At 65.4% G+C, this 57,671-nt stretch carries 45 protein-coding genes and 1 pseudogene (1 of these 46 running past the window's edge); 35 read left to right on the top strand and 11 right to left on the bottom strand.

Translation table 11 applies throughout. The annotated features are described in order from the left end of the window. The 11 genes from F6X62_RS16235 to F6X62_RS16185 form a co-directional block, all read left to right on the top strand. Positions 1-978: the 3' portion of a gamma-aminobutyraldehyde dehydrogenase gene (locus F6X62_RS16235; protein WP_371926310.1), read on the top strand. 453 nt of this gene lie to the left of the window's left edge; only the last 978 of its 1,431 coding nucleotides appear in the window; its start codon lies beyond the left edge, outside the window; it ends in the stop codon at positions 976-978. Between the two features lie 114 nt (positions 979-1,092). Next, positions 1,093-2,121, top strand: a complete 1,029-nt coding sequence (locus F6X62_RS16230) for an ABC transporter substrate-binding protein (protein ID WP_063546200.1) — start codon at positions 1,093-1,095, stop codon at positions 2,119-2,121. 50 nt (positions 2,122-2,171) lie between these two features. Beyond that, on the top strand, positions 2,172-3,203 hold the full coding sequence (locus F6X62_RS16225) for an ABC transporter substrate-binding protein (RefSeq protein ID WP_125931366.1): 1,032 nt from the start codon (positions 2,172-2,174) through the stop codon (positions 3,201-3,203). Positions 3,204-3,272: 69 nt separating this feature from the next. Continuing rightward, positions 3,273-4,355 (top strand): ABC transporter ATP-binding protein, encoded by a 1,083-nt coding sequence (locus F6X62_RS16220; protein WP_063546196.1) that lies wholly within the window; start codon positions 3,273-3,275, stop codon positions 4,353-4,355. Further along, the gene (locus F6X62_RS16215) at positions 4,352-5,236 is read left to right on the top strand and encodes an ABC transporter permease (protein WP_153774146.1); all 885 of its coding nucleotides are present in this window, start codon (positions 4,352-4,354) and stop codon (positions 5,234-5,236) included. Before F6X62_RS16220 ends, F6X62_RS16215 begins: the two co-directional genes overlap by 4 nt. Before the next feature lie 4 nt (positions 5,237-5,240). Continuing rightward, positions 5,241-6,062: an ABC transporter permease gene (locus F6X62_RS16210; protein WP_054894290.1), complete on the top strand. Its 822-nt coding sequence runs from the start codon at positions 5,241-5,243 to the stop codon at positions 6,060-6,062. Continuing rightward, positions 6,059-7,522, top strand: a complete 1,464-nt coding sequence (locus F6X62_RS16205) for a 2Fe-2S iron-sulfur cluster-binding protein (protein WP_153774145.1) — start codon at positions 6,059-6,061, stop codon at positions 7,520-7,522. Before F6X62_RS16210 ends, F6X62_RS16205 begins: the two co-directional genes overlap by 4 nt. Beyond that, complete coding sequence (locus tag F6X62_RS16200) at positions 7,519-8,688, top strand: FAD-binding oxidoreductase (protein WP_153774144.1); 1,170 nt, start codon at positions 7,519-7,521, stop codon at positions 8,686-8,688. Before F6X62_RS16205 ends, F6X62_RS16200 begins: the two co-directional genes overlap by 4 nt. An 89-nt stretch (positions 8,689-8,777) precedes the next feature. After that, on the top strand, positions 8,778-9,569 hold the full coding sequence (locus F6X62_RS16195) for an IclR family transcriptional regulator (RefSeq protein WP_054894293.1): 792 nt from the start codon (positions 8,778-8,780) through the stop codon (positions 9,567-9,569). Between the two features lie 184 nt (positions 9,570-9,753). Then, positions 9,754-10,113: a RidA family protein gene (locus F6X62_RS16190; RefSeq protein WP_065861869.1), complete on the top strand. Its 360-nt coding sequence runs from the start codon at positions 9,754-9,756 to the stop codon at positions 10,111-10,113. 4 nt (positions 10,114-10,117) lie between these two features. Continuing rightward, positions 10,118-11,611 carry a CoA-acylating methylmalonate-semialdehyde dehydrogenase gene (locus F6X62_RS16185; RefSeq protein ID WP_153774143.1) on the top strand — a complete coding sequence of 498 codons (1,494 nt, stop codon included), beginning with the start codon at positions 10,118-10,120 and terminating at the stop codon, positions 11,609-11,611. Between the two features lie 148 nt (positions 11,612-11,759). Here F6X62_RS16185 and F6X62_RS16180 read toward each other — a convergent pair whose 3' ends face one another. The 4 genes from F6X62_RS16180 to F6X62_RS16165 are packed head-to-tail and all read right to left on the bottom strand — an operon-like array spanning position 11,760 to position 21,544. Next, the gene (locus F6X62_RS16180; RefSeq protein WP_153774142.1) at positions 11,760-13,601 is read right to left on the bottom strand and encodes a peptide transporter; all 1,842 of its coding nucleotides are present in this window, start codon (positions 13,599-13,601) and stop codon (positions 11,760-11,762) included. Between the two features lie 8 nt (positions 13,602-13,609). Then, complete coding sequence (locus F6X62_RS16175; protein ID WP_153774141.1) at positions 13,610-17,443, bottom strand: filamentous hemagglutinin N-terminal domain-containing protein; 3,834 nt, start codon at positions 17,441-17,443, stop codon at positions 13,610-13,612. Between the two features lie 10 nt (positions 17,444-17,453). Further along, entirely contained in the window at positions 17,454-20,486 is a 3,033-nt protein-coding gene (locus F6X62_RS16170; RefSeq protein ID WP_153774140.1) for a porin, read from the bottom strand. A 41-nt stretch (positions 20,487-20,527) separates the two neighbouring features. Next, positions 20,528-21,544 (bottom strand): alpha/beta fold hydrolase, encoded by a 1,017-nt coding sequence (locus tag F6X62_RS16165; RefSeq protein ID WP_153774139.1) that lies wholly within the window; start codon positions 21,542-21,544, stop codon positions 20,528-20,530. Between the two features lie 287 nt (positions 21,545-21,831). Here F6X62_RS16165 and F6X62_RS16160 point away from each other — a divergent pair, with 287 nt between their 5' ends. The 4 genes from F6X62_RS16160 to F6X62_RS16145 all read left to right on the top strand — a co-directional run bounded on the left by F6X62_RS16160 (position 21,832) and on the right by F6X62_RS16145 (position 27,668). Next, positions 21,832-23,424: an argininosuccinate lyase gene (locus F6X62_RS16160; RefSeq protein ID WP_153774138.1), complete on the top strand. Its 1,593-nt coding sequence runs from the start codon at positions 21,832-21,834 to the stop codon at positions 23,422-23,424. A gap of 663 nt (positions 23,425-24,087) precedes the next feature. After that, positions 24,088-24,336: a hypothetical protein gene (locus F6X62_RS16155; RefSeq protein ID WP_153774137.1), complete on the top strand. Its 249-nt coding sequence runs from the start codon at positions 24,088-24,090 to the stop codon at positions 24,334-24,336. A 13-nt stretch (positions 24,337-24,349) separates the two neighbouring features. Next, the gene (locus F6X62_RS16150; RefSeq protein WP_153774136.1) at positions 24,350-24,589 is read left to right on the top strand and encodes a DUF3077 domain-containing protein; all 240 of its coding nucleotides are present in this window, start codon (positions 24,350-24,352) and stop codon (positions 24,587-24,589) included. 172 nt (positions 24,590-24,761) lie between these two features. Then, positions 24,762-27,668, top strand: coding sequence for an RHS repeat-associated core domain-containing protein (locus F6X62_RS16145; RefSeq protein WP_178117558.1), 2,907 nt, complete (start codon positions 24,762-24,764; stop codon positions 27,666-27,668). 93 nt (positions 27,669-27,761) lie between these two features. Here F6X62_RS16145 and F6X62_RS16140 read toward each other — a convergent pair whose 3' ends face one another. Beyond that, a complete protein-coding gene (locus tag F6X62_RS16140; protein ID WP_153774134.1) occupies positions 27,762-28,976 on the bottom strand; it encodes a cation:dicarboxylate symporter family transporter in 1,215 nt (404 codons plus the stop codon). Between the two features lie 101 nt (positions 28,977-29,077). Here F6X62_RS16140 and F6X62_RS16135 point away from each other — a divergent pair, with 101 nt between their 5' ends. From F6X62_RS16135 to F6X62_RS16090, 11 genes and pseudogenes are all read left to right on the top strand, one after another. Then, positions 29,078-30,025 (top strand): LysR substrate-binding domain-containing protein, encoded by a 948-nt coding sequence (locus tag F6X62_RS16135; RefSeq protein ID WP_153774133.1) that lies wholly within the window; start codon positions 29,078-29,080, stop codon positions 30,023-30,025. A gap of 258 nt (positions 30,026-30,283) precedes the next feature. Continuing rightward, positions 30,284-31,807: an MFS transporter gene (locus F6X62_RS16130; RefSeq protein ID WP_153774132.1), complete on the top strand. Its 1,524-nt coding sequence runs from the start codon at positions 30,284-30,286 to the stop codon at positions 31,805-31,807. A 95-nt stretch (positions 31,808-31,902) separates the two neighbouring features. Then, positions 31,903-32,439: pseudogene (locus F6X62_RS25680) on the top strand (MCP four helix bundle domain-containing protein); the annotation flags it as partial. 66 nt (positions 32,440-32,505) lie between these two features. Continuing rightward, a complete protein-coding gene (locus F6X62_RS25675; RefSeq protein WP_371926312.1) occupies positions 32,506-33,567 on the top strand; it encodes a methyl-accepting chemotaxis protein in 1,062 nt (353 codons plus the stop codon). A gap of 179 nt (positions 33,568-33,746) precedes the next feature. Then, positions 33,747-34,658, top strand: coding sequence for a LysR family transcriptional regulator (locus F6X62_RS16120; RefSeq protein ID WP_153774130.1), 912 nt, complete (start codon positions 33,747-33,749; stop codon positions 34,656-34,658). 131 nt (positions 34,659-34,789) lie between these two features. Next, entirely contained in the window at positions 34,790-36,247 is a 1,458-nt protein-coding gene (locus tag F6X62_RS16115; protein WP_256674045.1) for a gamma-aminobutyraldehyde dehydrogenase, read from the top strand. Between the two features lie 83 nt (positions 36,248-36,330). Continuing rightward, positions 36,331-37,476 carry a putative ABC transporter substrate-binding protein YdcS gene (ydcS, locus tag F6X62_RS16110; RefSeq protein ID WP_054895268.1) on the top strand — a complete coding sequence of 382 codons (1,146 nt, stop codon included), beginning with the start codon at positions 36,331-36,333 and terminating at the stop codon, positions 37,474-37,476. A 228-nt stretch (positions 37,477-37,704) separates the two neighbouring features. Beyond that, positions 37,705-38,730: an ABC transporter ATP-binding protein gene (locus F6X62_RS16105; protein ID WP_153774128.1), complete on the top strand. Its 1,026-nt coding sequence runs from the start codon at positions 37,705-37,707 to the stop codon at positions 38,728-38,730. Position 38,731: 1 nt separating this feature from the next. Further along, positions 38,732-39,682, top strand: a complete 951-nt coding sequence (locus F6X62_RS16100) for an ABC transporter permease (RefSeq protein ID WP_054895266.1) — start codon at positions 38,732-38,734, stop codon at positions 39,680-39,682. Then, a complete protein-coding gene (locus F6X62_RS16095) occupies positions 39,672-40,478 on the top strand; it encodes an ABC transporter permease (protein WP_063546171.1) in 807 nt (268 codons plus the stop codon). The genes F6X62_RS16100 and F6X62_RS16095 overlap by 11 nt, the downstream gene beginning before the upstream one ends. 35 nt (positions 40,479-40,513) lie before the next feature. Continuing rightward, positions 40,514-41,938, top strand: a complete 1,425-nt coding sequence (locus F6X62_RS16090) for a gamma-aminobutyraldehyde dehydrogenase (protein ID WP_153774127.1) — start codon at positions 40,514-40,516, stop codon at positions 41,936-41,938. A gap of 194 nt (positions 41,939-42,132) precedes the next feature. On the opposite strand, the gene F6X62_RS16085 is transcribed toward F6X62_RS16090, so the two are convergent. From F6X62_RS16085 to F6X62_RS16075, 3 genes are all read right to left on the bottom strand, one after another. After that, a complete protein-coding gene (locus F6X62_RS16085; RefSeq protein WP_153774126.1) occupies positions 42,133-43,521 on the bottom strand; it encodes a lyase family protein in 1,389 nt (462 codons plus the stop codon). A gap of 15 nt (positions 43,522-43,536) precedes the next feature. Next, positions 43,537-44,838: a C4-dicarboxylate transporter DctA gene (gene dctA / locus F6X62_RS16080; RefSeq protein WP_054895262.1), complete on the bottom strand. Its 1,302-nt coding sequence runs from the start codon at positions 44,836-44,838 to the stop codon at positions 43,537-43,539. 66 nt (positions 44,839-44,904) lie between these two features. Next, entirely contained in the window at positions 44,905-46,260 is a 1,356-nt protein-coding gene (locus F6X62_RS16075; protein WP_153774125.1) for an adenylosuccinate lyase family protein, read from the bottom strand. 124 nt (positions 46,261-46,384) lie between these two features. On the opposite strand from F6X62_RS16075, the gene F6X62_RS16070 reads away from it, so the two are divergent. Next, positions 46,385-47,119: a GntR family transcriptional regulator gene (locus F6X62_RS16070; RefSeq protein WP_054895260.1), complete on the top strand. Its 735-nt coding sequence runs from the start codon at positions 46,385-46,387 to the stop codon at positions 47,117-47,119. 183 nt (positions 47,120-47,302) lie between these two features. Here the strand turns inward: F6X62_RS16070 and F6X62_RS16065 are convergent, their stop codons facing one another. Both F6X62_RS16065 and F6X62_RS16060 read right to left on the bottom strand, forming a co-directional pair. Beyond that, positions 47,303-47,764 (bottom strand): hypothetical protein, encoded by a 462-nt coding sequence (locus F6X62_RS16065; RefSeq protein ID WP_054895259.1) that lies wholly within the window; start codon positions 47,762-47,764, stop codon positions 47,303-47,305. A gap of 132 nt (positions 47,765-47,896) precedes the next feature. Then, a complete protein-coding gene (locus F6X62_RS16060; protein ID WP_125931386.1) occupies positions 47,897-48,841 on the bottom strand; it encodes an AraC family transcriptional regulator in 945 nt (314 codons plus the stop codon). Between the two features lie 177 nt (positions 48,842-49,018). On the opposite strand from F6X62_RS16060, the gene F6X62_RS16055 reads away from it, so the two are divergent. The 3 genes from F6X62_RS16055 to F6X62_RS16045 are packed head-to-tail and all read left to right on the top strand — an operon-like array spanning position 49,019 to position 50,738. Then, positions 49,019-49,465, top strand: coding sequence for a hypothetical protein (locus F6X62_RS16055; protein ID WP_054895257.1), 447 nt, complete (start codon positions 49,019-49,021; stop codon positions 49,463-49,465). Positions 49,466-49,468: 3 nt separating this feature from the next. Then, positions 49,469-50,119, top strand: coding sequence for a hypothetical protein (locus F6X62_RS16050; RefSeq protein WP_151925041.1), 651 nt, complete (start codon positions 49,469-49,471; stop codon positions 50,117-50,119). After that, positions 50,112-50,738, top strand: a complete 627-nt coding sequence (locus F6X62_RS16045) for a hypothetical protein (protein ID WP_178117557.1) — start codon at positions 50,112-50,114, stop codon at positions 50,736-50,738. The genes F6X62_RS16050 and F6X62_RS16045 overlap by 8 nt, the downstream gene beginning before the upstream one ends. Before the next feature lie 214 nt (positions 50,739-50,952). Here F6X62_RS16045 and F6X62_RS16040 read toward each other — a convergent pair whose 3' ends face one another. After that, a complete protein-coding gene (locus tag F6X62_RS16040; protein WP_125931388.1) occupies positions 50,953-51,870 on the bottom strand; it encodes a LysR family transcriptional regulator in 918 nt (305 codons plus the stop codon). A 126-nt stretch (positions 51,871-51,996) separates the two neighbouring features. Here F6X62_RS16040 and F6X62_RS16035 point away from each other — a divergent pair, with 126 nt between their 5' ends. From F6X62_RS16035 to F6X62_RS16015, 5 genes are read left to right on the top strand one after another with little or no spacing between them, the layout of a single operon-like run. After that, entirely contained in the window at positions 51,997-52,836 is an 840-nt protein-coding gene (locus F6X62_RS16035) for a MaoC family dehydratase N-terminal domain-containing protein (RefSeq protein ID WP_054895271.1), read from the top strand. 30 nt (positions 52,837-52,866) lie between these two features. Continuing rightward, positions 52,867-54,030, top strand: a complete 1,164-nt coding sequence (locus tag F6X62_RS16030) for an acyl-CoA dehydrogenase family protein (protein ID WP_153774123.1) — start codon at positions 52,867-52,869, stop codon at positions 54,028-54,030. 10 nt (positions 54,031-54,040) lie between these two features. Further along, positions 54,041-55,390, top strand: a complete 1,350-nt coding sequence (locus tag F6X62_RS16025; protein ID WP_153774122.1) for an MmgE/PrpD family protein — start codon at positions 54,041-54,043, stop codon at positions 55,388-55,390. A 20-nt stretch (positions 55,391-55,410) separates the two neighbouring features. After that, entirely contained in the window at positions 55,411-56,610 is a 1,200-nt protein-coding gene (locus F6X62_RS16020) for a CaiB/BaiF CoA-transferase family protein (RefSeq protein ID WP_153774121.1), read from the top strand. Between the two features lie 19 nt (positions 56,611-56,629). Continuing rightward, positions 56,630-57,457: a CoA ester lyase gene (locus F6X62_RS16015; protein WP_153774120.1), complete on the top strand. Its 828-nt coding sequence runs from the start codon at positions 56,630-56,632 to the stop codon at positions 57,455-57,457. Positions 57,458-57,671 lie beyond the last annotated feature (214 nt).

Genomic DNA, 57,671 nt, shown 5'->3' with positions numbered 1-57,671 from the left:
CCGCTGCTGATGGCCGCCTGGAAGCTGGCCCCGGCCCTGGCCGCCGGCAACACCGTGGTGTTCAAACCGTCCGAGCTGACGCCACTGAGCGCCCTGTACCTGGCGCGGCTGTGTGCCGAGATCTTCCCGCGCGGGGTGGTCAACATTCTCTCCGGGCGCGGTGCCACCCTCGGCGCGCAGCTCAGCGCCCATCCCAAGGTGCGTATGGTCTCGGTCACCGGCGACATCGCCACCGGGCAGGCCGTGGTCCGCGCCGCTGCAGGCAACCTCAAGCGCACCCACCTGGAGCTGGGCGGCAAGGCGCCGGTGCTGGTGTTCGCCGATGCCGACATCCCGGCTGCAGTGCGCATGATGCGTACCGGGGGTTACTACAACGCTGGGCAGGACTGCACCGCAGCCTGCCGCGTGTACGTCGCCGAGTCGGTGCGCGAGCAGTTCCTCGAACAACTGGCTGCCGAGGTCTCGACCCTGCGTACCGGGCACCCGGAAGATCCGGCCAGCGACTTCGGCCCGCTGATCAGCCGTCGCCAGCAAGAGCGCGTGCAGGGCTTCGTCGAGCGTGCCGCGGCGCTGGCGCACAGCGAAGTGCTGGTCGGCGGCAAGGTTGTCGATGGCCCGGGCTTTTTCTTTCAGCCGACCGTCATCGCCGGTGTGCGCCAGGACGACGAGATCGTGCAGAAGGAAGTGTTCGGGCCTGTGGTGTCGGTCACGGCGTTCGACGATGAAGAGCAGGTGCTGGCTTGGGCCAACGAAAGCGAATACGGCCTGTCGGCCTCGGTATGGACGCGCGATGTGAAGAAGGCCATGCGCACCGCCAGCCAACTGCAGTACGGTTGTGTCTGGGTCAACCAGCACATGACCCTGGCCACCGAGATGCCCCATGGCGGGCTGCGCCAGTCGGGCTACGGCAAGGACCTGAGCCTGTACGGTCTGGAGGATTACACCAGCGTGCGGCACATCATGATCGACATCGGCTGAGGCCGGGCAACTACACAAGAACACAAGAACACAACAACAAGCAGGGATGACTGCAGGACTGGATGTCCAGACGTTTCGCCAACTGTCTAACTACAACAAATGCAGGGGTTGAACATGAAACGATTCGAATGGCGTGCAGGCACCGTGGCGGTATTGCTGGGGCTGTGCACCTGGCAGGCCCACGCGGCCGAAAGCGTGACCTTCGCCGGCTGGGGTGGCGCCTTGCAGGACGCCGAACGCAAGGCTTACCTGGAGCCCGCGGCGAAGAACCTGGGCATCGCCGTCAAGGAAGACAACATGGACGGCCTGGCGGCGGTACGCGCCCAGGTGATGTCCGGCAAGCCCAAGTGGGATGTGGTTGAGCTGGCCTCCAACGACTGCATGGTGGCCGAGAAGGAAGGCCTGACCGAGCCGCTGGACTTCTCGGTCATCAAGACCGAGGGCGTCGACCCCAGGTTCTACGGCAAGAACTGGATCGCCAGCCACGCCTATTCGACGGTCCTGGCCTGGAGCACCGAAGGCGGTGCCGCCAAGGCCCAGACCTGGAAAGACTTCTTCGATCCGTCCGTGAAGGGGCCGCGCGCCCTGTACCGCAACCCATTCACCACGCTCGAAGTGGCCCTGCTGGCCGACGGCGTGGCGCCCAAGGATCTTTACCCGCTGGACGTCGAGCGCGCCTTCAAGGTGCTCGAGCGGATCAAGCCGCAGGTGGTCAACTGGTGGAGCAGCGGCACCGACTCTGCGCAGCTGCTGCGCAGCCATGAGGTGGATTTCCTGGCCATCTGGGCCTCGCGTGTCGAAGACCTGAAGAAGGCCGGCCAGCCGGTGGACTACACCTACGACAAGGCGCTGCTCGACTATGACTGCGTAGTAGTGCCCAAGGGCGCGCCGAACAAGGCCCAGGCCATGAAGCTGATCGCGCAGATCATGTCGCCGCAAAGCCAGGCCATGCTTGCCACGCTGATCCCCAATCCGCCGGTCAACAGCAAAGCCTTCGACACCGGCATCATCCCGGCGGAGCTGGCCAGCAAGCTGCCCACGGCACCTGCCAACGTCGACAAGGTGGCTTTCTTCGACCCGGCCTGGTGGCAAGGTCGCCAGGCCGAACTCCAGCAACGTTTCGACCTGTTCATCCAGAACTGATCGACCTTTCCGCGCCCGCTGCGAACGGGCGCGCACCTGGAGAAAAGCACATGCACAAACACATGATCAAAGGCGCTGCGTTCAGCCTGCTGGCCAGCGCGCTGTTCGCTGCCACGGCACATGCCGACGGCGGTATCACCTTCGCCGGCTGGGGTGGCGCCCTGCAGGACGCCGAGCGCAAGGCGTACCTGGAACCTGCCGCCAAGGCGCTGAACATTGCCATCCGCGAAGACAACATGAACGGCCTGGCCGCCGTACGCGCCCAGGTGATGTCGGGCAAGCCGAAGTGGGACCTGGTCGAGCTGGGCATCACCGACTGCGTGCAGGCCGAGAAAGAAGGGTTGTCCGAACCGCTGGACAAAAGCCTGATCGACACCCGTGACATCGACCCGGCCGTGGTCGGCAACAACTGGATCGCCAGCCATGCCTACGCCTCGGTGGTGGCCTGGGCCAAAGACACCGGCAAGCCGGTGGCTCAGACCTGGCAGGCGTTCTTCGACCCCAACGTCAAAGGCGCACGGGCCATGTACACCAAGCCCTGGCAAACGTTGGAGGCCGCGCTGATCGGCGATGGCGTGGCCCCGGCGCAGCTGTATCCCCTGGACATCGACCGCGCGTTCAAGGCCCTGGAGCGGATCAAGCCGCAGGTCGTCAACTGGTGGAGCGCCGGTGCCGATTCGGCGCAATTGCTGCGCAGCCGCGAGGTGGACTTCCTGGCGATCTGGAACGGGCGCGTGGCCGAGGTGGCCAAGTCCGACGATGCGGTCGACTACAGTTTCGATGGCGCCATCCTCAGCTACGACTGCCTGATCGTGCCGCGCGGTGCGCAGAACAAGGACCTGGCCATGCGCGTGATCAACCAGATCATGCAGCCGACCAGCCAGGCGACGCTGGCGACCTTGATCCCCTACGCGCCGGTCAACAGCCGCGCCTACGAGATCGGCCTGATCAGCGCCGAGCAGGCCAGCCGTCTGCCGACCTCGCCGCAGAACATTGCCAAGGTGGCGAAGATCGACCCGCATTGGTGGGTGCAGAACCAGCAGGCGGTGCAGCAGCGTTTCGAGTTGTTCATCGCCCACTAGGACGAGGCGGGTCGTGCTGGCCCGCGTCATAACCCGTGTTCCGTGCCGCTTGCGGCCCCGAGTCTGACCATGTCTGAAGATACGAAGCTCTCGACCTCCATCGACATCGAGCATGTCACCAAGACCTACGGCAGTTTTGCCGCGCTCGATGACGTCTCCCTGAACATCCGCAGTGGCGAGTTCCTGTCGCTGCTGGGCTCGTCCGGTTCGGGCAAGACCACCTTGCTGATGGCCCTGGCCGGCTTCGTGCGCCCGGACGCCGGCAGCATCCGCTTCGGCGGGCGGGAAATGGTGTTCGAGCCGCCGCACAAGCGCGACCTGGGCATGATGTTCCAGAACTACGCACTGTTCCCGCACATGAACGTGTTCCAGAACGTCGCCTACCCGCTGAAGCTGCGCGGCTACAGCCGTGACGAGATCCGCAAGCGGGTCGGCGAGGCGCTGGAGATGGTCGAACTGGACAAGCTGGTCGGGCGGCGCATCGACGAGATGTCCGGTGGTCAGCGCCAGCGTATCGCCCTGGCCCGGGCGATCGTCTTCGAGCCGAAGATCCTGCTGATGGACGAGCCGCTGTCGGCGCTGGACAAACGCCTGCGCGAAACCATGCAGCTGGAGATCCGCCGCCTGCACGAGCGCCTGGGCATGACCGTGGTCTACGTCACCCACGACCAGCGCGAGGCACTGACCATGTCCGACCGCATCGCGGTGATGAGCCAAGGCCGGATCCAGCAGATCGACACCCCCGAGAGCCTCTATGAACGCCCGGCCAACCGCTTCATCGCCGAGTTCGTCGGCGAGTCGTCGTTCCTGCCGGTGGCCATGCGCGAGGGCAGGGCGTGGTTCCGTGACCAGCCGTTGCAGGCGGTGTTCAGCGAAGGCTGCCTGAACAACCCGAGCATCCTCCTGCGCCCCGAGAAACTGCGCTTCGTCGATGACGGCCAGCAGGGCCTGAACCTGTTCCGTGGGCAGGTCCACGACGTCATCTACCAGGGCGAAAGCCAGTTGCTGCAAGTGGACCTGGGCGAAGGCACGCAGGTGTCGATCCGCCGCCCCTCGCGCAGCTCCTCCGGTGACCGCCTGCCAACGCGTGGCGATCGCGTGGTCCTCGGCCTGCACCCGCAGGACAGCCTGATCGTGGGGGACTCGGCATGACTGCGCTCAACCTGCAAGGCGCGCTGCATGGCCAGGCCCTGCAACGCGCGGGCAAGCGCCACGGCTGGTTCCTGCTCTCTCCAATGCTGCCCGCGCTGCTGTTGGTGCTGGTGACCTTCGTGCTGCCGATCGGCTGGCTGTTCGGCCTGTCACTGTTCGATGCCGACGGCAACCTCAGCGCCGAGAACTACACGCGCCTGCTGCAACCGATCTACGTGCTGGCGTTCACCCAGACCTTCAAGATCGCCCTGATCGTCACCGTGGTCTGCGTGTTGCTCGGCTACCCCTACGCCTACTTCATGGTCCACGCACCGCGCCGCCTGGCGGGCCTGGCGATGGCGCTGCTGCTGATCTCGCTGTGGACCTCGCTGCTGGTGCGCACCTACGCCTGGCTGGTGCTGCTGCAGCGGCGCGGCCTGGTCAACGACGTGTTGACCTCGCTGGGCATCGTCGACACGCCGCTGGCGCTGGTGCACAACCTCACCGGCACGGTGATCGGCATGACCCACATCATGCTGCCGTACATGGTGCTGCCGTTGTATGCGGCGATGAAGAGCATCAACCCGCTGTACCTGCAGGCCGCCTCGACCTTCGGCGCATCGCCGGTGCGAGCGTTTCGCGATGTGTTCCTGCCGCTGTCGCTGCCGGGCCTGGCTGCGGGCGCGACCTTGGTGTTCGTGCTCAGCCTGGGCTTCTACGTGACCCCGGCGCTGCTCGGTGGCGGCAAGGTGCAGATGCTGTCGATGCGCATCGAGAGCGATGTGTCGATGTACGCCAACTGGGGCGCTGCCTCGTCGCTGGGCGTGGTGCTGCTGGTGGCCACCCTGCTGATCCTGTTCATCGTCAAGAAGATCGCCGGCCTGGGCCGGCGTAGCGAGTGAAGCCATGAACCGACCCCTGAACCACTGGCTGGGCCTGGCCGCCCGCCGCGCCTGGCTGTACTTGCTGGTGCTGGCGATCATGGTGTTCCTGCTGACGCCAACCCTGATCGTGCTGCCGATGTCGCTGTCGGATGCGCGCTACCTGAGCTTTCCGCCCAAGTCGCTGAGCCTGCAGCCGTTCTTCAGCTATTTCGCCTCGATCGAGTGGCAGAGCGCTACGCGCATCTCGCTGATCACCGCGACCCTGACCATGATCCTGGCCACCACCCTGGGCACCGCGGCGGCCTACGCCCTGCACAACAGCCAGCAACGCTACCTGGGTGTGCTGCGCGGGTTGATGATGGCGCCGATGATCGTACCGTCGATCTTCATCGCCATCGGCCTGTTCTTCGTCTATGCGCGGCTCGACCTGAACAACAGCATTCCGGGGCTGGTGCTGGCGCACACGTTGTTGGCACTGCCCTACGTGATCATCAACGTCGGCGCCGGGCTCAAGAGCTACGACATGACCCAGGAACACGCCGCCTGCATTCTTGGCGCCAGCCGCCTGCGTGCATTCTTCGACGTGACCCTGCCGCAGATCCGCTTCTCGGTGGTGTCTGCGGCCATGCTGGCATTCGCCGTGTCGCTGGATGAGGCGGTGATCTCGCTGTTCATCAGCGGCGGCGACAGTGCCACCCTGACCAAGCGCATGTTCAGCTCGCTGCGTTCGGAGATCGACCCGTTGATCGCCGTGGTCGCCACCTTGATGACGCTGTTGTCGATCATCATGCTGGCGGTGAGCCTCACTGCGCAGCGTCGCGCCCAGCGCCGGAGCGAGTCATGAGCCTGCGCCTGCCAGGCGCCAGTGGCGCGCCGCTGAACTTCAGCTGGAACGGCCGCCGCCTGCAGGCCCTGGCTGGCGACAGCGTCGCCCAGGCACTGCTGGCCAACGGCATTCGCGGCCTGGCATGGACGCGCAAGGCGCACCGGCCCATGGGCCTCTCGGGGCTCTACACCACGGGCGTGCTGGCGCGTGTCGATGGCGTACCCAACGTGCGCCTGGACCAGTGCCTGGTGCGCGAGGGCATGCAGGTCAGCCGGCAGAACAGCTGGCCGAGCCCACGCTTCGACCTGCTGCGCCTGGCGCGGCTGGTGCCGTCCGGCTGGATCAAGGGCGGTTTCGAACAGAGCAACCTGGTGCCCAGTGGCGGCCGACTGTTCCAGCACTGGGAGGCGTTGCTGGCGTTCCTGGCCGGGGTGGCCGAGCCCGCCGACCAGGGCTTCGCCGGCCCACCTCCGCCAGGCCAGCGGCTGCAAGCCGAGGTGTTGGTGATCGGTGCCGGGCCTGCTGGCTGCGCAGCGGCCAACCGGGCTGTGCAGGAGGGGCGCGAGGTGCTGCTGGTGTCCCGTGGCGAGTCGCCCGCGCGCTATGCTCGGCAAGCCGGTGCTGCGCTGCCGACGCTCGATCCGCGGGTGCGCTGCCTGTTCGGGGTGGAGGTGTTCGGTGCCTACCGTGAAGGTCGGCTGCTGCTCGGCGCACCGATCGATTCTGCACGCGGCGCCGTGGCGCTGGAGGCCGGCGAGGTGATCCTGGCCACCGGGCGCAGGGTGGTGCCGACCTTGGTCGCCGGTGCCTGGCTGCCCGGGGTGATGGATGCGCGCACGGCCCTGGCACTGGCCAGCGACCGCCGCATTGCGCCGGGCAAATCGGTGGTCGTGCTTGGCGACGGGCAACAGCAGGCCTTGGCCAACCGCCTGCGCCAGTTGGGGGTGCAGGTGGTGGCCGTGGCCGAGGTCAGTGAGCTGCAACGGATCATTGGGCACAACCGGGTCAGGGCTGTACAACTCGAGCGCCTGCAGCCCTGCGATGCGCTGGTGCTGGCCGGCCCCGGGCTGTTCGACGACAGCCTGAGCTTCCAGGCCTCGGCCAGTGGGCGTCTGCAACTGGTCGGTTCGCGTTCTTCGCTACGCCGCGCAGGCAGCGCCGCCGAACCGGACCCGGCGCTGGCCCCCGCGCAGGATGCTGCCGTGTTGCTGTGTCCGTGCTTCGACGTATCCGGGCGCGAGGTCGATGAATTACTGGAACAAGGCATCGACGACCTGGAGGTGATCAAGCGCCTGACCTCCTGCGGCATGGGCCCCTGCCAGGGCCAACCGTGCTGGGACTCGCTGCGAGCCTACGTCGCCGGGCGTCTCGGCGTGCCCGTGCTGCAACTGGCCCGACCGACCCTGCGCCCGCCGCGCCGGGCCCTGACCGTGGCCCAGGCCGCCGGTCTTTGCGACGTCGTGGAGCCTCTGCAATGAACCTGAATGCCCCGCTGCCCAAGCGCTGCAGCATCCTCATCGTCGGCGCCGGCATCCAAGGCCTGTCGCTGGCGTTCAACCTGGCCGAGCGCGGCGTACGCGACATCCTCGTGCTGGATGCCGGCTACTGGCAGGGCGGTGCGTCGGGGCGCAACGGCACCCTGATCCGCGGTGCCTTCAGCTCGGTGGAGTGGACGCGCTTCTTTGCCTACTCCAACCAGCTCTGGCATGGCCTGTCGCGGCGCCTGGGCGAGAACGTCATGTACTCGATGCGCGGCTACAGCATGATCGGCGAGCGCACGGCCACCGCCGAACTGCTGCACCGTACCCGCGAAGTGCACCGCGAATGCGGCATTGATTCGCAGCTGCTCGACCCGGCACAGTTGCGCAGGGTGCTGCCGGCCCTGGCCCACGAACGGGTCAGCGCCGCCCTGCACCTGCCGGGCAGCGGCGTGGCACCGCACCATGCGGCGATGCATGCCTATCACAAGGCCTGCGAGCGCCTGGGCGTGACCCTGCGCTATCGCACGCCGGTCGCGGCCATCGACCGCAGCGCGGGCCGCGTCAGCGGCGTGCGGGTAGGGGAGCAACGCATCGATGCCGACGTCGTGGTGCTGGCCGGTGGCGCCAACAGCAATGCCCTGGCGCAGATGGCCGGCGTGCCGCTGGAGGGTTACCCGATGCGCCTCGAAGCCATGGCCCTGGAGCCGACTCGCCCGCTGATCGGCCCGGCCGTGGCCCTGCTCGACCGGCTTTGCTACATGCACCAGACCGCCCGTGGCGAGGTGGTGGGCGGCGCCGAGGTGGCCGAGCGCCCGCAGGACACCCTCAATGCCGACGTCCCGGTGATGGCGGCGACCGCCAAGGCCTACATGGAGATGTTCCCGCAACTGGGCCAGGCGCGTATCCTTCGCCAGTGGGCCGGGCTGGTCCACATTTCGCCCGATTTCGGGCCATTGCTGGGGGCGCATCCCGCCTTGCCGGGGCTGTACGTCAGTGCCGGCTGGTGCTACGGCCATGCCGGGGCGCCGGCGGCCGGCGAGCTGCTGGCCAGGGCCATCGTCGAAGGGACGGTGGACGAACGCATGAAACCCTTCGCTGTCGAGCGCTTCGTACAAGGGCGTCCGGTGGTCGAGCCGGGCATCGTGCTGAGTCATTTCGAATGAACAACCGTGAATGGGAGCATCCTTTCGCGGCGGCCGAGTCGGCCGTCCGGGTTGCCTCCCTCAGAGCTGTCAAAAAAGGATCGAACGCCATGAGCGCCGCTGAAGAATCGCCCCTGTTCGTCACCGCCCTGTCCAAGGGGCTGGCGGTCGTCACTGCGTTTCGCAGTGGCCGGCCGAGCATGAACCTGGTCGAGCTGGCCGAAGCCACGGGCCTGAACAAGAGCACGGTGCAGCGCTCGGTGTACACCCTCGAAACCCTCGGCTATCTGGCCAAGGATGCCGTGACCAAGCGCTATCGCCTGACCCCGCGCTCGCTCGACCTGGGCTCGGGCTACCTGCAGACCAGCGAGCTGGTCGAGCGCGCCAACCCCTACCTGCACGAGCTCAACCGCGACACCGGCGAGAGCTGCAACCTGCTCGAGCCCTGCGGCATGGACATGCTCTATGTGGCGCGCTTCCCCAGCCACAAGCAGATCCCGATCCACGTGCCACTGGGCCGTCACCTGCCGATGTACTGCACCGCCGCCGGCCGTGCCTACCTGGCGGCGCTGCCGGAGCGCGAGAGCGAGGCCATCCTCGATGCCTCGCAGCTGATCGCGCACACCTCCAGCACCGTGACCGACCGCGAGCGCCTGCGCGAGATCATCGCCAATGCGCGCAAGGACGGCCATGCCTTCGCCAGCGAGCAGTACTACGTCGGTGACATCAGCGTGGCGGCGGCGGTGGTCAATGCCGATGGCTACCCGCTGGGCGCTGTCAACGTCGCCGTGCCGCTCGGGCGCTGGAGCCTGGAGGAAGCCAGGAAGGACCTGGCGCCGAAGGTGATCAACACCGCGCGTTCGATTGCCAGTGCCGTGCGCAGCCTGCGCCCCTTGACCTGATCGATACCCCGTAAACCGGGGTCGCTGCGCGCCCCGATCGCGGGACAAGCCCGCTCCCACACGAACAGCTTTTGTCGGTAGGAGCGGGCTTGCCCCGCGATGGGCCTCGCAGCAACTCCACCCATGCCAACGCACCCCCGTATGCGTGACGGCCCCCGTTTGTCCGAAATAACCTGGAGTCCCCATGTCCATCCAACGTTTCCAGCCCAACAACAACCGCCTCAGCCACGCCCTCGTGCACAACGGCATCGTCTATGTCACCGGCCAAGTCCCGGCCGACCGTAGCCAGGACGTGCGTGGCCAGACCGCCCAGGTGCTGGCGCGCATCGACGAGCTGCTGGCCGAGGCCGGTTCCGACAAGTCGCACATTCTCTTCGCCCAGGTGTGGCTCAAGCACGCGGTGCAGGACTTCGCCGAAATGAACGCCGCCTGGGACGCCTGGGTACCGAAGGATGCACTGCCGGCCCGCGCTACCGTCGAGGCCAACCTTGCCGCCGAGAACATCCTCGTTGAAATCGCCGTTCAGGCCGCGGTCAAGGAGTGAGGTCATGGCGACGATCAAGCATCTGATCCACGGCGAATCGGTCGCCAGCGGCGGGCGCATTGCCGAGGTGTTCAACCCCGCCACCGGCCAGGTCATCCATCAACTCGAACTGGCCAACCGTGCCACCGTGCAGGCGGCCATCGATTCGGCCAAGGCCGCGTTCCCGGCCTGGCGTAACACGCCACCGGCCAAGCGCGCGCAGGTGATGTTCCGCTTCAAGCAACTGCTGGAGCAGAACGAGGCGCGCATTTCGCAGATGATCAGCGAAGAGCACGGCAAGACCATCGAGGATGCCGCCGGCGAGTTGAAGCGCGGTATCGAGAACGTCGAGTTCGCCTGTGCTGCGCCCGAAATTCTCAAGGGCGAGTACAGCCGCAATGTCGGGCCGAACATCGACGCTTGGTCCGACTTCCAGCCGCTGGGTGTGGTGGCCGGGATTACCCCGTTCAACTTCCCTGCGATGGTGCCGCTGTGGATGTACCCACTGGCCATCGTCTGCGGCAACGCCTTCATCCTCAAACCCTCGGAGCGCGATCCGAGCTCGACCCTGTTCATCGCCCAACTGCTGCATGAGGCTGGCCTGCCCAAGGGCATCCTCAACGTGGTGCATGGTGACAAGGAAGCGGTGGATGCGCTGATCGAAGCACCGGAAGTCAAGGCCCTGAGCTTCGTCGGCTCGACGCCAATCGCCGAATACATCTATGCCGAAGGCACCAAGCGCGGCAAACGCGTGCAGGCGTTGGGCGGGGCGAAGAACCATGCGGTGCTGATGCCCGATGCCGAGCTGGACAATGCAGTCAACGCGCTGATGGGCGCGGCCTATGGTTCGTGCGGCGAGCGCTGCATGGCGATCTCGGTGGCGGTGTGCGTGGGCGACCAGGTCGCCGATGCGCTGATTGCCAAGCTGCAACCGCAGATCAAGGCGCTGAAGATCGGTGCCGGCACCCAGTGCGGCCTGGACATGGGCCCTCTGGTGACGGCGGCCGCACGCGACAAGGTGCTGGGCTATATCGACGACGGTGTCGCGGCAGGGGCCGAGCTGGTGGTCGATGGTCGCGGTTTCTCGGTGGCGGGCAACGAGAACGGCTACTTCGTTGGCGGTACCTTGTTCGACCGGGTGACGCCGCAGATGCGCATCTACCAGGAGGAGATCTTCGGGCCGGTGCTGTGCGTGGTGCGCGTGCAGAGCCTGGAGCAGGCCATGCAACTGATCAACGATCACGAATACGGCAATGGCACCTGCATCTTCACCCGCGACGGCGAAGCTGCGCGGCTGTTCTGCGACGAGATCGAAGTAGGCATGGTGGGTGTGAACGTGCCGTTGCCGGTGCCGGTGAGCTACCACAGCTTTGGTGGCTGGAAGCGCTCGCTGTTTGGCGACCTGCATGCCTACGGGCCGGATGGCGTGCGCTTCTATACCCGACGCAAGGCGATTACCCAGCGCTGGCCTCAGCGCAAGAGCCACGAGGCGTCGCAGTTCGCGTTCCCTAGCCTTTGAGGATGATCTGACTGGCGCTTTCGCGGGCAAGCCCGCTCCTACAGATTTATGAGCAGCCCCTCAAATGTTGGACACCCGTCCATTTTTGGGGGCAGCTCATGTAGGAGCGGGCTTGCCCGCGAAAGCGCTGGTCAGGCCACCACAAAACTCAGCTACGGCACGCCAGCAACGCCAGCAAATGCTCGGCAAAAATCTCCGGCCTGCCCTCGAACAACCGCTGTAACGGCTTTCCACTCCCCAGATGCGCATACAGCGCGCCACGCTGCGCCGGCTCGCTCACCATGCGCACTGCCGCCTCGATGTACTGCTCCACCGTCGCGGTAATGGTCCACCCAGGCAACCCCGCCCGCCTGAACAACCCCTCGTCGATATGCTCGAACACCTCCGGCCCGGTCTTGCACACCCCCGGCAACCCCAAGGTGAAGGCGTCGATGATGCCGTTGGTGTTGCCGAACGGAAACGGACTGAGGAACAGGTCGCAACGGTCGAAGGTGTCCAGGTACTGCGCATAAGGCTGGTGTGGGTGCACTACGGCATCCGGGACATAGCGGCGGATCAGGCGCTGCAGCTGCGGATAGAGCAACCCCTGCGCCTGGCCGATGAGAAAGTGCAGGCGCACGCGGCGGCCATGGCGCTCGCGGCTGCGCTCGACGATCTGCTGGCAGGCCTGGAGAAATCTCGGGTTGAGCTTCATGGTGGTGGCCGCCACGGCAATGGCCACCTCGGGGCTTTCGAGGCGTTCGCGGGCTCCGAGCCTGACCTCGATCGCCGAGGGGCGGTACGGCTGGCCGTCGCTGGGCAACAGCAGCAGGCGCTCGCTGAAGCACGCAGGGTCGCCGACGAAGTCCTCCTCGACACTGATGTAGTCCACATGCCGCGAGCCGGTGGTCGCCGGGTGCCCGAGCGCGGCCACCTGCAACGGCGCCAGGCGCAGGTTGGCGACGAACAGGGTGAGCGGGAACATGCCGACACTGGGCATGTACAGCACCTGCGGGCGCGCTTGTTCGGCGAGGCTGCGCACCTGGCGCACGCAGGCGAGCAGGTCGTCCGGGGCCTTGAGTTCGATGAAGCGGTCGAACACCTTGCGCCCCAGTTCGTCGACATTGTTGGCATAGCCGACTGCCCACAGCTCGAAATGCTCACGGGCCGCTTCCAGGGTGCGCGAGTGGGTGCGGTAGATCGAATGAGCACCGGAAAACCATTCCAGCACCACCAGCATGCGCGGCTTGCCTTGGCGCGTGCTGGCTGGCGCAGACAGCGAGGCGATGCCTTCGGCGTCCAGCTTGCGCTCGATCAGGCGGCAGATCGAACGCTTGATGCGGTGGCGCTGCGGCAGGTCGGCGTAGCTGCAGTGCATGTACACGTCGTGGATGATCGCCAGCGGCAACTGATCGAGGCTGTCGAGGCTGTCCAGCCGCTCGGGTAGCCAGGCCAGCAGCGCCTCGCGCTTGGAGTGCGCCGCAGGCGTGCCGAGAAAACGCGGCGACAGCAGGGCCATGAACAGCGCCATCGCCAGTTGCGGGTTCTGCGTCCACAACAGTTCCACATCCAGCGGCAGCTGCGACTCCGGCGAGTAGAGGATGCAGAACTTCACCCGTTGTTCCGGCGCCACTTCGAAGCGCTGGCTGTCCTGGCCGTGCAGGTTGAGGGTGCGCAGGATGTGGTCGGCGTTGATGAAGGCGCTGGCGGCGAACAGCGCCGACAGCCAGCGCTGGAAGTTGATCAGCTGGTCGAAGCCACCGGGGCTGATCTGGAACTGCGGATCGCTGAACAGCGCGCTGATCGCGCAGGTCAGGCGCGTCAGCACGTGGGCTTCGAGTTCGTCCTCGGGCACTGCCGGCGACACCGACAGCCTGAACTCCCCGGACAGCTTGCCGTAGTGGCGGTCGATGATCAGCAGCAGGCGCACCAGCTCGCGCGCCGCCTCCTCGTGCTGGCGCGTGTAGCAGAGCTGTTCGAAGTGTTCCAGCGCGAACGGGGTCTGGTTCATGGTGGGCCTCAGTCTTGCGCGAGCGTGTCGTCGCCGAGCAGGGCCAGGTCCAGGTGGATCTGGTCGAGCTGCGGCTGCAACGGCGTTTGCCGGTAGTCAGGGTAGAGCACCTGGCTCCAGTTGGCGTTGGCCATCTGTTTTTGCTGGTAGCCCCGCACATCGGCGCTGCTGCGCTCGAGCAGCGTGGCGTTGACCAGCCCGCCCAGGCGCTGCACCACCGCGCCGCCGTTGGCGGTGAGGGTGGTGCTGTCGCTGCCGTGGACGATATAGGCGCCGCTGTCGCTGTCGGCATCGATCAGCAGCACACCGTCGTCGACCTGTAGCAGGTTGCTCCCGCTGGCGAAGTTCAGCGCCGTGCCACTGTCGCTGCGGGCGGTAAGGGTCAGGTTGCCGTGGCCAGCGGCGATCAGGCTGTTGGCACCGCTGCCCGAGCCGTTGAAGGTGATGCCGGTGGCGCCGTTGCTGCCGGTGCCGCTCAGGCTGATATCGCCACCTGCCGACTGGATCATCACACCATTGGGCCCGGTGCGCAGGAACACGCCGTTGCCGTTGGCGCCGCCGTCGCTGCGCCCGTTCAGGCTGATGGCGCCATCCTGGGTGGCGATGGTGACCGAGCTGCTGGCGCTCGAGGGGTAGAAGTGGATGCCGTTGGCCTGCTGCGAATAGCCCTGGAGGCTGATCGAGCCGCTGCCGGTGGCGCGCAGGTCGGTCTGTCCGGTGAGCATGCTGATGCCATGGGCAGCGACCGCGCGACCGTCGAGGCTGAGGGTGCCGTTCTCGACGCTCAGGCGGTTGATGCCGCTGCTGTAGAAGTCGATGGCATCACCTGCGGCGGTAGCGCGGCCGACCAGGCTGACATTGCCGGAGCCGGTGGTCTGGATGATGTTGGTGACACTGAGCAGGGCGATACCGTGGTCCAGTTCGTCGTTGTTGGGCGAGTGGAAGTGGCCGTCGAGCAGGATGTTGCCGCCGTTGGAACTGATGCGGTTGGTCGAGGCGGTGCCGCTGCCGCCCAGGGCGATGGCATCGGAGGTGCCGACCGAGTCGCCACGCAGGGTGATGTTGCCAGTCCCTGTGGTGATGGCTACGCCGCGCGAGCTGCCCGTGGAGTTGAGGAAGATGCCGTAGCCGCCCCAGCTGTTGCTGCTGGTGCCGCTGATCAGCACATCGCCGCTGTCGCTGCCCAGGTCGATGGCGGCGCCCCGGCCGGATGGCGCGATGTCGACGCCGCGCCCCGAGGCGCTGGTGCCTTCCAGTACCAGGTTGCCGCTGGCGCTGTTGACGCGGATGTTCGAGTAGTCGCCGCTGGCATCCAGGTAGAGCGCGCGGAACGAACCGGAGCCGGTGTTGATCACCGCGTTGTCGGCCTTGAGCCGCACATCGCCGGCGCTGCTGGCGATGTTGATGCGTGAACCTGGTGTGTTGGCGTTGCCGTTGCCCGCCGCGATCAGCGCCAGGGCCGGGGTGCTGCCGCCGGTGGTGTTGCCTTCGACGGTGATGTCGCCAGCGCTTGTCAGGTTGATCGAGGCGCTGGCGCCGGTGACGTTGAGCGCGGTGCCATAGCTGCCACCGCTGTCGCCACCGAGCACGATGCGCCCGCCGTTATCGCCGCGCAGGTTGACCGCGCCGGTGCCGGAGGCGGCCACATACAGGCCGCGGTTGCTGGCGCTGCTGCCCTTGAGCGTAAGCGTACCGCTGCCCACCGAAAGATTCTGCGTGGAGCCTGCGGCGGTGGAGCAGACCAGCACGCCGAAACCTGAAACGGCATTGCCGCTGAGGGTGACATTGCCCGTGCCGCGAGCGGCGATGTTGTTGCTGGTACTGAACACCCGCGCGCCGTTGCCGCCGCCGAGGTTGTCGGCGCTGATGGCGATCGAACCTGCGCCGTCGGTGAGCAGGTTGCTGCCGCCGGTGAGGATGAAGGCATCGCCTGTGCCGCTGGTGCTGGCCTGGCGGGCAATGATGTTTATGTTGCCGCCACCGGCATCCAGGGTACTGCCGGAGATGTTCACCGCCGTGGCGCTGGCGCCTGATGCCAGGGTGCTCGAGGTCGCGCCACGGAGGCTGATGTCGCCGCCGTTGGTGGTGATCCGCGTGCCGTTGCTGATGGCCACGCCCGTGCCGTTGCTGACGTTGGTGCTGGCGTAGCCGTTGACCGGGTCGGCCGCGCTGCCGAGGGTGAGCTTGCCGCCGTTGGTGTTGATGGTGGCGTTGTTCAGGGCGATGGAGCCGTTGCCGCTGTTGTTGAAGTTCGACAGCATCGAGACGTTCAGCGACTTGCCGTCGGCGTTGCTGATGCTGGTGCCGTTCATGTTGACGTTGCGGTGGGCGATCAGCGTCAGGCTGGCATTGCCTCGGGCCTTGACGTTGTCCAGGACGTTGATGTCACCGGAGGTGCCCGCCCCGGAAGAGGTCTGCACGATGATATTGGCGCCTTCGCTGAGCGAAGCGTTGAGCGTCGCCGAGCTGAGGTTGGAGCTGCGCCCGGCGTTGGGGGTGAACGGGCTGCTGCTGGAGGTGCCATTGCTGGCGCCGCTGGTGATGTTGATGTTGAACGGATCGAGCAGCCAGGTGCCGCCCTGGCCGGACGCTGCGGCCAGGTTGACCAGGCCGGTGACGTCCAGCGCGTTGCCGGAGGTCTCGACCAGGCCGCCCTTGCCGGCGCCGGCGCCCGTGGCGCTGATCACCCCTTCGAAGCGGGTGCTGTCACGCGACCAGAGGATGACCTTGCCACCGTCGCCGTCGCCCAGTGCGTTGGCCTCGATACGCGCATTCTCGCCCATGTAGGTCGCCGTGGCCTGGTGCAGCGGGCCGCTGCCCTGGTAGTCGCCGCCCAGCAGCACGGTGCCACCGCCGGTGCTGCCGGAGGCATCGATGCGGCCTTGCTCGAACAGGCCGACGTATTCGCCGGTCAGGGTCACGTTGCCGCCATGCTCGCCTGCGCCACGGCCGGAGGCGTCGATCACCCCGCTGTTGGCGACCACGCCATTGTCGCCGCCGTCCAGGACGATCCGGCCGTTGCGCTGTTGCAGGCTGCGCGCCTCGATCACGCCTTCGTTGTTGACCACGCTGCCGACCATTGCATCGCTGGTGCGCGCGCTCATCAGCACGGTGCCGCCATCGGCCTGCAGCAGGCCGCGGTTGGCGACGCTGGCACCGACTGCCGCTTCATCGACCTGCAGGTTGATCAGGCCGTCGCCGTTGTAGTCGAGGGTAATCTTCTCGCCGCCGCCGAGCACCACCGAGCCCATCCGCGCGATCACCGCGCCTTCGTTGCGCACCTCTCCGCCGAGCAGGGCAACGCTGCCACCGTCGGCGGCGCGCAGGGTGCCCTGGTTGATCACCGCGCCGCGCTGGCCGTCACCCTGGAAGCGCAGGCGACCGGCCTTGAAGTCGTCGTCGTTGATATCCAGGGTACTGGCGACCAGGCCGCCGACATTGACCGACGCACCGTTGCCGAACAGCACGCCGCTGGGGTTGATCAGGTACACCTGGCCGTTGGCGTTGAGCTGGCCGAGGATCTGCGAGGCATCGCTGGCGGTCACCCGGTTCAGTGCGACCGCCGAGGCGTTGGGCTGGTGGAAGTTGACCTGGGCGTCCTTGCCGATGTTGAAGCGCTCCCAGGTGGCGATCAACTGCTGGCTGTTCTGGGTCACGTCCAGCACATTGCCGGCCTGGCTGATGCCGCCGCTGCCGGAGGTGATCTGGCCGTTCGTTGGCAGGGCGCCTGCGTCCAGCGCCATGGCGTGCTGCGGCATCAGGCCGTGCACGGCGCAAAGTACCGCGAGGGCCAGGGGTTTGAGTGTCGGTCGTTGGCGACGACGGGAAAGGGTGGCGTGCATGGTCGTCTCCTCAGAACGAATAGTTGAAGCCGGTGCCGATGGCGTTGATCGTGGTGCCCACGCCCGGCGAGTAGCCGCTGGCGGCAAAGGCGCCGACCACGGCGAAGTTGTAGTTGGCCAGCGATTCGTTCTGCAGCAGCACGTAGTGGGCGAAAATCTCGCTGTTGCGGCTCAGGCGATAACCCACGCCCAGGGCGTACTGGCGTGCACCCATGCCACTGGTATCGCACTGATAACCGGCCGCCGAGATCATCTTGCAATCGCCGGCCAGGGCGCGGGCGTAGCTGGCACGCAGGCGCCAGGCGCCGAGGCGGTGGCTGACGCCGAGCATGTAGGCGCGGCGCTTGTAATCGGACAGGTCGCTGACGTTGAGGCTGTTGTTCACCACGCCGTCCTCGGCGTAGTGCAGTTCGTCGGCCACCAGCGACAGCTGGGTATTGCCGATCTGGTAGCCCAGGCCCAGGCGGTAGCTGTAGTCGTTGGACGAGGTGCCGTCGGTGACATGGGTGTTGCTGCCGACCCCACGCGAGTTGCGGCCAAGGCTGGCGATGCCGAAATAGTCGACATGGCGCTCGGCCGCAGCCACCGCAGTGAAGCCACCGTTCTGGTAGGTCAGGCTGCCGCCATAGAGGTAGCCGTTGTCGACGTCTTCGGCGGCGCGGGTGCCGTTGTTGGAGTAGGCCAGCTTGAGCGTCAGGCCGTTCCACTCCGGCGACCACCAGGCGACCATGCCGGACTGGCGCCGGTTGAACGCGGCATCGGAGCTTTCGCTGCTGTCGGCCCTGCTGGCCGGGCCGTTGACGTTGCTGGCCATGCTGACGTTGAAGCCCGGCGAGCCGATGATGTTGTAGTAGGCGCCAGCGGTCTTGCCGTTGAACGGATCGAGGCTGGTGGTGCTCTCCTTGAGCGGCATGTCCCAGACCCCGTAGAGCAGGGTGCCGTAGCGGTCGTCGTCGAAGGCCACGGCGGAGTTGCGCAGGCGGGTGTTGGGCGAAATCGACTTGGGCGCGGTTTCGTCGCCCGACAGCGTGTAGTTGACCGAGATGCCGTATTCGAGCTGCCACAGGAAGCGCGAGGTGTCGCTGATCGGGATACCGGCACGGGCACCGACATAGGAAACGTTGTCGCGGGCACGCAGGTAGCTGTTCATGTTGCGCCCGTTGGGCGTGGCCAGTTTGCTCTGGTCGGCGGGGGCGGCGCGGGTCGAGTCGCGCCGATCGACGTACTCGGGCACCAGGCCCAGCGAGCCGTAGAGGGTCAGCTCGGTGCTCTTGTCACGAAAGTCCTCGCGGGTGCCGAGGTCTTTGGCCAGGCCCGCGAAGGCCTGCGGCGAGCCACTGACCGAGAGCCAGAAACGCTTGGCGTCGCGCTCGTCGCTGGTCGGATCGTCGCCGTTGGAGAAGGCCAGGCTGGCGTTCATCACCAGGTCGCGGTGATAGATGTTCAGGCCCACGCCGTAGCCGTGGCGGCTGAGGCTGTTCTCGCTGTCGTCCCAGGGCTTCTTGTTGACCTTCACCCGCCCCGCATCGGCGAACAGCGCACCTTCGGCGATGGCGCCATGGATGTTGCCCAGGTACTTGCGCAGCTCGACCCGGCCGAGCAGGCCTTCGTCACCGGCCGCTTCGCCGACCCCGTAGGCGCGCACACCGTTGGGGCCGCCGAGGGTGAATTTCTCCGAGCTGTCGAGGTTCTTGTCAGCCCACTGACCGCTGATGGCGGCATACAGCGAGTAACCACCGCCGAGCGCCTGCAGGCGGCTGAACGACAGGGTGCCCTTGTGGTAGGTGCCGGCGGCCTCGGCGGTCAGCGCGTCGAGGGCTGCGTCGAGCGGGGTGTTTTTGTCCAGGTGGCCGAAGCCATAGCCCAGGCTCCAGCGGTTGCTGCCGGCCCAGCCGTCACGCCAGTCGCCGTACAGGGTCAGGCCGCGGAACACGGCGCTCTTGCGCACCTCGAAGGCGCCAGCGGCGTCGTCGAAGTAACGGTGTTCCTGGGCCAGGTTCAGGCCGATGTTGGCGTCGCGGCTGCGCAGCAGCGAGGCATCAACGAACAGTGCCGAAACCTCGGCGCTGCCGCTGGCGTTGGCGGTCTTCAGGCCCTTGCCGATGCTGTAGTCCATCTCGGCGTAGCTGGCGCCGAGGCTGATGCCGCTGGCACCCAGCGGCAAGCGCATGCCCACGCCCTTGATATCCAGGCCCTCGAAGCTGGCCTGGTTGTTGAAGTACAGACTTTCGCCGAAGCCGAAGGCGTCGTTGAGGCTGACGTTGGTGCTCATCCGGTTGCTGCCGGTGTAGTAGTTGCCGTAGTTGTCGAAACTGACCCGGCCGGTCCAGGCAGTCATCTCGCTCAACTTCAGCACGATATCGGCAGCGCCCGGCTGGCGCGAGGGTTGCAGAACCGCGCGCACGGAAACACCGGCAATATCGGAGAGGCGCAGCAGTACGCGCTCCATGTCCTGCTCGCGAATCACGCTGCCGCTGGGCAGTGCGTCGACGAAACGCTGCTGCATGCCGGCATTCAGGCGCACACCCGGCCCCGGCTCGGTGCGCACCGTGCCGACCTTGCCCTCACGCACCTCGAGGGTGACCACGCCGCCTTCGATTTCCTGCGGCGGCAGGTAGGCGCGGGCCACCAGGTAACCGCGGCTGCGGTACAGCGCGGTGATGCGGTCGGCGGCGGCACGCAAGCCGTTGAGGTCGAGTTCGCGGCCGAGGTCGTTCTGCAATTCCTGTTGCAGGCGCGATTCGCTGATCTCGCGGTTGCCGGTGAGCTTGAAGGCCGTGACCTTGAAGCTGAACGAGGGGCCCGGCGGATTATTGCCTTGGGCCTGGCGCTGATCGTCCTCGGCCTCGATGCGCACGCTGCCTTGGGGCTGCTGGCTGCGTTGCGCCGGGCGCAAGCTGTCGCGGTTGGTGTCGAACAGTGAGCCGGCGCTGGGCAGGGTTTCACCCTGGGCCTGGCCGGCGAGCACGGCGGCGGTGAGGAACGTCAGGGCGCGCGGGTGCAACGCCCGGCGCACGGAGGCGGCGAGATAAGTCCGGGTCATGGCAGATTCTTTTGTTGTTTTTGTAGGAAGTGCGAACGGCGTCAGCGGGTCGGGAACAGGGTCCTGGCAACGCTTTTCGCGGCAAACAGGCGGGCGGCGTTATGGCCGACCTTGCTGACCTGGAATTGCAGGTGGTCGATGGGGATGTGCCATTTCTGCGCGAGGAAGGCTTCGTAGCGCAGGTAGTTGAGCTGGCGCTCGACACGGGTATCGCCCTGCATGGCAGCGCCACAGGCGCGGTCCATCACTCGGTCGTCCGGTTTGTTGTCGAGCTCGCCGACCATGTAGGTCAGGTTGCGTGCGGCATAGCGCTGGAACACCTGGGTGGCGTTCAGGCCCTGGCGGGTGAAGTACGCCGGCGCCCGCTCCAGGCCATAGCGGTACTGGTTGTAACTTGGGCACATGACCGTGAGCACCGGCTTGAAGGCGCCGTCCTGCACGCGGTTGTCGTCCAGGTAGAGGTAGGACGAGGGGCTGGACACCACGTAGCGCACCTGGATGCCGCTGGCGCGCAGGCGTTGGTCGCCGTCGCCGAGCAGGGTGTAGCGCTGCATCAACTGACCACCGGCGGAGTGACCGATGAGCACGATTTCCTTCAATGCAGGGAAATGCTGGCGGTTGCCTAGGTAGGCGAGAAGGTCGTCGAGCACGGTGAAACCGGCGATACCGGCGCGCCCGGTCTGCGACTCGGTGCCGTGCATCCATTTGTCCTTGGGCCACAGCGGCATGTCGTCGCCGGCACGGCGGTCGCTGGGGGTGAGGAAGTTGGGCGCCAGCAGCAAGGTGTCGCTGGCGCTGAAACCCGCGTTTTCCAGCAGCTTTTCGCCGCTGTCGTAATAGTCGTCGGCGTTGCGGCGCACACCATGCAGCAGCACCACGGCGCGCTGCACGGGCAGGCTGGCACGCTGCAGGTCGTTGTTGGCGAAGGCAAGGAAGTTGTAGGGGGCAGTGTCGCCCAGGCGCACGGTCTGGGGGGCGGCGACGGCCTGGACGGCCAGCAGGCTGGCGGCCAGGAGCAGCAGGGAGCGGGCGAATGTGCGCAGGACGTGATGCGGCATGTAACCACCTCGTAAGAGTGCGGTGCCGGTCGTATCCCGTGGCGGTGTGTGGGGATCGGCCGGTTTGATTGGAGTTATGGCGCCGATCCTAGCAGCGGTTTTTGCCGAGATAAAATATCTTGAATCGAGTGTCTTGATATCTTGAAAGTATCAAGTTGCCATCGCCGCTCTCCATACTAGAGAGATATTGGTCGCATATTTTTAATATATTTTTAATCTTCCAAACCCGCCGCTAGCATCCCGCCATGTTCGCCCCTCCTGAGCGACACATTCGCGGAACCGAAACCATGACAACAAGAAAGACCCCGCTCTACCTGGCCATTGCCTACGCCCTGTTCGCCGCTGCCACGGCCCAGGCCGCCAACACTGCCGACCTGCCGTGCAAGACCACCGCCGAATGCGCCGAGCAGGCGCGCAAGATCGGCGCCACCGTCGACAAGTCCGCGCTCAAGGGGGGCCAGCAGGAAAGCCAGTTCGACTGGCTCAACCGCATCAACAAGGCCTCCATCGTCATGCTCACCGAGCAGGGCATCGTGCCAGCCGACCAGGGCAAGGTGATTGCCGGCGGCGTGCGCTATGCCATCGACCAGGCCAAGCAGCCCGACGGCAAGCGCCCCAGCGATGTGTTGCAGCTCGAGCAGGTGATGATCGACAAGATTGGCCCGCAGGCTTCGTTGATCCACTCCGGGCGCAGCCGCCAGGACATGTACGCCACCTATCGCCTGGCCTCGCTGCGCGCCGAAGTGCTGGACTACAGCGACGCCCTGAACGCCACCCGCCAGCGTCTGCTCAAGCTGGCCTCGGTCAACGTCGACACTCTGGTGCCGGCCTACACCAACGGCGTGCAGGCCATGCCGATCAGCTACGCCCACTACCTGCTGGCCTATGAGGCGTCGTTCCAGCGCGATGCCCAGCGCATTCACGACCTCTATGCGCGCCTGAACCTGAGCCCGATGGGCACCGCGGTGCTGGCCAACTCCGGTTACCCGCTCAACCGCGAGCGCCTGGCAACGCTTTTGGGCTTCGATGGCCTGCGTGAGAACTCGCTGGATGCCAGCCAGGTGTCGACCTACGACATTCCGCTGGAGGCTGCGAGCATTGCCTCGTCGTCGGCCATTCGCGTGGGCGCGATCATTGGCGATATCCACACCCAGTACCACCAGACCCGCCCGTGGCTGCTGCTCGACGAGGGCTCGACCTACACCAGCAGCGCCATGCCGCAGAAGCGCAACCCAGGCCTGCTGATGCGCACCCGTGAGTCGGCTTCCGATGTGGTCGGTCTGGCCAACGCCACCACCGTGCGAGCGCATAACGTCACCACCGGCATGACCGACTACAAGGCCGCGTTCGACGACCTGGGGCTGTTCAAGTCGGCCAACGAAATGTTCGAACGCATGGACCTGGTGCTCGATGCCCTGCAGATCAACGCTGCCCGCGCCGAAGAGGAGCTGGACGCCGACTGGACCACATCGATGGAACTGGCCGACACCCTGGAGCGCCAGCACCACGTGCCGTTCCGCATCGGTCATAGCTTCGCCTCGCTGATCGTCGAGAAGGCCCGTGCCGAGGGCACGCTGCCCAAGGACTTCGCCTACGCCGATGCCCAGACGCTCTATACCCAGGCGGCGAAGAAGTACAAATGGCAGGACGACCAGCTACCGCTGAGCGAGGCCGCCTTCCGCGCCAGCCTGTCGCCACGGGCGATGGTCGAGAGTCGCCAGGGCACTGGCGGGCCACAGCCGAACGAAGTGCGGCGCATGCTGATGGAAGCGGGCAAGCGCCTGGCGGCGGACCAGGACTGGATGAAGCTGCACCGGCAGAAGCTGGTGGATGCCGATGCGGCGCTGGACAAGGCGTTCGACAAGCTCGCGGGGCAGTAAAGCCGCCTTGGAGAAACTGGCCTGCTCAAAATCCAAAGGCCAGCCCGACCCCTGTGGGAGCGGGCTTGCCCGCGAAAAGCACGCCGCGGTGCATGGCACCGGCTGTGCCGGTGTTCGCGGGGGTTCAAGGTGTTTGCGTAGAGGCTGGCAGGTGCTTGCCGAAAGTTTTTCAGCGCCTATGAGATCGAGCGCCGCCCGCGCGGCGCTTCGCGGGCAAGCCCGCTCCTACAGTTTGTTTCGGGCCAATGAATCCTGTGGCATTTTCGCGCGCCCCCTTTGGCGCACGGCGCGTTACCGAGTCGTATACACCAGGCGTCGAGCGCCTATGGCACAGGCATAACTGGCCCGAAACAAACTGTAGGAGCGGGCTTGCCCGCGAAGCGCCGCGCGGGCGGCGCTCGATCTCACAGGCGCTGAAAAACTTCAGGCAAGCACCTGTCAGCCCTCACGCAATCACATGCGAACACCTTGAAAGAGAAGGGTGTGAGAACCCGCATCTATTTGCAGTTCAACGCTGTTATGGCAGCTGTGCGTGGGCAGGCTTTATGCCTGGCCGGCTTTTGCTCTGTGTTGGTCCGGTCTCTCACCCCACCACAGCTGCCACCCTATCCTGTGAGAGGGATGGAGTAGTCGGCTTTCGACAACTCAACACAGGGCAACACCATGAAAAAGATCGTCCCCGATCCACCCCGCCTCAAGCTCATCAATACTCCCTACTTCTCCATCCACGCCGACCTGATTCCCCCGGACGCCCTGGCTCACGCCAGCGAGCTGTTGCGCGGTGTCAGCGAGACCCTCGACGAGCATTGTCGCTTCATGGCCGGTGCTCCCGGTCTGAACATGCTCGCCAACGCCGCGCATGCCGCCGAAACAGCGCGGGCCTTGATCGAACACGCCCTCAAACGGATGTGATGGAGGTTTGTCCATGAATGAAAACACCACGCCAGGCATCGCCACGGCCCTCGGGATGTTCCGCGTACAACCCGGTATTCCCGTGGATCAGGCATTCGACGAAGTGTCGTTGCTGCTCGGTTGCGTGCGCGATCTGAGCCAGGGCAGTGACGAGGACATCGCCCCTGCTGCCCTGACGGCATTGAGGTATCTCAGCGCGATGGCCAAGGCTTTGCTGAACGACCTTGAGGTGGCCAGAAACCAGGAGGTCTGACTGCAGGCCTGCTCCCACTGGGAGGGTTGCTGACCGGCCCGCTTGTTGACCCATCACCTGATAAATCTGTCAGTTTCGCGGACAGTGAGGCGTCTCTAATATCACCGAACAGCTTGCGAAGCATGGCTCAAGGCGGCTCGTATTTCCCGCATCACAGATAATGGTGGGCAACATGGATGCGCCAGTGGTGCACGCAGGTACTCCTGGGGGCCGGGTGATCGATAGTCGCGGTTTGGATGTACGCGATATCGCTGGCTATCGCCATCCGACGCTGGCGCAGGCCTTGGCCTGGCGTATCACCCGTCACAGGCATGATGCCGTCAGCCGTATCAGCGAAAGTCGTGATCCGCGCCTGCATGCCGAGGGGCGGGTGAACTTCGCGTGGCAGTCCTCGTTGGGCGGTGTCATTGTGCGCACCCAGAGTGTCGACGCCGGTATTTGCCTGCGCCTGAATGATGTGCAAGGCCGACCGCTGTTGGCGCTGAGTCGGATCCGGCTGGGCGAACGGGGTGACGAAGGTGTTGGCGAGGCGGTGGTGGACCGCTTTCATTACGAGCCTGCGAATCTGCCCGGCCGTCTGCTGGGCGTCACCGAGCAGATCATTGCGGGGGCCGTGCGTTGCAGCGAACGGCTGACTTATGCAGAGCCAACCCAGGACAGTAGAGACCGCAACCTGGCGGGGCTATGCAACCGTCACTACGACCCGGCTGGATTGTTGCAGTTGGACGAGGTCGCGTTGACGGGCGACCCCCTGGTTTCTCGTCGACGCTTGCTGGCATTCGCGGATGATGCAAACGCACAGGCCGACTGGCAGGGCGAAGACGCCTCGGTGTGGGAGGTGCTGCTGGCGCCGCCGGGCCAGGCTTATGTCAGCCACACGACGCGGGACGCGACAGGCCTTCCCGTGAGTGCGACAGATGCCTGCGGCCACAGGCAGCGTCTGGCGTATGACTTGGCCGGGCATTTACTGGGCAGCTGGCTCACGCTGCAAGGCAGACCTGAGCAGCCGATTGTCGCGGCGTTGCACTACTCGGCTGGCGAACACAAGCTGCATGAAGCGCATGGCAACGGCATCAGCACCAGGTTCACATTCGATCCCCGCAGCCTGCGCCTGACGGGGATTCTGGTGCAGCGTCCGGCCACTTCTCCTTCCGGTGCTCGTACCCTGCAGCACCTGCGTTACAGCCATGACCCAGTGGGCAATGTGCTGCGTGTGCGCAACGAGGCCGAGGCCGCACGCTACTGGCGCAACCAGAAAGTCATGGCCGAGGGCACCTACGTCTACGACAGCCTGTATCAATTGGTCGAGGCCAGTGGCCGGGAAATGGCAGGTGCTGCTCGGCACGGCACTCGGCTGCCCGAACCTGCCGTACCGGTCGATGCGAGGGTCTACAGCCGCTACACCCGTGATTACCGCTACGACAGCGGCAACAACCTGACGCATATACACCATCGCGCGCCTGCCTCCGGCAATGGCTACAGTGTGCAACTTACCGTTTCTGACCGAAGTAACCGCGCAGTGCTGGCTCAGCCAGGACTGCTGCCCGGCGAGGTGGATGCACTGTTCGACGCTGGCGGCCACCCGTGTGCGCTGCTTCCCGGCCAACCGTTACAGTGGACTGCGCGCGGTGAGCTGTCTCGGGTTTCGCCGATTCAGCGTGACGAAGGCGCGGATGATTGCGAGTGGTACCGCTATGCGGCGAATGGCATGCGCCTGTTGAAAGTCACACAGCAGGCCTGTGCAACCCCGCGCGCAGAGCGAGTGGTGTATCTGGATGGCCTTGAGTTGCGCAGCAAGTCGGTTGCCCAGGCGGAGGTCGAGCAACTGCAGGTGATCACTGTGGCCGCTGGTGGCGGTGCCGAGGTGCGGGTATTGCACTGGTCGAGCGGCAAGCCAGCTGAGATCGAGAATGATCAACTGCGTTACAGCTATCACGACCTGATCGGTAGCAGCGGCCTGGAAGTGGATGGGCGAGGTGACGTGATCAGCCAAGAGGAGTACTACCCCTATGGCGGCACGGCGGTTTGGGCGGCGCGCAGCCGGCTCGAGGCGGGTTTGAAGACGATCCGTTATTCGGGAAAAGAGCGGGATGCGACGGGCTTGTATTATTACGGAAGTCGCTATTACCTGCCTTGGGCGGGACGTTGGTTGAGTGCCGATACGCTGGATGATGAAGGGAAAGCGGTGGATGGTTTGAATCTGTACCGGATGGTCGGGAATAACCCGATCACGCTGCATGACCCGGAGGGGCGAGAGGGGAGGACAGGATACATTTACACGCCTTTTTCGCGCGGAGATGCAGCGAAAATTGTGGCCGTTGAGAACGCCAAACGCATACAGCTGGGAAAGAGCATTCGATCAATGGCATTCGAGAATGACCAAGAACGCGAGACCTTCAAAAAATTGCTGAAAAATGAAGCCCAGCAGCTTGAGGAACTCAATGAAAGAACTCAGGGACAGATCGAACGGTTAAAGAGCAAGCGTTCGTTGACCGCTAAAGAACGTCAATATTTTGATCTATACAGTCGGAATATCATCGCTCGAAACGGGCAACTGGAAGCAATAAAATACCTGATGGCCGACCGCGGATCGAAGTTATTTAGCGAACTGGACCCTGTACGTACAAAGTTATATGTCGTGGGGCATGGCGGGCCGGGTATTAGTCGTGTTTACGCTGCTTCAAACGGCGAAAACAACAAAGGCATGTCCATGAAGAGACTGGCTCAGGAGTTTTCCGGAGGCGGATTGAACTTGAACTATGAAGATATCCGTCTAGTGCCTTGTAATAGTGCAGATGTGATTGAGCCTTCGTCATTTGAAAAGGATAGTTTGGAGCAGGCGCGTCAGCCGAAACATGACGAGAGTGCGGGAGGGCCCGGCAAGCCAGGAAAGATCTACCCACCTGCTGAGTCGCTGAGCAACGAGATGCGCGGTAAAGGGTACTCCAGGCTGACTGTGAGTGGTTATCACGGTAGAGGGATTAGCAAAAGCCAAGACGGTCATTTTTACCGCTCGCTCGGTAAGGGAGGGGCTATCCAGCGACGCTCCCAGGTCAAGCAGCAGTGGAAGAGCTACTGATCAATGTAGAGCGCTCGGGAGTTACTGCAACACAGAGTGCGGTTGATATGACTGGCCTGTGATTTTCGTGGGCGGGGCCAGGCTCAGTAGCGACTAACCCAACACCTCGCGCAACCGCCCTCGATCCACCTTCCCGTGCCACCAGGCAATCGCCAGGCACGCCACGCAATTGCCCACCACATTGGTCACCGACCGGCATTTCATCAGCCGCTCCACGCCAATCAGCAAACCGATGCTCTCCAGCGGCACGATGTCCAGCACGCTCAGGGTCGCAGCCAGGGTGACGAAGGCCGAGCCGGCCACGCTGGTCGAGCCGAGCGAGGTGAACAGGCTGACCAGCACGATGGTCGCCAGCAGCGAGGGAGTCAGGTCGATATGCCCAAGCTGTGCGAGAAACAGCACCGCGACGATCAGGTACAGGCTCGAGCCATTGAGGTTGAAGCTGTAGCCGGCAGTGAGGGTCAGGCGCAGGGTCTGGCTGTCGCAACCCGCCGCTTCGAGCTTTTCTACCAGGCGCGGCAGGGCGGCCACCGACGAGCCGGTCGAGATCACCAGCAGCAATTCTTCCTTGATGTAGCCCACCAGCCTCGCCAGGCGACAGCCGAGCAGACGCATCACCAGCAGCGGCACCAGCAGCAGGTAGGCCAGGCACGCGGCGTAGGCAGCAACGACGAACTTGGCCAGGGGAATGGCGGCGTCCAGGCCGTACTTGCCGATGATGAAGGCGATGGCACCAAACGCGGCCAGCGGCGCGAAGCTGACGATCAGGCGCATGATGCGGAACATCCAGGCCATGGTCCGGTCGAGCTGGCGGGTCAGGCGTCGGCCGGTTTCGCCGCTGCGCCCCAACAGCAGGCCACACACCAGTGCGGCCAGCAGCACCTTGAGGATCGGGCTTTCTTCCAGCGAGTCGAGCAGCAGGGTCGGCAGGCGCGAGAGCATCGGACCGTCGCCGGCCAGCAGCGGCACCGACCACACATGGCTGGAGCTTTCCAACCCTGCGCCAGGGCGCAGCAGCAAAGCCACCGCCAGTCCAATCAGCAGCGAAAGCAACGACATCAGTTGCCAGTAAGCCATGGCCTTGAGGCCGAGGCGGGCGGTGGCGCGGTAGTCACTCAGGGCGGCGGTGCTGGAGCAGACCAGGATGAACATCACCACCGGGGCACAGACGCCGATGATGGAAATGAACAGGTCACTGAGCGGCTTCATCTGCACCGCCAGGTCCGGCTGCCAGACACCCAGCAGCGCACCGGCCAGCAGTGCGAGCAGGAGCAGGGCAAGGTCTGAACGAGAGCGATTGCGGATCATCGGCAGTTTTTGTTTTTTTCCGGTTTGCCGATTCTAGCGTGAATGGTGCGAGGACTGCGCATGCGCCACAATGCTCCTCGCCACCCGTCCCCGGAGCCTGCATGGAACTTCGTCACCTTCGTTACTTCGTCATGGTCGCCCAGGAAAAGCACTTCACCCGTGCCGCCGCGCGGCTGAACATGCAGCAACCGCCACTCAGCCAGCAGATCCGCGCACTGGAACAGGAGCTGGGCTTCGACCTGTTCATCCGCCATGCCAAGGGTGTCGACCTTACCGCTGGCGGCGAGGTCTTCCTTCAAGAGGCCCTAGACATCCTGCAACGGGTCGAGAACGGTGCGCAGAAGGCGGCGCGCACGGCCAAGGGCATCGAAGGCAACCTCAAGGTCGGCTTCACCAGCTCGGCGGCGTCCCATCCATTGATCCCCCGCATCATCCGGCGCTACCGCGACCTGTACCCGGACGTCGATATCGCCTTGCACGAAGGCAACGCCCGCGAACTGACCGACGAGGTGAGCGACGACAGTGTCGATATCGGCATCCTTCGCGCGCCGGTCGACCGCCCACGCGGCATCGCCTATCACCGGTTGCTCAACGAAGAACTGGTGCTGACCCTGCCGGTTGGCCATCGCCTGCTCGACAGCGGTGCGGCCATTGCGCTCAAGGACCTGGCCGACGAGCCGTTCATCCTGGTGCGCCGCCCGGGGGCGCCGGGGATGTACGCCAATTTGCTGCAGGCGTGTCGCAATGCCGGGTTCGAGCCGAAGGTGGCGTTCGAGGTCGAGCGCATGCTGACCAACGTCAGCCTGGTGGCCGCAGGGGCTGGGGTGTCGGTGGTGCCGACCTCGATGCGCGGCTTTCACGAGCACAGCGTGGCCTACCGGCCGATTCGCGATGCCCGGCCCCGGCTGGCGGCGCCGATTACCCTGCTGTGCCGGCAGGACAACCCGTCGCCGCAGGCGGTGAATTTTGTGGCGTTGGCGCGGGAGCTGGGCAGCGAGTTGCGCCGTGAACGACGGGAGGCCGGTGGTGGTGCGTTAGCTTCAGGCTAATGACAACGCGGCGCCTGGCTAACAAGGGCTGGGCGCTGGGAGGGTAGGGTGGTAGCAACACTGCAAAGCCTGCGGCGAAACGATTTTGGCCGACAGGCTTGTGGTGGCTGTTCCGGCCTCATCGCGGGACAAGCCCGCTCCCACAGGTGCCCCGACGACTCCGAAACCTGCGGAACACCTGTGGGAGCGGCGGTTCGCCGCTGCGACTTGTCCCGCGATGAGGCCCTGAAGATCACCCCCCCCTTCGGGAGCCTCACCATGTCATCCGCCCGCTTCACCCTGTTCACCGCCTCGGCGGTGTGCGCACTGATCATCCTCGACACCAATATCGTCGCGGTCAGCCTGCCCAGCATCGCCCGTGACCTGTCCGGCTCGTTCGCCGACATCGAATGGGTGGTCAGCGCCTACCTGCTGGCCTTCGCCGCAGCCCTGCTACCGGCCGGCAGCCTGGCCGATCGTTTCGGCCGACGGCGCATGCTGCAACTGGGGCTGGGCCTGTTCGGCCTGGCCTCGCTGGCCTGCGGCGCCGCGCCGACACTGATGTTTCTCGACCTGGCCCGGGCCGCCAAGGGCCTTGGTGCGGCGCTGCTGCTCACCGCCGCGCTGGCGGCCATCGGTCACCGCTTCCACGAACCCGAGGAGCGCCTGCGCGCCTGGGCGTTCTGGGGCGCGTGCATGGGCGCGACCATCACCTTCGCACCGCTGCTTGGCGGCCTGATCGCCAGCACCTTGGGTTGGCGCTGGATCTTCTACATCAACCTGCCGCTGGTGGGGGTGCTGGCGTTCATGGTCCGGCGCAGTGTCGAGGAGTCGCGCGACAGCGCCGCCGCGCGCCTTGACCCATTCGGCAGCCTGACCTTCGCCGGCGCGCTGGGCTACCTGATCTGGGCGCTGATCGATGCCAACCGCGTCGGCTGGGACAGCGCCCCCACCCTCGGGCGCCTGGTGATCGCGGCGTTCCTGTTCTTCCTCTTCGTGCTGGTCGAGCGCAACCAGTCGCGGCCGATGATCGACCTGCAACTGATGCGCAGCGGGCGCTTCATCGGCGCTCTGCTCGGCATGTTCGCCTATGCCGCCTGCGCCCAGGTGATGATGACCTTGCTGCCGCTGTACCTCCAGAACGGCCTGCAACTGCCAGCGCTGGCCGCAGGTGCAGGCATGCTGCCGTTCGCCCTGGCGATGCTGCTGACACCCCGCCTGGGCATGCGCCTGTCGGCACGGCTCGGTTCGGCGCGCGTGTTCGCCCTGGGCTTGCTGCTGGTGGGGCTGGGCAACCTCTTGTGTTCGGCCGCAGCCGCGTACGGCGGTTATACCCGCTTCGCCCTGGCCAGCCTGGTGCTTGGCGCCGGGGCCGGGCTGCTCAACGGCGATACGCAGAAGAACATCATGGCCTGCGTACCGCGCGAGCGTACCGGCATGGCCTCGGGCTTGAGCACCACCACACGCTTCGGCGCGATCGTGCTGGCCATCGGTGTGCTGGGCGGGATTCTGGCAAGCCGCAGTGGGCAGTTGTTGCGTGAGGCGGTGGCGGGCGTGGCGCCGGCGCAACTGGACAAGGTCGGCGACATGGCGACCCGGGTCGCGGCGGGCGATCTGCCGGCGGCGCTGGCAGTGGTCGATCCGAGTCTGCGCGACACCCTCGCGCCGCTGGCACGCCAAGCCTTCGTCGGCGGTTTCGAAGCGGTGCTGACCAGTGCCGGGGTGGCCGCGCTGGTGTTCGCCGTGGTGGTCGGGCTGCTGCTGAACCGGCCACTTCCCGTGCCAGTCACGCAGCCGACCTGATGATTTAATTTCATGGTCGTTATCAATCAACGCGATTAGAAGGCTTCACATTCTCTGGGTATAAAGCATGCAAAAAATGATGGCAAAAAGCTTTTATGCACTCGGGGGAGGACACCATGTTCAGAGGAATCAGCATCACCATGAGGTTGGCGCTGGGGTTTGCATTGGTCGTTGGGTTGATGCTGGTCATCACCGCCATCGGCGTGCATCGGGTGGGCGGGATCGACGCGTTGCTCACCGAGGTCAGCAGCAACACCACGGTCAAGCAGCGCTATGCGATCAACCTGCGCGGCAGCGTGCATGACCGCGCCATCGCCATCCGCGATGCCGTGCTGACCCACGATGATGGCCAGCTTTCGGGCTTCCTCCAGGACATCAAGCGCCTGGACGACTTCTACCAGACCTCCGCCGTGCCGCTGGCCAAGATGCTCGGCGAGCCCAAGGCTGGTGCTGACGAGCAACGCCTGCAGCAGCAGATCCAGGGTATCGAGCGTACCGCCCAGGCCGCCACCGCGCAGTTGCTGGAGCTTCGCCACAAGGGCGATTTCGAGCAGGCTCAGGCGCTGTTGCTGGCCCAGGTCGCGCCGGCGTACAAGGAATGGCTGCGCAGTATCAACGCCTTCATCGACCTGCAGGAAAAGGATGTAGTGCGCGACATCGGCATCGTGCGTGACAGCGCTTCGGGCTTTGCCGGTTTGATGCTCTGGGCCGCGGCCCTGGCTGCGCTGCTCAGCGTCGCCGCCTCGCTGCTGATCATCCGCAGCATTCGCTCGACCCTGGGCGCCGAGCCCGAGGAAGTGGCGCAACTGCTGCGTGGCCTGGCCCGTGGCGAGATCGACCAGAGCGTACGCAGCCAGCATCCGGACAGCGTGATGGGCGCGCTGGGCACCACCAACCGTCACCTCACCGAGATCATCGCCCAGGTCAACCAGGTGGCGACCGACCTGGTCGCCTCGTCCAGCCGCATGAGCCAGGGCGCTGCCGCCAACCAGGGGCGCATGCAGCAGCAGAGCGACGATACTCAGCACATGGCCAGCGCCGTGTCGCAACTGGTGGCCGCGATCAACGAGATCGCCGGTTACGCCGCCGCGGCCGCACGGGCCTCCGAGGCAGCCGACCAGGAAGTGGATGCTGGCAAGACCGTAGTCGAAGGCACCGCCAGCTCCATGCACGAACTGGCTCAGGTGCTGGAGTCGGCCACCGAGGCGGTGTTGCAGGTCGCCTCTGACAGCCAGGCCATCGAGAGCATCATCGAGGTGATCAACTCCATCGCCGAGCGCACCAACCTGCTGGCGCTCAATGCCGCGATCGAAGCGGCGCGTGCCGGCGAGTTCGGCCGGGGCTTCGCGGTGGTCGCCGACGAGGTGCGCTCGCTGGCCAACCGCACCCAGGAGTCGACTCGCGAGATCCGCGGCATGATCGGCAAGCTGCAGGAGGGTGCCGGCAAGACTGCGCAGATCGTCGGCGACAGCCGCGAGCTGGCGCAGGGCACGGTGGAGCGTACCCAGGTCGCACAGCGTTCGCTGAACGAGATCCGTCGCGAGGTGGCAGCGATCAGCCAGATGAACAACCAGATCGCCGCGGCTTCGTCGCAGCAGGATGTGGCGGCGAGCATGCTCAGCCAGGACATCAATCGCATCCACGCCTCCTCGCGTGATGCCCACGCAGGTTCCACGCGCCTGGCCGGGGACAGCCAGGAGCTGCTGGAGCTGGCGGATGCGCTGGGCAGCCGGATGGGCTTCTTCAAGACTGCCGGGTAGTCCCTGCAGGCCCGGCCTCTTCGCGGGTAAACCCGCTCCTACAGGGATTGTGACCTCCTGTGGGAGCGGGTTTACCCGCGAAAAGGCCAACACAGCCCTAAACCCTGTTCGATAAAAAAGAACGCTCAACCACCCCTTCGATAAACCATACTGCGAAAAAACAACAGGTGTTTTTCCGCATGATGACCCTGCGCCAGATTCGCCACTTCATCGCCGTCGCCGAAACCGGCTCGATCTCCGCCGCCGCGCAGGCGGTGTTCATCTCCCAGTCGACCCTCACCCAGGCGATCCAGCAACTGGAAGACGAGATCGGCGTGACCCTGTTCACCCGCCATGCCAAGGGCATGAGCCTGACTCACCAGGGCCACCAGTTCCTGCGCCAGGCGCACCTGATCCTGGCCACCGTGGAAAACGCCAAGCGCAGCCTGCAGCAGAGCACCGACCAGGTCGATGGCCTGCTCACCATCGGCGTCACCAGCCTGGTCGCCGGCTATTACCTAGCCGACCTGATCACCCGCTTCCAGCACGCCTATCCCAACGTCCAAACCCGCGTGGTGGAGGACGAACGCCCCTACATCGAGCACCTGCTGGTGGCCGGCGAGATCGATGTCGGCGTGCTGATCCTGTCCAACCTCGAAGATCGCCACGCCCTGCAGACCGAAGTGCTCACCCACTCGCCACACCGCCTGTGGCTGCCGCCGCGCCATCCGTTGCTCGAGCGCGACAGCATCAGCCTGGCTGATGTCGCGGGCGAGCCGCTGATCCAGCTCAACGCCGATGAAATGGGCCTGCACACCCAGCGCATCTGGAGCCGTGCCGGGCTTACGCCCAAGGTCACCTTGCGCACCGCGTCGGTGGAAGCGGTGCGCAGCCTGGTGGCGGCGGGCCTCGGGCTGTCGATCCAGGCCGACATGACCTACCGCCCGTGGTCGCTGGAAGGCGACATCATCGAAGCCCGCCCGCTGGCCGACCTCAACGAGACCCTCGACGTGGGCCTGGCCTGGCGCCGAGGCACGGCGCGCACGCCGCTGGTGGACCCGTTCCTGACATTGGCCAGGGGGCAGGGCAGCCAGCGCAAGGTATCGATTTAACCGAACGAGACTTTCTATATTTAGAATTTGTGAAGCTGCCTGTCGGGCCCTAGTCTCGTTTCTAGTGGACGCGCCCGACCCACAGCGGAGGCGCCATGCACGACGACACGAAAAAAAGAAGAAGTCCGAAAATGCCCACCAGTCTTCCGCTGTACAGCGCGCAGTTGATCGATGGCCACCTGGTTGCCGGGGAAGGGCTGGTCGAGCCCATCGTCAACCCGGCGACCGGCGAGTTGCTGCTGAATGTCGGCGAAGCCTCCCTCGAACAACTTGAGCGCGCGGTACAGGCGGCCCAGCGCGCCTTTGCCGGCTGGTCGCGCACGACCCCTGCGCAACGCGCTGCCACCTTGCTCGCCATTGCCGACGCCATCGACGCCAATGCCGACCTGCTCGCCCGTCTCGAGGCGCTGAACTGCGGCAAGCCCTTGCAGCTGGCGCGCCAGGACGATATTCCCGCCACTGCCGATGTGTTCCGTTTCTTTGCCGGGGCCGTGCGCTGTCAGCAGGGTCAGCTCACTGGCGAGTACGTCGCCGGGCACACCAGCATGGTGCGCCGCGACCCGGTTGGCGTGGTGGCGTCGATCGCGCCGTGGAACTACCCACTGATGATGGCGGCGTGGAAGATCGCCCCAGCCCTGGCCGCAGGCAACACCCTGGTGTTCAAGCCGTCCGAACACACGCCGCTGTCGATTCTGGCCCTGGCGCCGCTGCTGGCCGATATCCTGCCGGCGGGCGTGCTGAACATCGTCTGCGGTGGTGGCGAGGCGGTCGGCAGCCATCTGGTCGGCCACCCCAAGGTGCGCATGGTGTCGCTGACCGGCGATATCGTCACCGGCCAGAAGATCCTCCAGGCCGCTTCGCGCACGCTCAAGCGCACCCACCTGGAACTCGGCGGCAAGGCCCCGGTGATCGTCTGCGACGATGCCGACCTGGAGGCCGTGGTGCAGGGCATTCGCACCCATGGTTACTACAACGCCGGGCAAGACTGCACCGCCGCCTGCCGCATCTACGCCCAGGCTGGCATCCACGACCGGCTGGTGGCCGCACTGGGCGACGCGGTGGGCAATATCCGCTTCGCCCGCAAGAAAGACGCCGACAACGAGATCGGCCCACTGATCAGCGCCCGCCAGCGCGACCGCGTGGCCAGCTTCGTCGAGCGCGCCCTGGGCCAGCCGCACATCGAGCGGGTGACCGGTGCCGCGGTGCATTCGGGCCCCGGCTTCTACTACCAGCCTACGCTGCTGGCCGGCTGCCGCCAGCAGGACGAGATCGTCCAGCGCGAGGTGTTCGGGCCGGTGGTCACCGTGACCCGCTTCGAACACCTGTCCCAGGCGCTGGACTGGGCCAACGACTCCGAATACGGCCTGGCCTCCTCGGTGTGGACGCAGAACCTCGACAAGGCCTTCCAGATCGCCAACCGCCTGCAATACGGCTGCACCTGGATCAACACCCATTTCATGCTGGCCAGCGAGATGCCCCATGGCGGGCTCAAGCGCTCCGGCTATGGCAAGGACCTGTCCAGCGACTCGCTGCAGGACTACAGCGTGGTGCGCCACATCATGGCGCGTCACGGCGAGCTGCTCGACTGACACAAGAATCCGCTGGCGCCGCCAGGGACGTTGTTCGCTTGATACTGCCCCGACAATAGAAAGAACAATTTGGGAGATGAACGATGTACAAGACAGCGTTGCTCAGCGGGCTCGCCACCGCGCTCCTGGCCAGTGGCAGCCTCCAGGCCGCCGAAGCCCTGAAGGAAGTCGGCAAGGGCGAGGGCCAGCTCGATATCGTCGCCTGGCCGGGTTATATCGAACGTGGCGAGTCGGACAAGGCCTATGACTGGGTCAGCAAGTTCGAGCAGGACACGGGTTGCAAGGTCAACGTCAAGACCGCTGCCACCTCCGACGAGATGGTCAGCCTGATGGCCAAGGGTGGCTACGACCTGGTCACCGCTTCGGGCGATGCCTCGCTGCGGTTGATCTATGGCAAGCGTGTACAGCCGATCGACCCGAAACTGATCCCCAACTGGAAGAACCTCGACCCGCGCCTGCACGACGCCCCCTGGTACACCGTCGATGGCAAGACCTACGGCACGCCCTACCAGTGGGGCCCGAACCTGCTGATGTACAACACCAAGGTGTTCCCCGCCGCACCGGATAGCTGGAAAGCCGTATTCGAGGCCGAGAACCTGCCCGATGGCAAGCCGAACAAGGGCCGTGTGCAGGCCTACGACGGCCCGATCTACATTGCTGACGCCGCGCTCTACCTCAAGGCGACCCAGCCGGCGCTGGGCATCAGCGACCCGTACCAACTCGATGAAAAGCAGTACGCCGCCGTGCTCGACCTGCTGCGCAAGCAGCACGCCTTGATCCACCGTTACTGGCACGACACCACGGTGCAGATGAGCGACTTCAAGAACGAAGGCGTCGCCGCGTCCAGTGCCTGGCCTTACCAGGCCAACGCGCTCAAGGCCGAGGGCCAGCCGATCGCCACGGTATTCCCGAAGGAGGGCGTCACCGGGTGGGCTGACACCACCATGCTGCATGTCGAGGCCAAGCATCCCAACTGCGCCTACAAGTGGATGGACTGGTCGCTGCAGGACAAGGTGCAGGGTGACGTGGCGGCCTGGTTCGGTTCGCTGCCAGCGGTGCCGCAGGGCTGCAAGGCCAGCGAATTGCTGGGCGCCGAGGGCTGCAAGACCAACGGCTTCGACCAGTTCGACAAGATCGCCTTCTGGAAGACCCCGCAGGCCGAGGGTGGCAAGTTCGTGCCCTATAGCCGCTGGACCCAGGACTACATCGCGATCATGGGCGGGCGCTAGGGCCGGTTGTTGTGTCCGGGAGCGGCCTTTGTGGGAGTGGCCTCTGTGGGAGCGGGCTTGCCCGCGAACACCGGCAAAGCCGGTGCCATTCACCGCAGTGTTCTTTTCGCGGGCAAGCCCGCTCCCACAGAGGCCACTCCCACAGAAGCCGCTCTCACAAATGCCACCTCCACAAAGGCCACTCCCGAAGGTCCGCCCCCGCTAACTTCCAGCCCCGGAGCCTCCACCATGCCCCCAGCCGTCCAGTTCACCCAGGTCTCCCGTCAGTTCGGCGAGGTGAAGGCCGTCGACCAGGTGTCGATCGACATCCAGGACGGCGAATTCTTTTCCATGCTCGGCCCCTCGGGCTCGGGCAAGACCACCTGCCTGCGCCTGATCGCAGGTTTCGAGCAGCCCAGCGCAGGCTCCATCCGCATCCATGGCTTCGAAGCCGCCGGTCTGCCGCCCTACCAGCGTGACGTCAACACGGTGTTCCAGGACTATGCGCTGTTCCCGCACATGAACGTGCTGGACAACGTCGCCTATGGCCTGAAGGTCAAGGGCGTGGCCCGCACCGAGCGCTTGCAGCGTGCCGAGCAGGCGCTGGAGATGGTCGCCCTCGGCGGCTATGGCACGCGCAAGCCGGTACAGCTTTCCGGCGGGCAACGCCAGCGCGTGGCCCTGGCCCGCGCGCTGGTCAACCGTCCGCGGGTGCTGCTGCTCGACGAGCCGCTGGGGGCGCTCGACCTCAAGCTGCGCGAGCAGATGCAGGGCGAACTCAAGCGCCTGCAACGCCAACTGGGCATTACCTTCATCTTCGTCACCCACGACCAGAGCGAAGCGCTGTCGATGTCCGACCGCGTCGCGGTATTCAACAAAGGGCGCATCGAGCAGGTCGACACCCCACGCAACCTGTACATGAAACCGGCCACCGCCTTTGTCGCCGAATTCGTCGGCACCTCCAACGTGCTGCGTGGCGAACTCGCCAGCCAACTGGTTGGTGATGCCCGGCCGTTCTCCATTCGCCCCGAGCACATTCGCTTCGCCTTGGGCGAACGGGGAGCCAGTGACGTGGAGGTCAGCGGCCTGCTGCACGATATCCAGTACCAGGGCGCCGCAACGCGCTATGAGATCCGCCTGGACAATGGCCAGCACCTGAGCCTGAGCCAGGCCAACAGCCAGTGGGGCGACGGCCCGGCCAGCCACCAGCCGGGCCAGCGCGTCACCGCCCGCTGGGCGCGCGAGGCCATGGTGGCGCTGAGCGAGGGCGTGTGAGATGAGCCTGACCCTCGATGCCACGGCGCCGGTAGTCCGCCACGGCGCCCTGCGCGGGCTGTCCAACCTGCTGTACCGCAAGCCGACGCTGTACCTGTCGCTGCTGCTGGTGCCGCCGCTGCTGTGGTTCGGCGCGATCTACCTGGGCTCGTTGCTGACGTTGTTGTGGCAGGGCTTCTACACCTTCGACGATTTCACCATGACGGTGACGCCGAGTCTGACCTGGGCCAACTTTGCCGCGCTGTTCACCCCGGCCAACTTCGACATCATCCAGCGCACTGTGCTGATGGCCGTGGCGGTGTCCATCGCCAGTGCTGCGCTGGCGTTTCCCATCGCCTACTACATGGCGCGCTATACCAGCGGCAAGACCAAGGCGTTCTTCTACATCGCGGTGATGCTGCCGATGTGGGCCAGCTACATCGTCAAGGCCTATGCCTGGACCCTGCTGCTGGCCAAGGGCGGGGTGGCCATGTGGTTCGTCCAGCACCTGGGCCTGGAGCCGTTGCTGAACCTGCTGCTGGGCGTGCCCGGTGTGGGCGGCAACACCTTGTCGACCTCGAACCTGGGGCGCTTCCTGGTGTTCGTCTACATCTGGCTGCCGTTCATGATCCTGCCGATCCAGGCCTCGCTGGAGCGCCTGCCGCCGTCGCTGCTGCAGGCCTCGGCCGACCTCGGGGCGCAACCGCGCCAGACCTTCATGCAGGTGATCCTGCCGCTGTCGGTGCCCGGCATCGCCGCGGGCTCGATCTTCACCTTCAGCCTCACCCTCGGCGACTTCATCGTGCCGTCGCTGGTCGGGCCGCCGGGCTACTTCATCGGCGGCATGGTCTACGCCCAGCAGGGCGCCATCGGCAATATGCCCATGGCTGCGGCCTTCACCCTGGTGCCGATCGTGCTGATCGCCGTCTACCTGTCCATCGTCAAACGCCTGGGGGCCTTCGATGCACTCTGAAAAAGCGTCCTGGGGCCTGAAGCTCGCGGCCTGGGGAGGGCTGGTGTTCCTGCACTTCCCGATCCTGATCATCTTCCTGTACGCCTTCAACACCGAAGAGGCCGCGTTCAGCTTTCCGCCGCAGGGCTTCACCCTGCACTGGTTCAGCGTCGCCTTCGCCCGCCAGGACGTGCTCGATGCCGTGACCCTGTCGGTGAAGATCGCTGCCCTGGCCACGCTGATCGCCATGGTGCTGGGCACGTTGGCCGCGGCTGCGTTGTACCGGCGTGATTTCTTCGGCAAGGAAAGCATCTCGCTGATGCTGATCCTGCCGATCGCCTTGCCCGGCATCATCACCGGCATCGCGCTGCTGTCGGCATTCAAGACCCTGGGCATCGAGCCCGGCTTCATGACCATCGTCGTCGGGCACGCGACCTTTTGCGTGGTGATCGTCTACAACAACGTCATCGCCCGCTTCAGGCGCACCTCGCACAGCCTGATCGAAGCCTCGATGGACCTGGGCGCCGACGGCTGGCAGACCTTCCGCTACGTGATCCTGCCCAACCTCGGCTCGGCGCTGCTGGCTGGCGGCATGCTGGCGTTCGCCCTGTCGTTCGACGAAATCATCGTCACCACCTTCACCGCCGGTCATGAACGCACCTTGCCGATCTGGCTGCTCAACCAGCTCGGTCGCCCGCGCGATGTGCCGGTGACCAATGTGGTGGCGATGCTGGTCATGCTGGTGACCATGCTGCCGATCCTGGGCGCCTACTACCTGACCAAAGGTGGCGAAGGCGTTGCCGGCAGCGGCAAGTGAACACGCGAACAAGAACCTGAGAAAAGGAGCGCTTCATGCAAACCAAACTGCTGATCAACGGCCAACTGGTCGCCGGTGAAGGCGAGTCGCTCGCCGTGCTCAACCCGGCGCTCGGCACCACCCTGGTGGAAATTGCCGAAGCCACGCCGGCCCAGGTCGACATCGCCGTGCGTGCAGCCGATGCGGCGTTCGAAGGCTGGTCCCAGACCGCCCCCAAGGATCGCTCGCTGCTGTTGCTCAAGCTGGCCGATGCCATCGATGCGCACGCCGAGGAACTGGCGCGGCTGGAGTCGAACAACTGTGGCAAACCCTACCAGGCTGCGCTGAACGACGAACTGCCGGCAGTGGCCGATGTGTTCCGCTTCTTCGCCGGCGCCAGCCGTGTGCTGCAGGGCTCGGCGGCGGGTGAGTACCTGCCGGGGCACACCTCGATGATCCGCCGCGACCCGGTGGGTGTGGTGGCGTCGATCGCGCCGTGGAACTACCCGTTGATGATGGCCGCCTGGAAGCTTGGCCCGGCCTTGGCGGCGGGCAATACCGTGGTGCTCAAGCCGTCCGAGCAGACGCCACTGACAGCCCTGCGCCTGGGCGAGTTGATCGCGGGCATCTTCCCGGCGGGTGTGGTCAACCTGGTGTTCGGCCGAGGCCCGAGCGTGGGCGAGCCGCTGACTACCCATCCCAAGGTGCGCATGGTCTCGCTGACAGGCTCCGTGGCGACCGGCAGCCGCATCATCGCCGGCACTGCCGATACCGTGAAGCGCATGCACATGGAGTTGGGCGGCAAGGCGCCGGTGATCATCTTCGACGATGCCGACATCGATGCCGCAGTCGAAGGTATCCGTGCGTTCGGCTTCTACAACGCCGGGCAGGACTGCACGGCGGCCTGCCGGTTGTATGTGCAGAAGGGTGTATACCAGGCCTTCGTCGACAAGCTCACGGCTGCGGTGGCGAGCATTCGTATTGGCGAGCAGAACGATCCCGAGACCGAGCTGGGGCCGCTGATTACCCAGCAGCACCTGGAGCGTGTCAGCGGTTTCGTCGAGCGGGCGCGGCAGGTGCCGCATATCCAGGTCACCACTGGCGGCAAGCGAGCCGACCGGGCGGGGTTCTTCTTCGAACCGACGGTATTGGCCGGCGCGCAGCAGGACGATGAAGTGGTGCGGCGCGAGATCTTCGGGCCGGTGGTGTCGGTGACCGAGTTCAGCGACGAGGCCCAGGCGCTGGAGTGGGCCAACGACTCGGACTATGGGCTGGCGTCGTCGGTGTGGACCCAGGACGTTGGTCGCGCACACCGCCTGGCGGCGCGCTTGCAGTATGGCTGCACCTGGGTGAACACCCATTTCATGCTGGTCAGCGAAATGCCCCATGGCGGGGTGAAGTTGTCCGGGTATGGCAAGGACATGTCGATGTATGGGCTGGAGGATTACACGGCCATTCGGCATGTGATGATCAAGCACTGATCGGCGTTGGGTTCATCGCTGTTCTCAAAGCCTGCGGTTTACTGTGGGTGTGGCAACGCGCCGTTGTCGAAAGCAGTGATGAACCTGTGGGAGCGGATTCACCCGCGAACCAGGGCGAAGCCCTGGCCGATACACCGTGGTGAATTCATCGCGGGGCAAGCCCGCTCCTACAGGGTGCGGGCTTGCCCCGCACCTCAGCCTCCCACCATCTCCTGCGGCCTGACGTACGCGTCGTACTCCTGCGCCGTCAACAGCCCCAGCGCCACCGCCGCCTCCTTGGGCGTCAGCCCCTCGTCCGCCGCCTTGCGGGTAATGCGCGCCACCTGGTCGTAACCCAGCACCGGGTTCAAGGCCGTGGCCAGCAGCAGCGAGCCTTCCACATTGCGCGCGAGCACCGCGTGATTCACCTCCAGCCCCGCCAGCAGCTTGTCGGTGAAGATCGTCACGCTCTCGGCCAGCACGCTGATCGACTGCAGCACGTTGTGGATGATCACCGGTTTGGCGACGTTCAACTCGAACAGGCTCGAGGCCCCGGCCACCGACACCGTGGTGTGGTTGCCCATCACCTGCATGCAGGCCTGGGCCAGGACCTCGGCGATGGTCGGATTGCGCTTGCCGGGCATGATCGAAGACGTCAGCCCATCATCAGGCACCACCAGCTCACCCAGCCCGCAGCGCGGACCGGAGCTGAGCAGCCGGATGTCATTGGCCAGCTTGGTCAACGACACTGCCAGCACGTTCAGCACCCCCGACACCTCGACGAACACATCGTGGGTGCCCATGCCCTCGAACTTGCACGGGTTGGCGGTGAAGCGGGTCTGGGTGATCAGCGACAGCTCTTCGCAAAAAGCCTCGGCAAAGCCTGGCGGCGTGTTGAGCCCGGTCCCTACCGCCGTGCCGCCCTGGGGCAGGCTGTCGAGCCGTGGCAGGCAGCCTTGCACGCGCTCGATGCCGTGGGCGATCTGCGCGGCGAAACTGGCGAAGGCCTGGCCCATGGTCATCGGTACCGCGTCCATCAGGTGGGTACGGCCGATCTTCAGCACGTCATGCCACTGTCGGGCCTTGGCCTGCAGCTCGGCGTGCAGGTGAGCAAGCGCCGGCAGCAGGTCGCGACCGAGGGCAACGCGGGTGGCCAGGTGCATCACCGTCGGGAAGGTGTCGTTGGACGACTGCGAAGCATTGACGTGATCGTTCGGGTGCACCGGCGCCTTGGTGCCCAGCGCCTGCCCTAGCAACTGGTTGGCACGGTTGGCGATCACCTCGTTGGCGTTCATGTTGGTCTGGGTGCCAGAGCCGGTCTGCCACAGTGTCAGCGGGAAATGGCGGTCGAAGTGGCCGTCGGCGAGTTCTTGCGCGGCCTGTTCGATCACCTCGGCCAGCCCTGCGTCCAGCGCGCCCAGGCGCCGGTTGGCACGGGCACTGGCCAGTTTCTGCTGGCCGAAAGCGTGCAACAGGACCGGCGGGAACTGCTCGCGGCCGGCACCGAACACGCCGATGGCGCGTTGGGTCTGGGCACCCCAGTACTTGTCTTCGGGGATCTGCACCGGGCCGAAGGCGTCGTGTTCGATACGAACGTTCTGCATGTCGTTCTCCATGGCTCAGAGTGGCGCCGCAGCGCTGCGCCCGAGCACTCGCTGGTACTCGCCCTGGGCCTGCTGCTCGGAGAATTCCCCCGACCATTTGGCGACCACCACGGTAGCGATGCTGTTGCCGATGGTGTTGCAGGTGGCGATGGCCATGGACATGAAGCGGTACACGCCGAACAGCAATGCCAGGCCCTCGACCGGCAGGTGGCCGATGGCGGTCACGGTGGCGGCGAACACCACGAAGCTGCCGCCGGACACTGCCGCCGCGCCCTTGGAGGTCACCAGCATGATGGCGATGATGCCCAGTTGCTGCTCCCAGCTCAGCGGCACGCCATAGGCGTTGGCGATGAACAGCACGCACAGCGACATGTAGATCGAGGTGCCATCGAGGTTGAAGGCATAGCCGGTGGGCAGCACCAGCCCCACGCTCTGCTTGGAGCAGCCGAACTTCTCGAGCTTCTGCAGCAGGCGCGGCAGGGCGCTTTCCGACGAGGCGGTGCCCAGCACGATGAACACTTCATCCTTGATGTAGGTGAGGAAGCGCCACAGGCTGAACCCGCTGATCCGGCACACCGCGCCCAGCACCACGAAGATGAAGAACAGCACCGCGACGTAGAACATCAGCACCAGGTTGGCCAGCGACATCAGCACCGCGGTGCCATTGCTGCCCACGGCGTAGGCGACCGAGCCGAAGGCGCCCAGCGGGGCGAGTTTCATGATCAGGTTGATGAACTCGAAGAAACACTCCGAGACGCGATTCAGCCCGTCCTCGACCACTGCCCGGCGCTCGGCCTTGAGGGCCAGCAGGGCGAAGCCGAACAGCACCGAGATCACCAGCACTTGCAGCAGTTGGCCACCGGCGAAGGCCCCGACGAAGTTGTCAGGAAAGATGCCGTAGATGAAGTCCAGGGTCGATTGCGGCGCGTGGCCCTTGGCAACGGCTGCCGCTGCGGCCGCCGAGGTGGCGCTGTTGGGGTGGGCATCGTGCATTCCCGAGCCGATGTCGATCAGGTTGCCCCAGCCAAGGCCGATGGCCAGGGCGAGGGTGGAGACCACCTCGAAGTAGATCAGCGCGCGGATGCCGACCTTGCCGACGCGGCGGATATCACCGGCCGAGGCGATGCCGTGGACCACGGTGAAGAACACCAGTGGCGCCACGGCGGTCTTGATCAGCTTGAGAAAGATGTCGCCGAGGATCTTGAACTTGGCCGCAAGCTCCGGGGCGATGAAGCCGAAGGCGATGCCGATCAGCATGGCAGCGACGACCTGGAAGGTCAGGTCGCGGTAGAACGGTTTTGCGGGTGCAGATGACATGGTCGAATTCTCATTGTTGTCGTTGTCGAGAAAACCCCGCGGGCCCGGGTGAGCCCGCGTCTTGCATCAACGTGGCACGCGGCCGGGGCGTTCCAGGGCGCGGTCGACCATCTGCGGTGCCAGGCCCAGGTAATTGGCCGGATCGGTCAGGCGCTCGAGTTCGGCACGCGGCAGGCGGGCGCTGACCTCGGCATCGCGCAGCAGCGCATCGAGCAGGCTGACGTTCTCGTCGTTGGCCACGCGGCAGGCGGCGTACACCACATCGTGGGCCACCTGGCGGCCCAGCTCCGGCGCGAGGCCCATCATTACCGCCTCGGCAACGATCAGGCCGCGGGTCATGTCGAGGTTCTGGCGCATGCGTTCGGTGCGCACTTCAAGGCCGGCAAGCATGAATTTCGCCTGGCCCAGCGAGGCGGCGGTGAGGGCGAACGCTTCGGGAATGGCGATCCACTCGGCCTGCCAAGGACCGGTGGAGCGTTCGAAGTCCTGGATCATCGCATCGAGCATCAGTCCGGCTTGCTGGCGTACACCCTTGGCGGCGGCGTACATCAGTTCGCAGGAGATCGGGTTGCGCTTCTGCGGCATGGTGCTGCTGGCGCCACGCCCTTTGACGAAGGGCTCGTAGGCCTCGCCCAGCTCGCTGGTCATCATCATCATCACGTCCAGCGCGACCTTGCCCAGCGAACCGGTGACCAACCCCAGGAAGTTAAGGGCCTCGGCCAGGCCATCGCGGGCCACGTGCCAGGTGGCCTGCGGCACGTTCAGGCCAAGCTCGGCCATCAGCGCCTCCTGCACTTCCAGGCCTTTGTCGCCGAGGGAGGCGAGGGTGCCTGCGGCGCCCGCGAACTGACCCACTTCAACCCGTGGACGCAGCTCGACCAGGCGTTCGGCATGGCGGTCGAACATGCTCAGCCAGACCGCGCACTTGTAGCCGAAGGTGATTGGCAAGGCATGCTGCAGGTGGGTGCGGCCGGCCATGGGGGTGTCGCGATAGCGCTGCGCGAGCTCGGCGAGCAATCCGCGCACGGCGAGGATATCGCGCTCGACGATGGCCAGCCCGGCGCGTACCTGCAGCACCACGGCGGTGTCCATGATGTCCTGGGTGGTGGCGCCCCAGTGCAGGTAGCGCCCGGCTTCGCCGCAGGTCTTCGACAGTTGTTCGACCAGAGGCAGGATCGGGTAGCCGACGATCTCGGTCTCGTGCTGCATCAGCGCCAGGTCGAGCGAGGCGTAGGTGGCCTTGGCGGCGATCTGCTCGGCAGCGGCGGCGGGGATCACGCCACAGCGCGCCTCGGCACGGGCCAGGGCGACCTCGACTTCGATGTAACGCTCGATCAGCGCCTGGTCGGAGAACACTCCGCGCATTTCGGCGGTGCCGAACATGTCGCGGAACAGGGAGGAGTCGAAGACGGTGGTGGACATGGCGGATCCTTTTTGTTCGGTATTTGTTCGTTTTTATTCGGACTTAATTAATACATCCGAACAAAATGGTCTGCCACATTTGATACACTGTCAAGCCTTCGCCTTCCGTGAACATGAGCCTTGAATGAGCACCCGCGGCCGCTACACCGATATCGCCAGAGACCTCACCGACAAGATTGCCCGGGGCGATCACCCGGTCGGCTCGCTGCTGCCCACCGAGCTTGAGCTGTGCGACCTGTATGGCGTGGGGCGGCACACCGTGCGTGCGGCGATCGATCAGTTGCAGGGTCAGGGGATGGTGTCGAGGCGACGGAAGGTCGGCACCCGGGTCGAGGCGGCAGCGCCGCGCAGCGGTTACTCACAAGCGATCGATTCGATCACCGACCTGGTTCAGGTGGCCGAATCGCATGTGCGGGAGATCCAGGGGGTGCGCCATTTCGTGGCGGACATCGCGCTGGCCAGACGACTTGGGCTGACGCCAGGGGGGCATTATTTCTGCGTGTCGAGCATCAAGGTCGAGAGTGGCGAGCATCGTTATCCGCTGTGCTGGACGGATGTATATGCCGAGCAGCGCTTCGCCGACGTGGTGGCCGAGGCCGAGGCCCATCCGGGCGAGCTGATCGCTGCCCTGATCGGCAAGGCGTTTGCCAAGAGCATCGAGGCGGTGGATCAGGAAGTGAGCCCGGTGCAGCTCACTGCGGAGCTCAGTGCGAGCCTGAAGGCGCCCAGCGGGGATCTGGGGCTGAACATCATTCGCCAGTACCGCGACCAGGATGGCGAGATCATCTCGGTGTCGGAGACGGTCTACCCGCGCGACCGTTTCAAGCTGGTGATGCACATGACCCGTGCGCAGCGGTGACAGTGTTGACCTTGTGGGAGCGGGGCTTGCCCGCGAACCAGGGCGAAGCCCTGGCCGTCCACCGCGGAGTCTGCTTCGCGGGCAAGCCCGCTCCCACAGGGCTGGCCTTTAGAGTTTGAATAACACAGTTGCCCCCACAAGGTACTGAGCGGCAGCAGAGGAGAACCTGCATACCGCCTTTAATCAGTTGCTCGGCCGCTGCTTGGTCGCATCCAGCTCGGCTTTCTTGCCTGTGGTCACTTCAGTGATCTTCGCCGACTTCTCGATCGCCAGGTCGAAGGTGTCCTGCATCTTGGCGATGGCGTCGGTCGGCGTGCCGGCCAGGCCGCCCTTGGCCGCCCAATCGAAGTTCCATACCCCGGACAGGTTGTCGGCGCCGGGTACGTCATGGGTTTCGATGGCAGTGAACACATCCGGGTGGCGCTGCATGTATTTCGCCGCATCCGACACATTGGCCGGCACGTTGCCTGACTTGTTGTCGGCCAGCTTGTCGAGTTCGTCCTTGGTGATGGCCGACTTGCCGGTCTGGCGCATGTAATCGGCGATCACCTGGCTCGACTTGGCGGTGTCCAGGCGGTTGTCGAAGGCTGAGCTCGAGGCTTTTGGAGTGTTGGACCCGCTACCAGCGGGGGTGATGGTAGACATTGGCGCTGCTCCCGAAACGGAAATGAAGGGGTCGTCTTGATGACGGCTCCGGACGGTAGCATGGGCAATTGGCTAGTATTGTGAGGCTTCACAACGATTCACAACAGCTCACAGCTTTCACAGCGCAGGCGATCACTCCATACCCGGCGGATGCCCGTGGTAGGCCTTGTAGGCGTTGCTGAAATTGGCCGGGTTGGCATAGCCCAGGCGATAGGCAATCTGTGCCACCTGCCATTTGCGTTGCAGCAACAACGTGCGGGCCAGCTCCATGCGCTGCTGGCGCAGGTACTGCAGCATCGACTGGCCGAACACCTTGGCGAAGGCGCGGCGCAGGGTGGTTTCGCCCACCCCTAGCTGTCGGGCCAGCGCCAGGCTGCCGGGCGGGTCGACCAGGTTCAGGTCGAGCAGGCGCCGCGCCTCGTGGGCCAGGTCGCGCTGGCCGCGAACCGTCGGCGCAGGCGCCAGCGGGCGGTTGCCGAGGTGCGTGGCCAGTTCCACCAGCACGGCCAGGCTCAGGCTTTCCTGGTGCAGGCGCTTGAGCGTGCCGTGGTAGGGCGAATGGTAGAGCTGCTGCAGCAGGCGACCCAGCGCCGGGCAGCGCTCGAAATCGGTGAATTTCATGCCGTCGTCGAGCAACCCGATCAAGGATTGCAGGTGCGGATCTTCCTCGGCCAGTTCGCGCAGGTAGTCGGCACCAACGCGCAGCCCGGCCATGCGCGCATGGCTGTCGGCGGGCAACTGGTCGAAGGCTTCCATGTGCTCGCTCAGGCCCAGCGCATAGGTTTTGCCGGTGAGGTAGTGGTTGAGCTGGCCGTCGACCCGGTGCTGCCATTGGCCGCTGAGCATGTGCACCAGGCACAGGCTGTCGGGCAACACCTTGTGGATGCGTAGCGGCTCGGGAAACTGCAGGTCGCAGTCGAAGTACTGCAGGTGCGCACGCACGGTGTGGGCGCGGTAATGACCGATCGCACTGCCCATGACGTGGCTGGCGGCGCTGTCGAGGACGCCCGCCTGGGCCAGCGAGCCTGGGCGGTCGAAGCTGAACTGCATGTCCAGGTAAGGGGTCCAGCGTTCCATCTGCCAAGCCTGTCCATAGGGTGTCGTGGCGGGTGGCGGAATGTTAACGCGAACACGCCTCGGACGTCAGCCATTGTGCGCAACGGCCTGTTTGTTGTGCGCAGCGGCCAGGCCGGTTGGCAGGCTGGCCCATGCCCCTTTCAATACAAGGCCCCAGAATTTCGAGGAGCAAGCAGTATGTCGATTCATCGCAGATGGGCGGCCGGCATGGTCGCAGCGCTGGCGCTTGTGGGCGCCATGGCCCAGGCCGAGGAGCGTCCATCGGTGGCCGAAAAGGTCGTGGCCTATGCCGGCGAGCAGGGCGTGAAGGTCTGGACCCTGCGTATCGGTGAGCGCAGCGCCAACGAGGCGCTGGTGCAGGTCGAGGGCGTCGACCACGACTGGAACATGCGCATCCAGAAGATGAAAGTCGAGAAGACCGACAAGCTGACCCGCTACTACACCACGGTCGACGGCCAGAAGTTCGCGGCACTGGTGATCCAGGGTTCGGACAGCTGGAGCGCCAGCGAACTGTACCTGCCGGGCGAAGCCCAGGCGCTGAAGATCGGCTACTCGCAGGCCCTTTCCGAACAGGGCAACGCCCAGGCGTTCCTGACCGATTACCTCAATGCCCGTACCGAGTAAGCCATGACCACGCCACAACACCCTGATCCCTCCCTTTCTCCCGATGAGTACGGCCAGTCCCGAGCGGCCCAGCGCGACCGCGTGATCGCCGAACTGCGTCTGATGATCGAGCGAGTTCCTGAGCAGACCGAATTCACCAACTCCCGACGCTACAAGCTGTGGGGCCCGATCATGTTGCTGGTATCGCTGGGCATGCTGGCGATGGCCATCAACATGGGGCGAACCGGGCTGACGGTATGCGCTGGCTTCCTGGTCGTGTTTTCCCTGCTCGTCACCTGGCAGCACCGGGACGCGGGCAAGCAGGTGTTCATGCGCCTGACCCGTCGTCAGCTGTTCGTCGATACGCTCGATGCGCCGATCGAAATGGCCGAGGTGCAGGACATCCTGGTCAAGGACGAAGGGCTGCTGACCCTGCAGAAACTCACGCTCGACTCTCACGCCCATCTGCCCACGCACCATGTGGCGAGGCTGCAGGTATTCGGCAACCAGGCCATGGCGTTGAACAAGCCCGAGCCGCATGTACGCATCCACTCTGCCGGGCTGATGACCGGTGGGCGCAAGCTGGACTGCGATGAAATCGCCGCGCTGCTGGGTGCCTACCGCGACGCCGCCTGTGCACAGCAGCAACTGGACGCCCTGCAGGTTCATGGCTGACACCGACCGGGAAACCTTGCTGGCCTGGCTCAGGGCTCATGCGGAGGAGTCCTGCAAGCCATGGGCGCTGCACGAATCGTCGCGTGGCAAGGCGCTGGCCTGTGCGTTGCTGGCGTTTTCGCTGGTGGTGGTCGGCGGCTGGCTGGCCAGTTTGCCTGCGCAGTGGCAGATGCAATCCGGGCACTGGTTGCTGTGGGGGCCTGGCGTGCTGCTGCTGGTTGCCGGCGTGGCTGGGCTGGCGCTCGCCGAGGGGCTGCGCCGCCGACATGGCAAGTGTGTGTTGAGTGTGGCTGACGACTCTGTGCTGTTCGCCAACTCGCACGCGCCGACGCCCTTGTACTGTTTCGATGGGTTCGAAATCTACCAGCGTCATCTGAGCATGACGCTGGTGTTTTCGCTGGCAGCCATCAGCCGAGCGCCGCAGCTCGCGCCGGCCTGCTTCAAGTCACTGGTGGCGCCGGATGCGTGGCCAGTGGCCGGTGGCTTGCGGGTGAAGTTGTGGGTGTGCACGCCGGTGGTGGACGGGCGGCGCGTCGATCTGCAGGCGCTGACCGACCGGCTGTATGTCTGCATGGAAGCAGCCCAGGCGCGGCGTACGCTGGGGCAGTTGGGGATGTGATCTTGAGGGAGCTTTGGGGGAAGAACTGTCTTGTTCAAGACCCCAACGCCTGCCCAATCCCTGTAGGAGCGGGCTTGCCCGCGAACACGGGCGTAGCCCGTGCCAGGCAGCGCGGTGTCCTTTTCGCGGGCAAGCCCGCTCCCACAAAAGCCCCCCGCAGCTGTGAAGGCAACTGTCTTGTTCAAAATCCAAGGGTCAGTCCAATCGCACAGGGTCACCCGCGAACACCGTCAGCGTCGGTGCCATCCGCTTGCGGCATCAAGGTCGCGATCAACGCCCGTACCGTCCCCGGCAATGCATCCAGCTCGCGCACCAGGATGCTGCGCTCACGCACTGCCCACGGCTCGTCCAGCTCAATGGTCACCAGGTTCATGGTGTGGCTGTGCCGCATCGCCGAAGACTCGGGGATGATCCCGATCCCCACGCCGGCCTCGACCATCCGGCAGATCGCCTCGAAGCTCGACATCTGGATCCGCAGTGCCAGGCTCTGGCCAATACGCTCGACGTGATCGCGCAGGAAGGTCAGCAAGGTGCTGCCGTCATGCAGGCCGATGTGCTGGTAGGCCAGGGTCTGCTTGAGCGTCACCTGCTTGCGGCCCGCCAACTCGTGCCCGGCCGGCACGATCAGCACCAGCCTGTCGGTACTGAAGCGCATCACCTGAAGCCCGGCCGCCTCCACGGGCCCGGCGATGATGCCCATGTCGCTGCTGCCATCGAGCACCCCGCGCACGATATCGCGTGACAGCCGCTCCTGCAGGTCGACCGTCACCCCCGGCCGCTGGGCGAGAAACCCGGCCAGCACTTCGGGCAGGAACTCGGTCACCGCAGTGGTGTTGGCGAAGATGCGGATGTGCCCGGCCGAATCGGTGCCGAACTGGGTGAACTCGGCCTTGAGGTACTCCACCTGACGCATGATCAGGCGCGCATGGGTCAGCAGTTTCTGACCGGCGGGCGTCAGCTCCACGCCACGGCTGTCGCGGTACAGCAGGCGGGTGTCGAGCTGCGCCTCGAGGGCCTTGATCCGCGCGCTGGCTGCGGCGGGGGAGAGAAACGCACGGCGCGCACCTTGGGTGAGGCTCGGCGATTCGCCGATGTGGATGAAGAGCCGCAAGTCAGCCAGGTCGAAGTGCATGGGGGAGTCCTGTCGTAGCAGAGGCGTTCGGCATTTATGAACGCTGGTTTACGCAAATGCAAATTCACAGAATGCCGGGCGCCTCGCATGATCGGCCCATAACAACAAATGCAGAGGCCCATGCTCATGACTGCTTCGACTTCGCCCACCGACTTCAGCGCCTGGATCGGCCGCACTGAAGAGGCCTGGGATGTGCTCAGCCGCAACCTGGTCAAGCGCATTGCCGCGACCTTCGGCGAGGCCGCGCCAGGCCATGGTGATGCGCTGCCGCATCTGTGGACCTGGTGCTTCTTCCAGGAGCCGCTGCCAGAGTCGCAACTGGGCAGCGACGGTCATCCTGCCCGTGGCGGCTTCCTGCCACCGGCCGACAACCGCAACCGCATGTGGGCTGGCGGGCGGGTCGAGTTCATCGCGCCGCTGAAAGTCGGCGGTGAAGCCCACCGCCTGTCGACCATCCTGCACATCGAGGAAAAGCACGGACGCACTGGCGCACTGCTGTTCGTCACCGTGCGCCACGATTACTCCCAGGACGGCCGCCTGTGCATCCGCGAGGAGCAGGACATCGTCTACCGCGAGCCCAACCCGCCCAAGCGCGGCAGCGGCACGCCGAGCGAGGTGGGTGAGTGGAGCGAAACCATCACCCCGACGCCGACGTTGCTGTTCCGCTACTCGGCCATCACCTTCAACGGCCACCGCATCCACTACGACCACCCCTACGTCACCGAGACCGAAGGCTACCCCGGCCTGGTGGTGCATGGCCCGATGATCGCCACCCTCAACCTGCGCGCCTTCGTGCGGGCCCACCCCGACAAGCCCGTGCGCCACTTCGCCTACCGCGGTGTGCGGCCGCTGACCCTGCCCGCAGCGTTCCAGGTCAGTGGCTGCATCGAAGCACCGGGCAAGGCGCGGCTGTGGGCCGGCAACGCCGACGGCACTGCACAGAGTGCCGAAGTGACCTTCGACTGACCTCCTCAAGCCTTCGCAGAGAGTCCACACATGCACAGCTACGACAGCGATGACCTCAATGCCATCCGCGAGGGCGTGCGCGCCCTGTGCGCCGAATTCCCCGCCGAATACTGGCGCCGGATCGATGAAGAAAAAGGTTTTCCGGAAGCCTTCGTCAAGGCCATGACCGATGCCGGCTGGCTGTCGGCGATGATCCCCGAAGAGTACGGCGGGTCGGGCCTGGGCCTGGCCGAGGCGTCGGTGATTCTCGAGGAGGTCAACCGCTGTGGCGGCAACTCCGGCACCATCCACGGGCAGATGTACAACATGTTCACCTTGCTGCGAAACGGTAGCGACGAGCAGAAGCGCTTCTACCTGCCCAAGCTTGCCAGTGGCGAGCTGCGCCTGCAGTCGATGGGCGTGACCGAGCCGACCACCGGCACCGACACCACCAAGATCAAGACCACTGCCGTGCGCCAGGGCGACAAGTACGTGATCAATGGGCAGAAAGTGTGGATCTCGCGCGTGCAGCATTCGGACCTGATGATCCTGCTGGCGCGCACCACGCCGCTGCCGGAGGTGAAGAAGAAATCCGAAGGCATGTCGATTTTCCTGGTCGACCTGCGTGAAGCGATCGGCAACGGCCTGACCGTGCAGCCGATCGCCAACATGGTCAAGCACGAGACCAACGAGCTGTTCTTCGACAACCTGGAAATCCCGGCCACCAGCCTGATTGGCGAGGAAGGCAAAGGCTTCCGCTACATCCTCGACGGCCTGAACGCCGAGCGCACGCTGATTGCCGCCGAGTGCATCGGCGATGGGCGCTGGTTCGTCGAAAAGGCCAGCCAGTACGCCCGCGACCGCGTGGTGTTCGGTCGCCCGATCGGGCAGAACCAGGGCGTGCAGTTCCCCATCGCCGAGGCCCATATCGAGATCGAGGCCGCCGACCTGATGCGCTGGCGCGCCTGCGCCGAATACGACAGCGGCGCCAACGCCGGGGCGGCGGCGAACATGGCCAAGTACCTGGCCGCCAAGGCCTCGTGGGAGGCGGCCAATGCCTGCCTGCAGACCCACGGCGGCTTCGGCTTTGCCAACGAATACGACGTCGAGCGCAAGTTCCGCGAGACCCGCCTGTACCAGGTGGCGCCGATCTCCACCAACCTGATTCTGTCGTACGTGGCCGAGCACCTGCTCGAGCTGCCGCGCAGCTTCTGAGGAGCCGACCATGCGTGATACCCAAGCCCTGGCCGGCTTCCTGGCCGACCTGCGCTACGAGGCCATCCCCAGCAGCGTGCTGGACCGCACCGAAGACCTGTTCCTCGACTGGCTCGGCTCGGCCCTGGCCAGCCAGGGATCGCACCCGATCCCGCTGTTCGAGCGTTACGCCGAGCGCATGGGGCCCTCGTCAGGCCGTGCGCGGGTGCTGACCAATGGCCGGCGCACCTCGGCCTATTTCGCCGCGCTGGTCAACGGCGCCGCCTCGCACCTGGTCGAGCAGGACGACCTGCACAACAGCTCCGTGCTGCACCCGGCCACCGTGGTGTTCTCCGCCGTGCTGGCGGCCGCGCAAGACCTGGGCAAGTCCGGCCAGGACCTGCTGCTGGCCTCGGTGGCTGGCTACGAAGCCGGCATTCGCATCGGCGAATTCCTTGGCCGTTCGCATTATCGGATCTTCCACACCACCGCCACCGTCGGCACCCTGGCTGCCGCTGTGGGCGTGGGCAAGCTGCTGGACTTCAATCAGGAGCAGTTCATCAACCTGCTCGGCAGCGCCGGCACCCAGGCCGCAGGGCTGTGGGAGTTTCTGCGCGACGCCGCCGATTCCAAGCAGCTGCACACTGCCAAGGCCGCCGCCGATGGCTTGCTTGCGGCCTACCTCACCGCCGATGGCCTGAGCGGTGCGCGCAACATTCTCGAAGGTGACCAGGGCATGGCTGCGGGCATGTCCACCGACGCCGACCCGGCGCGGCTGTCCGACCGGCTCGGTACGCGCTGGGCGCTGGCGGAAACCTCGTTCAAGTTCCACGCCTCGTGCCGCCATACCCACCCGGCAGCCGATGCGCTGCTGCACCTGATGCAGCGCGAGGGGCTGGGCCATGAGCAGATCGCTGAAGTCATCACCCGCGTGCACCAGGGCGCCATCGATGTGCTGGGGCGGGTGACCACGCCGAGCACCGTGCACCAGGCCAAGTTCTCCATGGGCACGGTGCTGGGTCTGATCGCCGTGCATGGCAGCGCGCAGTTGCTGGAGTTCCGCGACCTGGCGCTGACCGACCCGCGCATCGCCGCGTTCCGCGACAAGGTGCGCATGCAACTGGACCCCGAAGTGGACGGCGCCTACCCGGCGCGCTGGCTGGGCCGGGTCGAGGTGCGTTGCGTCGATGGCCGGCAGTTCAGCGCGGCCATCGACGAACCCAAGGGCGACCCCGGCAATACCCTGTCGCGCCCGGAGCTGGAGGCCAAGTTCCAGCGCCTGCTGGCCTATGCCGGGCAGCGCAGCGAGGCCGAGGGCCGTGCGCTGATCGAGCGCGTCTGGCAACTGCGTGACGCGCAGTCGCTGGCGGACCTGCATTGAACACCGAACAGGAATTTGCCATGACCCAATCCGCTCCCCGCCCGCTGGACGGCATCACCGTCGTCAGCCTGGAACATGCCATCGCCGCGCCGTTCTGCACCCGCCAACTCGCGGACCTGGGCGCGCGCGTGATCAAGATCGAGCGCCCCGGCAGCGGGGACTTCGCCCGTGGTTACGACCAGCGTGTCGATGGCCTGGCCTCGCACTTCGTCTGGACCAACCGCTCCAAGCAGAGCCTGACCCTGGACCTCAAGCAGGACGAGGCCGACGACATTCTCCTGGCGCTGCTGGCCAAGGCCGACGTGCTGGTGCAGAACCTCGCACCGGGTGCGGCGGCGCGCATGGGGTTGTCGTTCGATTCCCTGCACGCGCGTTTTCCTCGGCTGATCGTCTGTGATATTTCCGGCTACGGCGAAGGTGGCCCGTACGAGAAGAAGAAGGCCTACGACCTGCTGATCCAGAGCGAGGGCGGCTTTCTCTCGGTGACCGGCGGGCCGGGTGACGAGCAGATGGCCAAGGCCGGATGCTCGGTCGCCGATATCGCTGCCGGTATGTATGCCTACACCGGCGTGCTGTCGGCGCTGCTGCTGCGTGACAAGACCGGTATCGGCAGCCGCATCGACGTGTCGATGCTGGAGAGCCTGGTGGAATGGATGGGCTACCCGATGTACTACGCCTACAACGGCGCGCCACCACCACCACGGGCCGGCGCTTCGCACTCGACGATCTATCCGTACGGGCCGTTCCCCACCGGCGGTGGCGGCACGATCATGCTCGGTTTGCAGAACGAACGGGAATGGCAGCTGTTCTGTGAAAAGGTCCTGCTCGACCCGGCGCTGGCCAGCGATGCGCGTTTCTCCGCGAACTTCCGGCGCTCGGAGAACCGCGAGGTGCTGCGCCAGATCATCATCGACGGCTTCGCCGAACTGTCGCTGGATGAGGTGGTGGCACGTCTCGAAGACGCGCAGATCGCCAACGCCCGGGTCAACGACATGCAGGGCGTCTGGCAGCACCCGCAGCTCAAGGCCAGGGACTGCTGGCGCGAGGTCGACAGCCCGGCTGGCAAGCTGCCGTCGCTGCTGCCGCCAGGGCGCAACGCCGCCTTTACCCCGCGCATGGACCCGGTGCCGGGATTGGGGCAGCACAGCGCGGCGATCCTCGAGGAGCTGGGTTTTTCGGCCGACGACCAGGCCCGACTGGCGGCTGCTGGTGTCGTTTGATGACAAGGAGTGATTGCTGATGCCGCAAACCATCGTCCGTTCGGCGCTGTTCGTGCCGGGCAGCCGTCCCGAGCGTTTTGCCAAGGCCCTGGCTGCGGGCGCCGATGCCGTTATCGTCGATTTCGAGGATGCCGTCGAGGAGCCGCTCAAGCTTCAGGCGCGTGACAATCTCGCAGCCTTTCTTGCAGCCCATCCGCAGGCGCGGGTGTGGGTCAGGGTCAACGCCCCGGAGCATGCCGGGCATGCCGATGACCTGGCGTTCTGCGCGCAGCAGTCCGGTGTCAGCGCTGTGCTGCTGCCCAAGGTGGAAAATGCCGCCCAGGTCGCAGTAGCTGCGCGCACTGGCAAACCGGTGCTGCCGATCATCGAGACGGCCAAGGGCTTGCTGGCGCTGGAGCGCATTGCCGGTGCCGAGGGGGTCGAGCGTTTGTCGTTCGGCAGCCTGGACCTGGCGCTGGACCTGAACCTCAACACCGACAGCGCCTCGGCCCAGCGTTTTCTCGACCAGGCGCGCATGGCGGTGCAACTGCATTCACGCGGCGCCGACCTGGCGCCGCCGCTCGACGGCGTGTTCCCCGCCATTGGCGACCCGCAAGGGCAGCAGCGGGCCATGCGCCATGCCTATGACATGGGCTATGGCGGGGCGCTGTGCATTCATCCCAGCCAGGTGCCGTTGATTCATGGCGTGCTGGCGCCGAGCAGCGAAGAGCTGGCCTGGGCACGGCGGGTGGTGGACGCCAGTGTGGCGGCCAAGGGTGCCGGGGCGTTCCAGCTCGATGGGCAGATGATCGATGCGCCGGTGCTGTTGCGGGCGCAGCGGCTGTTGGCATTGGCCGAAAGCACCTAGGCCCTTCGGGGGCAAGCCGGCGCCATCCCCACCGATGCATTTGTGGGTGCAACTGTCTTGATCAAAATCTAAAGGCCAGCCCAATCCCTGTAGGAGCGGGCTTGCCCCGCGATCACCGGCAAAGCCGGTGCCCTACACCGCGGTGTCCTTTTCGCGGGCAAGCCCGCTCCCACAGGAGCTGGGCTGGTTTTAGACTTTGAGCAAGGCAGTGACA

This window comes from Pseudomonas sp. MNR3A (assembly GCF_009650575.1).
GTDB lineage: Bacteria > Pseudomonadota > Gammaproteobacteria > Pseudomonadales > Pseudomonadaceae > Aquipseudomonas > Aquipseudomonas machongensis.
Note: the sequence above shows the minus strand (reverse complement) of the source record. Positions and strands in the feature narration are given on the sequence as shown.

Coding starts and splice junctions, on each gene's coding strand:
- F6X62_RS16095 (WP_063546171.1), top strand. CDS start 39,672: ATGCACTCTGAAAAAGCGTCCTGGGGCCTGAAGCTCGCGGCCTGGGGA.
- F6X62_RS16145 (WP_178117558.1), top strand. CDS start 24,762: ATGGATGCGCCAGTGGTGCACGCAGGTACTCCTGGGGGCCGGGTGATC.
- F6X62_RS16045 (WP_178117557.1), top strand. CDS start 50,112: ATGGCTGACACCGACCGGGAAACCTTGCTGGCCTGGCTCAGGGCTCAT.
- F6X62_RS16030 (WP_153774123.1), top strand. CDS start 52,867: ATGCACAGCTACGACAGCGATGACCTCAATGCCATCCGCGAGGGCGTG.
- F6X62_RS16230 (WP_063546200.1), top strand. CDS start 1,093: ATGAAACGATTCGAATGGCGTGCAGGCACCGTGGCGGTATTGCTGGGG.
- F6X62_RS16040 (WP_125931388.1), bottom strand. CDS start 51,870: ATGCACTTCGACCTGGCTGACTTGCGGCTCTTCATCCACATCGGCGAA.
- F6X62_RS16035 (WP_054895271.1), top strand. CDS start 51,997: ATGACTGCTTCGACTTCGCCCACCGACTTCAGCGCCTGGATCGGCCGC.
- F6X62_RS16150 (WP_153774136.1), top strand. CDS start 24,350: ATGAATGAAAACACCACGCCAGGCATCGCCACGGCCCTCGGGATGTTC.
- F6X62_RS16055 (WP_054895257.1), top strand. CDS start 49,019: ATGTCGATTCATCGCAGATGGGCGGCCGGCATGGTCGCAGCGCTGGCG.
- F6X62_RS16105 (WP_153774128.1), top strand. CDS start 37,705: ATGCCCCCAGCCGTCCAGTTCACCCAGGTCTCCCGTCAGTTCGGCGAG.
- F6X62_RS16070 (WP_054895260.1), top strand. CDS start 46,385: ATGAGCACCCGCGGCCGCTACACCGATATCGCCAGAGACCTCACCGAC.
- F6X62_RS16140 (WP_153774134.1), bottom strand. CDS start 28,976: ATGATCCGCAATCGCTCTCGTTCAGACCTTGCCCTGCTCCTGCTCGCA.
- F6X62_RS25675 (WP_371926312.1), top strand. CDS start 32,506: ATGCTCTGGGCCGCGGCCCTGGCTGCGCTGCTCAGCGTCGCCGCCTCG.
- F6X62_RS16130 (WP_153774132.1), top strand. CDS start 30,284: ATGTCATCCGCCCGCTTCACCCTGTTCACCGCCTCGGCGGTGTGCGCA.
- F6X62_RS16155 (WP_153774137.1), top strand. CDS start 24,088: ATGAAAAAGATCGTCCCCGATCCACCCCGCCTCAAGCTCATCAATACT.
- F6X62_RS16185 (WP_153774143.1), top strand. CDS start 10,118: ATGGCGACGATCAAGCATCTGATCCACGGCGAATCGGTCGCCAGCGGC.
- F6X62_RS16195 (WP_054894293.1), top strand. CDS start 8,778: ATGAGCGCCGCTGAAGAATCGCCCCTGTTCGTCACCGCCCTGTCCAAG.
- F6X62_RS16175 (WP_153774141.1), bottom strand. CDS start 17,443: ATGCACGCCACCCTTTCCCGTCGTCGCCAACGACCGACACTCAAACCC.
- F6X62_RS16200 (WP_153774144.1), top strand. CDS start 7,519: ATGAACCTGAATGCCCCGCTGCCCAAGCGCTGCAGCATCCTCATCGTC.
- F6X62_RS16085 (WP_153774126.1), bottom strand. CDS start 43,521: ATGCAGAACGTTCGTATCGAACACGACGCCTTCGGCCCGGTGCAGATC.
- F6X62_RS16215 (WP_153774146.1), top strand. CDS start 4,352: ATGACTGCGCTCAACCTGCAAGGCGCGCTGCATGGCCAGGCCCTGCAA.
- dctA (WP_054895262.1), bottom strand. CDS start 44,838: ATGTCATCTGCACCCGCAAAACCGTTCTACCGCGACCTGACCTTCCAG.
- F6X62_RS16160 (WP_153774138.1), top strand. CDS start 21,832: ATGACAACAAGAAAGACCCCGCTCTACCTGGCCATTGCCTACGCCCTG.
- F6X62_RS16135 (WP_153774133.1), top strand. CDS start 29,078: ATGGAACTTCGTCACCTTCGTTACTTCGTCATGGTCGCCCAGGAAAAG.
- F6X62_RS16020 (WP_153774121.1), top strand. CDS start 55,411: ATGACCCAATCCGCTCCCCGCCCGCTGGACGGCATCACCGTCGTCAGC.
- F6X62_RS16225 (WP_125931366.1), top strand. CDS start 2,172: ATGCACAAACACATGATCAAAGGCGCTGCGTTCAGCCTGCTGGCCAGC.
- F6X62_RS16060 (WP_125931386.1), bottom strand. CDS start 48,841: ATGGAACGCTGGACCCCTTACCTGGACATGCAGTTCAGCTTCGACCGC.
- F6X62_RS16050 (WP_151925041.1), top strand. CDS start 49,469: ATGACCACGCCACAACACCCTGATCCCTCCCTTTCTCCCGATGAGTAC.
- F6X62_RS16210 (WP_054894290.1), top strand. CDS start 5,241: ATGAACCGACCCCTGAACCACTGGCTGGGCCTGGCCGCCCGCCGCGCC.
- F6X62_RS16015 (WP_153774120.1), top strand. CDS start 56,630: ATGCCGCAAACCATCGTCCGTTCGGCGCTGTTCGTGCCGGGCAGCCGT.
- F6X62_RS16115 (WP_256674045.1), top strand. CDS start 34,790: ATGCCCACCAGTCTTCCGCTGTACAGCGCGCAGTTGATCGATGGCCAC.
- F6X62_RS16165 (WP_153774139.1), bottom strand. CDS start 21,544: ATGCCGCATCACGTCCTGCGCACATTCGCCCGCTCCCTGCTGCTCCTG.
- F6X62_RS16120 (WP_153774130.1), top strand. CDS start 33,747: ATGATGACCCTGCGCCAGATTCGCCACTTCATCGCCGTCGCCGAAACC.
- F6X62_RS16170 (WP_153774140.1), bottom strand. CDS start 20,486: ATGACCCGGACTTATCTCGCCGCCTCCGTGCGCCGGGCGTTGCACCCG.
- F6X62_RS16180 (WP_153774142.1), bottom strand. CDS start 13,601: ATGAACCAGACCCCGTTCGCGCTGGAACACTTCGAACAGCTCTGCTAC.
- F6X62_RS16220 (WP_063546196.1), top strand. CDS start 3,273: ATGTCTGAAGATACGAAGCTCTCGACCTCCATCGACATCGAGCATGTC.
- F6X62_RS16100 (WP_054895266.1), top strand. CDS start 38,732: ATGAGCCTGACCCTCGATGCCACGGCGCCGGTAGTCCGCCACGGCGCC.
- F6X62_RS16190 (WP_065861869.1), top strand. CDS start 9,754: ATGTCCATCCAACGTTTCCAGCCCAACAACAACCGCCTCAGCCACGCC.
- ydcS (WP_054895268.1), top strand. CDS start 36,331: ATGTACAAGACAGCGTTGCTCAGCGGGCTCGCCACCGCGCTCCTGGCC.
- F6X62_RS16025 (WP_153774122.1), top strand. CDS start 54,041: ATGCGTGATACCCAAGCCCTGGCCGGCTTCCTGGCCGACCTGCGCTAC.
- F6X62_RS16090 (WP_153774127.1), top strand. CDS start 40,514: ATGCAAACCAAACTGCTGATCAACGGCCAACTGGTCGCCGGTGAAGGC.
- F6X62_RS16065 (WP_054895259.1), bottom strand. CDS start 47,764: ATGTCTACCATCACCCCCGCTGGTAGCGGGTCCAACACTCCAAAAGCC.
- F6X62_RS16075 (WP_153774125.1), bottom strand. CDS start 46,260: ATGTCCACCACCGTCTTCGACTCCTCCCTGTTCCGCGACATGTTCGGC.
- F6X62_RS16205 (WP_153774145.1), top strand. CDS start 6,059: ATGAGCCTGCGCCTGCCAGGCGCCAGTGGCGCGCCGCTGAACTTCAGC.